The 56,482-nt window shown below is 62.9% G+C and carries 53 protein-coding genes and 1 pseudogene (1 of these 54 cut by a window edge); 30 read left to right on the top strand and 24 right to left on the bottom strand.

Features of this window, described 5'->3' with window-relative positions; genetic code table 11:
* The 3 genes from JQ574_RS27625 to JQ574_RS27615 form a co-directional block, all read left to right on the top strand.
* On the top strand, window positions 1-1,229 hold the 3' portion of the coding sequence (locus JQ574_RS27625) for an acyl-CoA dehydrogenase (RefSeq protein WP_212206098.1). It extends 19 nt beyond the left edge of the window; the window shows 1,229 of its 1,248 coding nt (coding positions 20-1,248); the start codon falls outside the window, past its left edge; its stop codon occupies window positions 1,227-1,229.
* A 118-nt stretch (window positions 1,230-1,347) separates the two neighbouring features.
* Complete coding sequence (locus tag JQ574_RS27620) at window positions 1,348-2,592, top strand: acyl-CoA dehydrogenase (RefSeq protein WP_212206100.1); 1,245 nt, start codon at window positions 1,348-1,350, stop codon at window positions 2,590-2,592.
* A gap of 2 nt (window positions 2,593-2,594) precedes the next feature.
* Window positions 2,595-3,308: a nitroreductase gene (locus tag JQ574_RS27615; protein WP_212206102.1), complete on the top strand. Its 714-nt coding sequence runs from the start codon at window positions 2,595-2,597 to the stop codon at window positions 3,306-3,308.
* A gap of 110 nt (window positions 3,309-3,418) precedes the next feature.
* Here JQ574_RS27615 and JQ574_RS27610 read toward each other — a convergent pair whose 3' ends face one another.
* From JQ574_RS27610 to JQ574_RS27600, 3 genes and pseudogenes are all read right to left on the bottom strand, one after another.
* Entirely contained in the window at window positions 3,419-3,664 is a 246-nt protein-coding gene (locus tag JQ574_RS27610; RefSeq protein WP_192737077.1) for a hypothetical protein, read from the bottom strand.
* 340 nt (window positions 3,665-4,004) lie between these two features.
* Complete coding sequence (locus JQ574_RS27605) at window positions 4,005-4,790, bottom strand: enoyl-CoA hydratase/isomerase family protein (RefSeq protein WP_212206104.1); 786 nt, start codon at window positions 4,788-4,790, stop codon at window positions 4,005-4,007.
* A gap of 17 nt (window positions 4,791-4,807) precedes the next feature.
* Window positions 4,808-4,948, bottom strand: a pseudogene (locus tag JQ574_RS27600) (cyclic nucleotide-binding protein); the annotation flags it as partial.
* A gap of 237 nt (window positions 4,949-5,185) precedes the next feature.
* Between JQ574_RS27600 and JQ574_RS27595 the strand changes: the two are divergent.
* Both JQ574_RS27595 and JQ574_RS27590 read left to right on the top strand, forming a co-directional pair.
* Window positions 5,186-5,854 carry a Crp/Fnr family transcriptional regulator gene (locus JQ574_RS27595; RefSeq protein ID WP_212206106.1) on the top strand — a complete coding sequence of 223 codons (669 nt, stop codon included), beginning with the start codon at window positions 5,186-5,188 and terminating at the stop codon, window positions 5,852-5,854.
* A gap of 17 nt (window positions 5,855-5,871) precedes the next feature.
* On the top strand, window positions 5,872-6,756 hold the full coding sequence (locus JQ574_RS27590) for a DUF6537 domain-containing protein (RefSeq protein WP_212206108.1): 885 nt from the start codon (window positions 5,872-5,874) through the stop codon (window positions 6,754-6,756).
* A 275-nt stretch (window positions 6,757-7,031) separates the two neighbouring features.
* Here the strand turns inward: JQ574_RS27590 and JQ574_RS27585 are convergent, their stop codons facing one another.
* A complete protein-coding gene (locus tag JQ574_RS27585; RefSeq protein ID WP_212206110.1) occupies window positions 7,032-8,435 on the bottom strand; it encodes a TAXI family TRAP transporter solute-binding subunit in 1,404 nt (467 codons plus the stop codon).
* Window positions 8,436-8,847: 412 nt separating this feature from the next.
* Between JQ574_RS27585 and JQ574_RS27580 the strand changes: the two genes are divergently transcribed.
* The gene (locus JQ574_RS27580) at window positions 8,848-9,201 is read left to right on the top strand and encodes a DUF3307 domain-containing protein (RefSeq protein WP_212206112.1); all 354 of its coding nucleotides are present in this window, start codon (window positions 8,848-8,850) and stop codon (window positions 9,199-9,201) included.
* A 306-nt stretch (window positions 9,202-9,507) separates the two neighbouring features.
* Window positions 9,508-9,909 (top strand): hypothetical protein, encoded by a 402-nt coding sequence (locus JQ574_RS27575; protein WP_212206114.1) that lies wholly within the window; start codon window positions 9,508-9,510, stop codon window positions 9,907-9,909.
* 130 nt (window positions 9,910-10,039) lie between these two features.
* Here the strand turns inward: JQ574_RS27575 and JQ574_RS27570 are convergent, their stop codons facing one another.
* Window positions 10,040-10,360 (bottom strand): YkgJ family cysteine cluster protein, encoded by a 321-nt coding sequence (locus JQ574_RS27570; protein WP_212206845.1) that lies wholly within the window; start codon window positions 10,358-10,360, stop codon window positions 10,040-10,042.
* A 149-nt stretch (window positions 10,361-10,509) separates the two neighbouring features.
* Window positions 10,510-11,208, bottom strand: coding sequence for a YafY family protein (locus tag JQ574_RS27565; protein ID WP_211999372.1), 699 nt, complete (start codon window positions 11,206-11,208; stop codon window positions 10,510-10,512).
* Between the two features lie 129 nt (window positions 11,209-11,337).
* Here JQ574_RS27565 and JQ574_RS27560 point away from each other — a divergent pair, with 129 nt between their 5' ends.
* The 3 genes from JQ574_RS27560 (at window position 11,338) to JQ574_RS27550 (ending at window position 12,835) form a co-directional block, all read left to right on the top strand.
* Window positions 11,338-11,589 carry a hypothetical protein gene (locus tag JQ574_RS27560; protein ID WP_212206122.1) on the top strand — a complete coding sequence of 84 codons (252 nt, stop codon included), beginning with the start codon at window positions 11,338-11,340 and terminating at the stop codon, window positions 11,587-11,589.
* A gap of 67 nt (window positions 11,590-11,656) precedes the next feature.
* Complete coding sequence (locus JQ574_RS27555) at window positions 11,657-12,388, top strand: glutathione S-transferase family protein (RefSeq protein WP_212206124.1); 732 nt, start codon at window positions 11,657-11,659, stop codon at window positions 12,386-12,388.
* A 150-nt stretch (window positions 12,389-12,538) separates the two neighbouring features.
* The gene (locus JQ574_RS27550; RefSeq protein WP_212206126.1) at window positions 12,539-12,835 is read left to right on the top strand and encodes a hypothetical protein; all 297 of its coding nucleotides are present in this window, start codon (window positions 12,539-12,541) and stop codon (window positions 12,833-12,835) included.
* Window positions 12,836-12,895: 60 nt separating this feature from the next.
* Here the strand turns inward: JQ574_RS27550 and JQ574_RS27545 are convergent, their stop codons facing one another.
* The gene (locus JQ574_RS27545; RefSeq protein WP_212206128.1) at window positions 12,896-13,525 is read right to left on the bottom strand and encodes a pyridoxamine 5'-phosphate oxidase family protein; all 630 of its coding nucleotides are present in this window, start codon (window positions 13,523-13,525) and stop codon (window positions 12,896-12,898) included.
* A 125-nt stretch (window positions 13,526-13,650) separates the two neighbouring features.
* Here JQ574_RS27545 and JQ574_RS27540 point away from each other — a divergent pair, with 125 nt between their 5' ends.
* The gene (locus JQ574_RS27540) at window positions 13,651-14,544 is read left to right on the top strand and encodes a LysR family transcriptional regulator (RefSeq protein WP_212206130.1); all 894 of its coding nucleotides are present in this window, start codon (window positions 13,651-13,653) and stop codon (window positions 14,542-14,544) included.
* A gap of 133 nt (window positions 14,545-14,677) precedes the next feature.
* On the opposite strand, the gene JQ574_RS27535 is transcribed toward JQ574_RS27540, so the two are convergent.
* Complete coding sequence (locus JQ574_RS27535) at window positions 14,678-15,100, bottom strand: PaaI family thioesterase (RefSeq protein ID WP_212206132.1); 423 nt, start codon at window positions 15,098-15,100, stop codon at window positions 14,678-14,680.
* Between the two features lie 238 nt (window positions 15,101-15,338).
* Entirely contained in the window at window positions 15,339-16,508 is a 1,170-nt protein-coding gene (pobA, locus tag JQ574_RS27530; RefSeq protein ID WP_212206134.1) for a 4-hydroxybenzoate 3-monooxygenase, read from the bottom strand.
* 270 nt (window positions 16,509-16,778) lie between these two features.
* On the opposite strand from pobA, the gene JQ574_RS27525 reads away from it, so the two are divergent.
* The 10 genes from JQ574_RS27525 (at window position 16,779) to JQ574_RS27480 (ending at window position 26,775) form a co-directional block, all read left to right on the top strand.
* On the top strand, window positions 16,779-17,795 hold the full coding sequence (locus JQ574_RS27525; protein ID WP_212206136.1) for a TRAP transporter substrate-binding protein: 1,017 nt from the start codon (window positions 16,779-16,781) through the stop codon (window positions 17,793-17,795).
* 192 nt (window positions 17,796-17,987) lie between these two features.
* Window positions 17,988-18,497, top strand: a complete 510-nt coding sequence (locus JQ574_RS27520; RefSeq protein ID WP_212206144.1) for a TRAP transporter small permease — start codon at window positions 17,988-17,990, stop codon at window positions 18,495-18,497.
* A 6-nt stretch (window positions 18,498-18,503) separates the two neighbouring features.
* Window positions 18,504-19,820: a TRAP transporter large permease gene (locus JQ574_RS27515; protein ID WP_212206146.1), complete on the top strand. Its 1,317-nt coding sequence runs from the start codon at window positions 18,504-18,506 to the stop codon at window positions 19,818-19,820.
* Between the two features lie 4 nt (window positions 19,821-19,824).
* On the top strand, window positions 19,825-20,286 hold the full coding sequence (locus JQ574_RS27510; protein WP_212206148.1) for a DUF3237 domain-containing protein: 462 nt from the start codon (window positions 19,825-19,827) through the stop codon (window positions 20,284-20,286).
* Window positions 20,287-20,360: 74 nt separating this feature from the next.
* Window positions 20,361-20,897: an REP-associated tyrosine transposase gene (locus JQ574_RS27505; RefSeq protein WP_212206149.1), complete on the top strand. Its 537-nt coding sequence runs from the start codon at window positions 20,361-20,363 to the stop codon at window positions 20,895-20,897.
* 652 nt (window positions 20,898-21,549) lie between these two features.
* Window positions 21,550-22,350, top strand: coding sequence for a crotonase/enoyl-CoA hydratase family protein (locus tag JQ574_RS27500; RefSeq protein ID WP_192737098.1), 801 nt, complete (start codon window positions 21,550-21,552; stop codon window positions 22,348-22,350).
* 1 nt (window position 22,351) lies between these two features.
* On the top strand, window positions 22,352-24,247 hold the full coding sequence (locus JQ574_RS27495; protein ID WP_212206152.1) for a feruloyl-CoA synthase: 1,896 nt from the start codon (window positions 22,352-22,354) through the stop codon (window positions 24,245-24,247).
* Between the two features lie 46 nt (window positions 24,248-24,293).
* Complete coding sequence (locus tag JQ574_RS27490) at window positions 24,294-25,055, top strand: SDR family NAD(P)-dependent oxidoreductase (protein ID WP_212206156.1); 762 nt, start codon at window positions 24,294-24,296, stop codon at window positions 25,053-25,055.
* A 34-nt stretch (window positions 25,056-25,089) separates the two neighbouring features.
* A complete protein-coding gene (locus tag JQ574_RS27485; RefSeq protein WP_212206158.1) occupies window positions 25,090-25,509 on the top strand; it encodes a thioesterase family protein in 420 nt (139 codons plus the stop codon).
* Window positions 25,510-25,623: 114 nt separating this feature from the next.
* A complete protein-coding gene (locus JQ574_RS27480; RefSeq protein WP_192737102.1) occupies window positions 25,624-26,775 on the top strand; it encodes an ABC transporter substrate-binding protein in 1,152 nt (383 codons plus the stop codon).
* 96 nt (window positions 26,776-26,871) lie between these two features.
* On the opposite strand, the gene JQ574_RS27475 is transcribed toward JQ574_RS27480, so the two are convergent.
* Genes JQ574_RS27475 through JQ574_RS27465 form a run of 3 tightly spaced genes read right to left on the bottom strand, consistent with a single transcriptional unit; the run spans window position 26,872 to window position 30,415 of the window.
* The gene (locus tag JQ574_RS27475) at window positions 26,872-27,603 is read right to left on the bottom strand and encodes an ABC transporter ATP-binding protein (protein WP_212206160.1); all 732 of its coding nucleotides are present in this window, start codon (window positions 27,601-27,603) and stop codon (window positions 26,872-26,874) included.
* Window positions 27,600-29,369 carry an ABC transporter permease subunit gene (locus tag JQ574_RS27470; protein WP_212206162.1) on the bottom strand — a complete coding sequence of 590 codons (1,770 nt, stop codon included), beginning with the start codon at window positions 29,367-29,369 and terminating at the stop codon, window positions 27,600-27,602. Before JQ574_RS27470 ends, JQ574_RS27475 begins: the two co-directional genes overlap by 4 nt.
* A 5-nt stretch (window positions 29,370-29,374) precedes the next feature.
* A complete protein-coding gene (locus tag JQ574_RS27465) occupies window positions 29,375-30,415 on the bottom strand; it encodes a branched-chain amino acid ABC transporter permease (RefSeq protein ID WP_212206164.1) in 1,041 nt (346 codons plus the stop codon).
* 175 nt (window positions 30,416-30,590) lie between these two features.
* Here JQ574_RS27465 and JQ574_RS27460 point away from each other — a divergent pair, with 175 nt between their 5' ends.
* Complete coding sequence (locus JQ574_RS27460) at window positions 30,591-31,109, top strand: MarR family winged helix-turn-helix transcriptional regulator (RefSeq protein ID WP_212206166.1); 519 nt, start codon at window positions 30,591-30,593, stop codon at window positions 31,107-31,109.
* Window positions 31,110-31,252: 143 nt separating this feature from the next.
* On the opposite strand, the gene JQ574_RS27455 is transcribed toward JQ574_RS27460, so the two are convergent.
* From JQ574_RS27455 to JQ574_RS27410, 10 genes are all read right to left on the bottom strand, one after another.
* The gene (locus JQ574_RS27455; protein ID WP_212206168.1) at window positions 31,253-33,394 is read right to left on the bottom strand and encodes an EAL domain-containing protein; all 2,142 of its coding nucleotides are present in this window, start codon (window positions 33,392-33,394) and stop codon (window positions 31,253-31,255) included.
* A gap of 198 nt (window positions 33,395-33,592) precedes the next feature.
* On the bottom strand, window positions 33,593-34,876 hold the full coding sequence (locus JQ574_RS27450) for a glycerate kinase (protein ID WP_212206170.1): 1,284 nt from the start codon (window positions 34,874-34,876) through the stop codon (window positions 33,593-33,595).
* 127 nt (window positions 34,877-35,003) lie between these two features.
* On the bottom strand, window positions 35,004-36,233 hold the full coding sequence (locus JQ574_RS27445; protein ID WP_212206172.1) for an ABC transporter substrate-binding protein: 1,230 nt from the start codon (window positions 36,231-36,233) through the stop codon (window positions 35,004-35,006).
* A 171-nt stretch (window positions 36,234-36,404) separates the two neighbouring features.
* A complete protein-coding gene (locus JQ574_RS27440; protein WP_212206174.1) occupies window positions 36,405-37,634 on the bottom strand; it encodes an ABC transporter substrate-binding protein in 1,230 nt (409 codons plus the stop codon).
* Window positions 37,635-37,818: 184 nt separating this feature from the next.
* On the bottom strand, window positions 37,819-39,039 hold the full coding sequence (locus tag JQ574_RS27435) for an ABC transporter substrate-binding protein (RefSeq protein ID WP_409363379.1): 1,221 nt from the start codon (window positions 39,037-39,039) through the stop codon (window positions 37,819-37,821).
* A gap of 33 nt (window positions 39,040-39,072) precedes the next feature.
* Window positions 39,073-40,095, bottom strand: a complete 1,023-nt coding sequence (locus JQ574_RS27430; protein ID WP_212038499.1) for a branched-chain amino acid ABC transporter permease — start codon at window positions 40,093-40,095, stop codon at window positions 39,073-39,075.
* A gap of 2 nt (window positions 40,096-40,097) precedes the next feature.
* Window positions 40,098-40,976, bottom strand: coding sequence for a branched-chain amino acid ABC transporter permease (locus JQ574_RS27425; RefSeq protein WP_212206184.1), 879 nt, complete (start codon window positions 40,974-40,976; stop codon window positions 40,098-40,100).
* An 11-nt stretch (window positions 40,977-40,987) separates the two neighbouring features.
* Entirely contained in the window at window positions 40,988-41,701 is a 714-nt protein-coding gene (locus JQ574_RS27420) for an ABC transporter ATP-binding protein (protein ID WP_212038501.1), read from the bottom strand.
* Window positions 41,698-42,498 (bottom strand): ABC transporter ATP-binding protein, encoded by an 801-nt coding sequence (locus JQ574_RS27415; RefSeq protein ID WP_212206186.1) that lies wholly within the window; start codon window positions 42,496-42,498, stop codon window positions 41,698-41,700. Before JQ574_RS27415 ends, JQ574_RS27420 begins: the two co-directional genes overlap by 4 nt.
* Before the next feature lie 69 nt (window positions 42,499-42,567).
* Window positions 42,568-43,431, bottom strand: coding sequence for an IclR family transcriptional regulator (locus JQ574_RS27410; protein WP_192737210.1), 864 nt, complete (start codon window positions 43,429-43,431; stop codon window positions 42,568-42,570).
* Between the two features lie 161 nt (window positions 43,432-43,592).
* On the opposite strand from JQ574_RS27410, the gene JQ574_RS27405 reads away from it, so the two are divergent.
* The 7 genes from JQ574_RS27405 (at window position 43,593) to JQ574_RS27375 (ending at window position 53,413) form a co-directional block, all read left to right on the top strand.
* A complete protein-coding gene (locus JQ574_RS27405; protein ID WP_212206188.1) occupies window positions 43,593-45,686 on the top strand; it encodes a 3-hydroxyacyl-CoA dehydrogenase NAD-binding domain-containing protein in 2,094 nt (697 codons plus the stop codon).
* A gap of 175 nt (window positions 45,687-45,861) precedes the next feature.
* Window positions 45,862-47,544 carry a dicarboxylate--CoA ligase PimA gene (gene pimA / locus JQ574_RS27400; RefSeq protein ID WP_212206190.1) on the top strand — a complete coding sequence of 561 codons (1,683 nt, stop codon included), beginning with the start codon at window positions 45,862-45,864 and terminating at the stop codon, window positions 47,542-47,544.
* Window positions 47,545-47,554: 10 nt separating this feature from the next.
* Window positions 47,555-48,745, top strand: coding sequence for a pimeloyl-CoA dehydrogenase large subunit (gene pimC / locus JQ574_RS27395; protein WP_212206193.1), 1,191 nt, complete (start codon window positions 47,555-47,557; stop codon window positions 48,743-48,745).
* A gap of 178 nt (window positions 48,746-48,923) precedes the next feature.
* A complete protein-coding gene (gene pimD / locus JQ574_RS27390) occupies window positions 48,924-50,066 on the top strand; it encodes a pimeloyl-CoA dehydrogenase small subunit (protein WP_212206195.1) in 1,143 nt (380 codons plus the stop codon).
* A gap of 227 nt (window positions 50,067-50,293) precedes the next feature.
* Window positions 50,294-51,067 (top strand): SDR family NAD(P)-dependent oxidoreductase, encoded by a 774-nt coding sequence (locus tag JQ574_RS27385; RefSeq protein ID WP_212206197.1) that lies wholly within the window; start codon window positions 50,294-50,296, stop codon window positions 51,065-51,067.
* 246 nt (window positions 51,068-51,313) lie between these two features.
* A complete protein-coding gene (gene glpK, locus JQ574_RS27380; RefSeq protein WP_212206199.1) occupies window positions 51,314-52,813 on the top strand; it encodes a glycerol kinase GlpK in 1,500 nt (499 codons plus the stop codon).
* Between the two features lie 6 nt (window positions 52,814-52,819).
* Window positions 52,820-53,413 carry an N-acetyltransferase gene (locus JQ574_RS27375; protein ID WP_212206207.1) on the top strand — a complete coding sequence of 198 codons (594 nt, stop codon included), beginning with the start codon at window positions 52,820-52,822 and terminating at the stop codon, window positions 53,411-53,413.
* A 168-nt stretch (window positions 53,414-53,581) separates the two neighbouring features.
* Here the strand turns inward: JQ574_RS27375 and JQ574_RS27370 are convergent, their stop codons facing one another.
* Window positions 53,582-54,214: a hypothetical protein gene (locus JQ574_RS27370; protein ID WP_212206214.1), complete on the bottom strand. Its 633-nt coding sequence runs from the start codon at window positions 54,212-54,214 to the stop codon at window positions 53,582-53,584.
* A gap of 9 nt (window positions 54,215-54,223) precedes the next feature.
* The gene (locus JQ574_RS27365; RefSeq protein ID WP_212206216.1) at window positions 54,224-54,637 is read right to left on the bottom strand and encodes a DUF6636 domain-containing protein; all 414 of its coding nucleotides are present in this window, start codon (window positions 54,635-54,637) and stop codon (window positions 54,224-54,226) included.
* A gap of 157 nt (window positions 54,638-54,794) precedes the next feature.
* Here JQ574_RS27365 and JQ574_RS27360 point away from each other — a divergent pair, with 157 nt between their 5' ends.
* Entirely contained in the window at window positions 54,795-55,421 is a 627-nt protein-coding gene (locus tag JQ574_RS27360) for a glutathione S-transferase family protein (RefSeq protein ID WP_212206218.1), read from the top strand.
* Window positions 55,422-56,482: the final 1,061 nt, after the last annotated feature.

Below are 56,482 nucleotides of genomic sequence, written 5' to 3'. Positions count from 1 at the left end.
CGCAGGAGGCCGCGTTCCGCGCCGAGGCGAAGGCCTGGATCGGGGCCAATGCGCCGAAGCAGTACGAGGAAGAGCTGCGCAAATCCTCGCTCGGCCGCACCGTGCTCAAGGGCGCCAACATCCTCGAGGTCGCAAAGGCCTGGCAGAAGAGGAAAGCCGACGCCGGCTGGGCCTGCCTGCACTGGCCAAAGGAATATGGCGGCCGCGGCTCGTCGCCGATCGAACGCGTGATCTGGCAGCAGGAGGAAGGCCCGTTCGGCAAACTCTCGGGCATGTTCATCATCGGCCACGGCATGTGCGGCCCGACCATGATGGCGTTCGCGGGCGAAGAGGAGAAGCGGAAGTACCTGCCGCCGCTGGCCTCGGGCGAGAAGGTCTGGTGTCAGCTGTTCTCCGAGCCCGCCGGCGGTTCCGACGTCGCGGGCCTCCGCACCCGAGCCGAAAAGAAGGGCGACGACTGGATCATCAACGGCCAGAAGATCTGGACATCAGGCGCGCATTATTCTGACTATGGCATCCTGCTGACGCGCACCGATCCCAACGTCGCCAAACACAAGGGCCTCACCATGTTCTTCCTGGACATGAAGAGCCCGGGCGTCGAGGTGCGACCGATCAAGCAGGCCAGCGGGCAATCCGATTTCAACGAGGTCTACTTCACCGACGTGAAGATCCCGGATTCGCAAAGACTCGGCGCCGTCAATGACGGCTGGAACGTCTCGCTGACCACGCTGATGAACGAGCGCATGTCGATCGGCGCCGGCGTTTCCACCGGCTTTCCGGAGCTGTTCGATTTCTGCAACAGCCTGATGCTCGACGATGGTCCCGCGATCGAGGATCGCAATGTTCGCTCGAGGCTTGCGAACTATGCGGTGAAGGCGAGCGGGCTGAAGTACACCAGCATGCGCGCGATCTCGGCGCTGTCGAAGGGCGATCGCCCGGGACCTGAAAACTCCATCGGCAAGCTGGTCGCCGGTTCGATGGTGCAGGAGGTCGCGATGTATGCGCTCGATCTGCAGGGCGCCGCCGGCGTGCTGAGCGGGCCGGAGGACGCGGAGGTCGCCGGAAAATTCCAGGCCATGCTGCTGCGTGCGCCGGGCACCCGCGTCGAGGGCGGCACCGACGAGATCATGCGCAACATCATTGCCGAACGCGTGCTTGGGCTGCCCGGCGACATCAGGGTCGACAAGGACGTGCCGTTCAACAAGATTCCGACCAAGGGAAGAGCGTAACAAGAATAGTAGGGTGGGTTAGCGAAGCGTAACCCACCATTGCCAGCAACGAAGCTTGATAGAGCTGGTGGGTTACGCCTTCGGCTAACCCACCCTACGAAGAAAAAGAGGTCCGCCAATGAACTTCGACGATACCCCGCAGGAAGCCGAATTTCGCGCCACCGCCCGCAAATGGATGGAGGCCAACGCGCCGAAGAAATACGAGGCGGAGCTTTCCAAATCCTCGCTCGGCCGCATCCGGCTGGAGAAGGAAGAGATCGTCGATGTCGGCAAGGCCTGGCAGAAGAAGAAGGCCGAAGGCGGCTGGGCCTGCCTGCATTGGCCGAAGGAATATGGCGGCCGCGGCGCCACGCCGATCGAGAAAGTGATCTGGCAGCAGGAAGAGGGCGTCTACGGCAAGCTGACGCAGCCGTTCCAGATCGGTGAGGGCATGTGCGGTCCGACCGTGATGGCGTTCGGCAGCGAGGAGCACAAGCGCCATTATCTGCCGAAGCTTGCGTCCGGCGAACATATCTGGTGCCAGCTGTTTTCGGAGCCGGCCGGTGGTTCCGACGTCGCGGGCCTGCGCACCCGTGCCGAGAAGAAGGGCGACGACTGGATCATCAACGGCCAGAAGATCTGGACCTCGGGCGCGCATTATTCCGACTACGGTCTGTTGATCACCCGCACCGATCCCAACGTGCCCAAGCACAAGGGCCTGACGATGTTCTTCCTCGACATGAAGAGCAAGGGCGTCGAGGTGCGCCCCATTAAGCAGGCAAACGGCATGCAGGAGTTCAACGAGGTGTATTTCACCGATGTGGTGATCCCGGACAGCCAGCGTCTCGGCGCGGTCGGTGACGGCTGGAACGTCTCGCTGACCACGCTGATGAACGAGCGCATGTCGATCGGCTCGCGGCTGGCGACCGGCTTCCCCGAAATGTTCGAGTTCTGCTCCAATCTGATGACCGAAGACGGGCTTGCGATCGATGATCCCGCCACACGCTCCAAGCTTGCGAGTTGGGCGGTAAAGGCCAGCGGGCTGAAATACACCAGCTACCGCGCGATCTCGTCGCTGTCGAAGGGCGAACGTCCCGGACCGGAGAACTCGATCGGCAAGCTGGTGTCGGGCACGATGCTGCAGGACATCGCGACCTACGCGATGGACCTGGAGGGCGCGGCCGGTGCGTTGACCGGCGCCGACGAGGAAGCCGCAAGCGGCCAGTTCCAGCAGATGCTGCTCTCTTCGCCGTCGATGCGTATCGCCGGCGGTACCGACGAAATCCTGCGCAACATCATCGCCGAGCGCGTGCTCGGCCTGCCCGGCGATATCCGTGTCGACAAGGACGTGCCGTTCAACAAGATCCCGACCAAAGGGCGATGACCATGGATGCAAAAGCGCCGAAGGCGCGCTACGCCAGCGAAGATCGCATCGGCGTGCTCGAAGAGTTGCTCGGCGAGCGCTATTCGGTGCGCGCCTTCCTGCCGCGCGAGGTGCCGCGCGAGACCATCGAGCATATTCTCACCGTGGCGCAACGCACCGCGTCATGGTGCAACAGCCAGCCATGGCAGGTGCTGATCGCGAGCGGCGAAGCCAAGGAGCGGTTTCGCAAGGCGATCTATGGCGAGGCTTCGTCGGGCGCCAAGGACGACCATGATTTCACGCCGCCGCGTGAATATCTCGGCGTCTATCTCGAGCGCCGGCGCGAGAGCGGCTTCCAGCTCTACAACACGCTCGGGATCACCAGAGGCGATAAGATGGCCTATGCCAAACAGGCGCTGGAGAATTACAATTTCTTCGGCGCGCCGCATGTCGCTGTTATTCACACCGACGAGCCGCTCGGAGTTTACGGCGCGGTCGATTGCGGCGCCTATGTCGGCAATTTCATGCTGGCGGCGCAGGCGCTCGGTCTCGGCACCATTCCGCAGGCAGCATTAGCGCGGCATTCCGGGCTGATCCGCCGTCACTTCAATCTCGCCGATGACCGGCGCGTGGTCTGCGGCATTTCGTTCGGCTTTGCCGACAATGCGCACAAGGTCAACAGCTACCGGACCTCGCGCGCAAGCGTGGCCGATACCGTGACGTTCTTCGACGAATAGAACACCTATCGCGACAAACGCGTGAGCGTTTGCGCGGAGATAGCGCGCACAGGAAAAGCCCCGATCGCCAATGGCGGCCGGGGCTTTTCGCTATCTGAACTCAGACGAGATCAGTAGGCGCAGACATTGACGGTGCGCAGGCGCAGGCCGCGACGGGTTTCGACCCAGCGCTGCTGGATGCAGTCGTTGTAGCCGTAGCCGGTGTTGAGGTAGACGCCGCCGAAGCCAAGGCCAAAACCATGGCCCCAATAGCCGTGGTGGTGGTGATGATGGAAGGGGCCGGCGGCGGCGGGCGCAGCAGCGGCGAAGGTGAGGGCGGTGGCGGCGATCAGTCCGAGGGTGACCTTGCGAAGCATCGTATTCTCCAGTTTGTATGGCGCGGGGGCCGTTGTTTCGTCCCTGCACCTTCGTCGGCGCGACGTGAATATTCGTTCACGCCGGTTCTGGAGAATCGTGTTTCAGGAGTGTTTCGTGGCGGCGGAGGGTTCGACACGTTTTCTTCCCCTCTCCCCTTGTGGGAGAGGGTGGCTTCGCGCAGCGAAGACGGGTGAGGGGTTCTTTCTCACGGTAAGATTTCGAGATGCGGATAGAGACCCCTCATCCGGCGCCATAGCCGATGCAGAGCATCGGCGTTCTAAGAACGGCGGCCGAAGGCCGCCTATGCCACCTTCTCCCACAAGGGGAGAAGGGAAGGATTCAAAACTTCGGCGCCCTCTTTTCCGCGAACGCCTTGATGCCTTCCTTGATCTCGTTGCCGCGCATGCTCTCGCGGTGGCGCTGGTTCGCGGCGGCCTCGTCGAGCTTGCCACGGGCGAATTCGTTAATGGCACGTTTCATGCCGCGCATCGCGACAGGTGCGTTGCCGGCGAGGATGTTCGCAAGCTTGCCTACTTCCTCGTCAAGCATCTCCATCGGCACCATCGCGGTGAGATAGCCGATCCGCAGCATCTCGGGCGCCGAGATCTTCTCCGCCGTCAGAAACAATTTCTTGGCATTGTCGACGCCAAGGCGCGTCACGTAACGCTCGATGCCGCTCTTGTAGTAATGCAGGCCGAGCCGCGCCGCCGGCATGAACATTTCAGCCGTATCGACGCCGATGCGGAAATCGCAGGCCAGTGCCAGATCGGTCGAGCCGCCATAGACGCCGCCATTGAGCCGGCAGATCGTCGGCACCCCGAGATCTTCCAGGCGGTTGACCACCACCTCGAACGCGGAGCCCGCGCTCTGCTCTTCCTGGGCGCTGACGGCGCGGTCGGCGACCGAATTGAGATCGTAGCCGGCCGAGAAGGCGCGGCCGGTGCCGGTCAGCACCAGCACCCGGATGCCAGGATCGGCCTCGATCCGGTCGAACAGTTTCACGAGTTCGCCGAGATCCTCGCTCTGCAGCCGGTTCAAATGTTTCGGCCGGTTGAGGCGGATGGTGGCGCGCGCGCCGCTGATGTCGAGGACCGGCGAGCTCGCCGCCGCGGCTGAATTGGGCATCTCGTTCTCCATTCTTGTTACTTGTGCTCTTGTTTGTTTTCTTGCGCGCGCCGTTTGGCCTCGGCGTCGATGACCCGGGCGAGGTCAGGATGCCGTGCCATCAGCAGGCGAAAATCGACGAGGTCAAGCACCAACAGCTTCGACGGCCGCGTGGTGCTGCCGAAAGTGCCCGCCGCAGGGAAGGCCGTCAACGACGGCCGGCAAACCGCGATATCGCGTCGAAATGCCCGCCGGCGCGGCTGCGCGGCAAGCCCGGGCGGGGGGTGAATTTTGTCGAATCCCGACAAATCGTCGTTTTTTCCCCGCATATCGAAAATAGCCTGCGGCCTTTACGATAGCGGCACTGCAATAAAATCGCGAAAAAATTCACTCCCTGAAAAATTGGTTGGCCTCCAATGGATCCGTCTCATTTGGCACAACACGCCGGCACCGCCGGCATGCTCTTCGCGTCGATCTTCGTGATCGCCACCACCACGATGCGGACCATGATTCCTTTGCGGGTGTTCGGCATTCTCGCCAACATCGCCCTGTTCCTGACCGCCATTCCGTCCCGTAATTATCTGGTCATGGTGGTGCAGGCGGCGATGCTGCTGGTCAATTCCTGGCGGCTGCACCAGATGCTGCAGCTCGTGCGCGACGTGAAAAAATCGGTCAACAGCGACCTGTCGATGGATTGGCTGAAGCCGTTCATGACCGAACGCGATTGCGCGGCCGGGGAGATGCTGTTCTACAAGGACGAGAAGGCCGAAGACATGCTCTACATCGTCAGCGGCAAGTTCAAGCTGGTCGAGTCCGGCATCGTCTTGCCGGTCGGCGCCATCGTCGGTGAGCTTGGCATGCTGTCGCCGTCGAACACGCGCACCCAGTCGCTGGAATGCGTCGAGGCCGGCCTCGTGCTGAGCGTCAGCTACAGCAAGGTCGAGGAACTCTACGTTCAAAACCCGGCGTTCGGCTTTTACTTCCTTCGCCTCGCCAGCGCCCGGTTGTTTCAGAACCTCGAGACGCTGCAGCACCAGCTCGCCCAGCAAACGGCGGCATCTGCCGCCGGGCCGAAACCCGCATAGAGGCCGGAGCCAAGGGAGTGTCAGACCGCGGTTTCCTGTCGTCGCTCCGTTATCTGTTCGCCGATTTCATCGGTGAAGAGGACGACACCCCGCCGTTTCTTCCCGAAGGTCTGCCGGAGGCTGTCACCGCAGTTGCAAGCGATGCCATCCACCTCCTGATCGAATATCAAAGCACCAGCTACGCGCAGCTTTACGTCGACCGGTTGCGGCGGTTCGTCGGCCGCAACGGGGTCGATGATGCGATGCTGGTCGAGATCGCGCGGCTGATGGCGGTGCGCATGAGCTATCAGGATCCGATCCGGATCGCGCAGCTCAAGCTTGCCGAATTCAACGAGGGGTCCGGCGGGAACTACAATCCGGTCGTCGATATCAGGAAGTTCCGGGTCGACGAACTGGTCAGCGCGCTCCCCGCCATTATCGCGGAATATCTGATCGATGTGCTTAACTGGGCGGGGTGGGCGCACAAGCGGATTTCCATGCGTTTCAGCGCGGCAAGCCGTCTCGGCGTTCGCCGCCTCAAGATTGAAGCCGGGCTGAAGCGGTGGCGGCGCTATTCGGTGCGTTACGCCAAGGAGCGGCTGTGGGTCGAACGCTGGCTTCACATGATTAGCCGCAGCCTGGACAAACAGCCGGCCGCGGCTTCCGAAATCGTGCAGACCGCGACCATGATCGAGGGCTATGGCGACGTCTACCGTCAGGGCATGGCGGACTGGAACGCGATCATCGACGGCCTGGCCAAGCCGACCTTCGACGGCGTGCTGGCGCTATCGGATCTGGCCGGAGCGGTAGCGGAAGCGCGCGCGGCGGCGCTGCCCGATCCGCGGCAGGCCGCGCTCAAGCGCAAGATCGAGGAAATCAGGGCGCGGGTCCCGGCCAGCGGCTCGAACGCCGCTGCGGGGTGACTCGCTTCACCTCTCCCGCTCTTGCGGGGTCGAGACGAGCGAAGCTCGCTCTTAGGTCGGATCGCATCGGCAGATGCGATCCGGGTGGGGGAAACTCTCTCCACACGAACAGTCTGACTCGTGGCGGCACCCCCACCCATAGCCGATGCTACGCATCGGCGTTCTTAAGCTCAAGGACGGCGGCCGTAGGCCGCCTACGCCTCCCCCGCAAGAGCGGGAGAGGGAGCGCAGCTCCGTCGTGGATGCACTTCGATCTAATCTCTGTACGGCTAAAGTCACGCGCTTTGCGCGGTCTTCACGGCTACCACCTTGTCGTCCTGGGGCGGCGGGTGCCGCTTCAGATGATCGCGGCGCATGCCGATTTCATCGCGCACGAATTCATAGCCGAGCTTGAACGTGTCCAGCCCGTCGCTGGAGATGGTGCCGTCGCGCAGCCCTATCACCACACGCCGAAGAATGGCTTCAAGTTGGTCCTGCAACTCGTCGAGTTGGTCGAGGGATTTGGCATCCGCCATCCGCTGCCCGATATCGAGGATGGCGGTGGCCAGCTGGCTGGCCTTTTCGGGCGCGACGCGTGTGACCTTGGTGTAGATGGTGGCGAACAGCGAGCCGATGATGCCGAGCGCCGCGATGGCAACATACATCAGGTCACTGTAGCGCTCCACGAACGACTTGATCTCGTCGTTGATGTATTCGGTAGCGCCGGGATGCGCGACGATGAAGGCATCCTTGTCGGTCGCGGCCGGTTCGATCCTGGAGGCGAAGCCGCCGTCGAGCGCGAGTTCGGCCTTGTTCTCGTAGATGATGCGCGCGAGGTCGCTGACGGTTGTCGTCGACAGATTTGACTGCGCGACCAGCAGCCATTGCAGCCCGATGGTCTCGATATCTTCCTCGGGCAGCGTCGGCGACGCCGACAGCATGCCGGTCGTGACCGTTTCCTCCGAAAGGGCAGGATGTTTCCGGGTGATCGCCTTCGCGGCGTCGATCGCGTTCAGCGTGAAGCCGCCGCGCCTGGCATGTTGCTCGTAACTCCTGTCCTTTACGACCTTCGAGGCATGGACGACCGCGACCACGGCGCCGAAGCCCGACGCGAACAGCCTGTCGAAGGTCGACCCCGGCGGTGCCATCTGGATTCGCGCCGCTGCTTCCGGCTGCTCGGAAAGCTCGAGCATGTTCCGGATCAGCGTGACGCTACTCTCGCGGTCGGCGACGACGGCGATCCTCTTTTTCTTCAGTTCGGTGACGGTCTTGATCTTTTTGCCGGCGGGACTGATCAGCAGCAGCAGGTCGTGTTCAAGGATCGCAACCGCGCGCGCCCGGGACGGGATTTTCGCGTCGGTGCGCAAAATCGCCAGGTTGGCTTCCTTGCGGTCGAACTGGGCGACCGCCTTGGCGTTGTCGGCGTTGGGCACGATCTTGAGGTGCAGCCGCGACGAATTGTTCTTCAGGACGGCGGCAAGCCGGGCGGCAAAGCGCGCTTCGGGCCCATTGGCTTCGCCGACGGCAAAGACCAGCGTCTCCGAATTTCGCAGCAAAGCCCGGCCGCCCCACATCGTTGCGGCGGTGAGAATCAGGGTCAGGATCGAAAACAGCACGATCTGGGAGCGGTTGCTCTTGACGACCGGCATACGGAGGCGCCGTGGCATACCGGGTTTTGGTGTTGGGGCCTCAGCACTCATGGCTATACCCGGTCGGAGGACATCCCGCCGCCAGATCGGCGTCGGAGGCCATCCAAATGAATTCGTAAATACCTAGAAACGAACGACAATTTCCTGCACGGCAATGATATCCTGCCCCCGCCGGATTGCAAATCGCCCCCCGCGGGTAACCTTACCCGCGCAGAGCTGCGCGCCGATGCCGCAGTATCGCCGTTGGGCCACACCACGCTTTTTTCCAGCCACTCACAGGTGCATTCCGGTCCGGGAGGTGCCATAAATAACGGCAACGTTCACGTCCGGGTTCGAGAAGAAAATTCGCTGACAGCCTAGACCCCCGGTTTTATTGCCACCTCGTTAGTCCCAGCAAAGGGCGTCAGCTTTGTTGTTTCCTTCCATGTCGTCGTCGGTCCCGGTTGGTGCGCTGATAGGATGGATGTTGCTTCTTACGGTGAAGCACATCATTGCCGACTTCATTTTTCAGACGTCCTGGATGGCGATCGGCAAGGACCAGAAGACCGGCTGGGCGATGCCGTTGCTGGCGCACTGCTCGGTGCATCTCGTGACATCGTTGCTGCTGATCATGGTGGTCGCGCCACGGTTCTGGTTCGTCGCCTTCATCGATTTCGCCATTCACCTCACGATCGACCGCATCAAGGGGATCTGCGCATCGTCCTTCGGGGTGACGCTGGAGAACGAGCATCCCTGGTTCTGGACGCTGATCGGCGTCGATCAGGCGCTGCACCATCTGACCGGCTTCGGCCTGGCGATCTACATGGCCGCGAACTGATCCGGTCAGAGCGTTTTCCAGCGAAGTGGATACCGGTTCGCGTAAAGAAAACGCGTCAAAACAAGAATCGGACCGGAGTATTCCGGATAGGCACCAGCCTCCCTCACGCATAGCCTGCCGGGTCTGCACGTGACCGCCGTCCAGCCCGTGGCGGCAGGGATTTAGGCGCCATTCGCGCCAGGCGAATCACCGGCCGCGCCGGTCCGATTTGGTCGAAACTGGCAAGAGCACCGGAACACTACTGGTACGGGTGGTTAACCTTTCGTTAGAGTATTGCACTGCATCTTCCGCATAGGGAGAACCGCAATGTTTTCAAGCCGCGACGCCTTCGAGAACGATTTCTGCCCCGTTAGGGACGAGTTGCTCGGCGAGATGTACCGCGCCAACGCCAACGGGCTGCCGCTTCTGGTGGAGAGTGTCTCCTCCGAGACGCGCGCCATGCTGGCGCTGTTCTGCTACCGCCGCAGCCACCTGCACTCGCTGGCCCTCGCCATTGCCGCCAGCTGCACCGAGCGCGAGCTGATCTCGCTGGGCGGGCGCGTCGGCTCGACTCTCTACGCGCTGTCCCGCGAACCGGCCGCGCGCTCCACGCCCTCGTCGTCCTACGGCAACCGCAAGCCGATCACGCTCTCGACCAAGCCGCTCTCCACCTTCGCTCCGATTGAAGATCTCGACGACGAAGACCTCGCCGAAGCGGTGCCGGCTTAAGTTTTTCCGCACGTCGTCCCGGCGAAGGCCGGGAGCCATACGCCGCGGCCGTTGTGATGCGGCAAGCGGGTAGGGACTTTTCAACAACAAGCATCGTGGCTAGGCCTTCGCCGGGACGACAGCGGTGAGGCTACACCAACACCGCCAGCCCATGCCGCTTCCGCGCCATCGCGCATTCGGGGTCGCCGGGCATGCAGGTCCGGCATACCTCCGGCCGCACCGCATAGATGGTGCACGCCGTCGCCTCGCCGACCTTGCCTGACAACGCCGAACAGCGGTCGCCGTCGCAGCGCATTCCCGACAGCCGATCGTTGACGAATTTCTCCGGGATCAGGTCGAGGTCGGCATCATCCTCGGTCGTGAAGCGCGGCCAGTTCCGGGAATAGCTGCAGCAAGCGCCGCAGGCCTGGCAGGGGCTTTCGCTGGCAGATGTTGATCCGGCTTCATCCATGCTGCCGTTTAGCGCGGAATGAAGCGTCCGGCCAGTGACACGCTCCGTCATTCCGGGCACGCGTCTTCGCGTGAACCTCAGATGTGCCATTGCACATCGGGGAATCTCGAGGTTCCGGGTTCGACACTACGTGTCGCCCCGGAACGACACTATGTATCCTTCGGGGCTTCCCAGACCAGGCTGCGCCGCCATTTCGCCCGCAGCAAATCGCGCCGCTCCGGATATTTCTCGTCGTGATACACCGCGTCGACGACCCGGTCGGTGCGAAAGCTGCGAAAATCCTTCCGCAGCTCGCACCACGCCGCCATGATCCGCACCGCCTCGTGATAGCCGATGGCGATCGGCCAGATCGTGCGCTTGCTCTCGCGGCCATGTTCGTCGCGATAGTCCAGGGTGATCTTCTTGCCCTCGTGAATCTGGGCGCGTGTCCGCACCATGTCGATACGGTCCGGTTCCCGGTTCCAGACCGACCGCGCCCGGCTTGCAGGTTCGAGAACGAAAGGCCGCAACCGTTCCGGGACCGTGTCGGCGATCTTCGCCATCAGGTCCTGCGCGGCGCGCGCCAGCACGGGATCGGCGTGACCTACGACCCATTGCGCGCCGAGCACCGCGGCTTCGATCTCGTCGGGCGTCAGCATCAACGGCGGCAGGTCGAACCCCTTCTCCAGGATGTAGCCCATGCCGGCCTCGCCGCGGATCGGTACGCGCTGTTCGATCAGGGTTGCGATGTCGCGATAGATGGTGCGTTTCGAGGTCTCGAGTTCGGCCGCGATCGCGTCCGCCGTCAGCGGCTTTCGCGTGCGCCGGAGCACCTGAATGATCTGGAACAGCCGGTCGGCGCGTCTCATGGCGAGTCTCTTTTCTGGTCGCTTTTCGCAAGTCCACTTTTCATAGGTCCGCCTGGCCGATGCTGACAGCATGTTGGCAGCAGGGGGTCTGTATATCGGGACAACACCTCAACTGAAGGGAATTTGTCCATGACGATTTTCAGCCAATTCGGTCCCCTGGAAAGCCGCCGGCGTCTTGCGAATAGCCAGGTCTTCGCCCTGGAACAGCTGGTTTCCATCCACAGCGTCACGTCAGATTTGCGCTGGGCGATGGTCGAGCTGGCATGGCGCTCATTGACCGCAATGTGCGCCCTTGCGCAAGGGCAGTTCCTTGCCTGGGCCCGCGGGCGACGCCGTGCGTCGCAGGAAGAGGAAGGTCATGGCCGGCACTGCTGCTGCTGACACCACGGTGGCAGCAGGGCGTCGCTAGGCTTTCCCCACGTTCTTACGGAGATCAGGAGTTTTTCGGATGATCACGCTCTATGGTTTCGGCACAGGCTTTGGCTTGCCGGAAATCAGCCCCTTTGTGACCAAGACCGAGGTCCAGCTGAAGATGGCTGGACTTGCCTATCACAAGGAGAAGGCGATGCCGCCGGCCTCGCCCAAGGGGCAGCTGCCATACATCGTCGACGAGGCCGAGAGCATCGCCGATTCCACCTTCATCCGCGCCCATATCGAGGGCAAATACGGCTTCGATTTCGACGCGCCGCTGAGCTTGCAGGCGCGGGCGCAGGCCTGGGCGTTCGAGCGGATGATCGAACATCACGTCTATTGGGCACTGGTCGGCGCCCGCTGGGTCGATACCGAGAATTTCGCCAAGGGACCGGCGCACTTCTTCGACGGCGCGCCGGAGCACATGCGCGAGAAGCTGCGCGAGGATGCGCAGTTCCGGGTGGCGGAGAACTACTTGCTGAGCGGTCTCGGCCGCCACGCCCCGGAAGAGGATGTCGACCTTGCGGTCCGTTCGCTGTTTGCGCTGTCGGTTCAGCTCGGCGACAAGCCCTATCTGTTTGGCGACACGCCTTGTGGCACCGATGCCACCGCTTTCGGTGCGATTGCCGGCATCCTGACGCCGTACTTCGAATCTCCGCTGCGCCAGCAGACCGAGAAGTTCGGCAACCTGACCGCCTATGTCGACCGGATGATGCTGCAATATTATCCGGAATTCGGCTGGGCGCCGCTGCAGCAGGAGGCTGCGTAGTCGGGTCCGTTCACGCATCTCCGGCGCGCCGGGCAGGGACCGGCACGCCCAGCGATCTGAGTGATCTCCGTCACATCGCATGACATTGAGCAGGCCTACGTTCCCGATCACAGCAGGCGATACTCGCGCTGCACAAATCGGAGAATGACCATGACGATCAAGAAACTCATTGTGTCGGCGATTGCAGTTCTCGCTCTGAGCACTGCCTCGCTGTCCAGCGCGGCTTTCGCCGGCGGGCGCCACGGTGGCCACGGGCACGGCGGCCATGGCCACGGCCATCATCACCACGGCCATCACCACCACGGGCATCACCATCATGGCCATCATCATCATGGCCATCACCACCACGGCCACCACCATCACGGCCACTACCACCACGCCCATGGCTACGGCTGCTGGCGGGTGACCTCCTACGGCGTGATCAACGTTTGCCGCAGCTATTATTGATCGGCTGACGCGTAAGAGAACTCGCCCGCAGACGAAGCGGGCGAGTTTTCATTGAACTGACTAATTCGCCGATGCAGGCTGGCCCTTCAATGCGGCCAGTTCCGCCTCGAGCTCCGCGATCCGGGCGTCGCGAGAGGCCAGGGCGGTCGCGACGTCGCCGGCGTCGAATTTTTGCGGAATGTGCTGCGGGCAATTGGTGTCCCATGCCGAGATCCGGAACAGGATGACCTGTTCCGGCCGCGCCTTGTATCCCTTCGGCATCAACGCCTGCGTCAGCGCGGGGTCGTCATCGACCACGCGCGCCTCGCCCCAGATCTTGACGCGCCTGCGGTGCGCATAGTCCATCACGAAGATATACGCTTGCGGGTTCTCCGAGAGATTGCCTTGCGTAATGTATTGCCGGTTGCCGCTGTAGTCGGCGAACGCGATCGTGTTCTTGTCGATGATTTTGACAAAGCCCTTCGGGCCGCCGCGATGCTGGATGTAGGGGTGGCCGGCGGCCGAGGCGGTGGCGAAATAGAAACTGTTCGTTTCGCCGAGGAAGCCCGCGAGGTTCTCGTCGATCTCGGTGCGCCAGCCGCCGTTTTCTTCGACGCGGGCATAGGCGTCGCGCGATCCCTTACGGGCCTGCACCGCCTTCACCGCCGGGGTGAAGGCGACGTCGCTGGAATAGGTGTGAACGTCTGACATTGGGGTTGCTCCTGCCAAGTTCGGTGGCGCCGGTGCGCCTCTGCTGGGTCATAAGATGCTCTCACCTGGAATTAAAACAATCATTCCGATTGACACGACACTATTGCAATATATGAAATAATGGCATGGACCGTATCGATGCCATGCAGGCCTTTGTCACCGTCGCCGATCTGCAGGGCTTTGCCCCCGCCGCGCGCAAGCTCGGGCTGTCGCCGTCAGGCGTGACGCGGTTGATCGCGGCGCTGGAGCACCGTCTCGGTGCCCGGCTGCTGCAGCGGACCACGCGATCCCTGACGCTCACCGATATCGGCGCCCGTTACCTGGAGCGCGCCCGCCAGATCCTCAGCGACGTCGAGGAGGCCGAAAGCGCCGCCGAGGGCGAGCGCACCAGGCCGGGCGGCCGGCTGTCGGTATCCGCCCCGAACGGTTTTGGCCGGCTTCACGTCAGCCCTGTGATGACGGCCTATCTGAAACGCTATCCCGACGTCTCGGCGGAGCTTCGGCTGTCGGACCGCATGATCAATCTGGTGGAGGAGGGCGTCGATCTCGCGGTGCGGATCGGCCATTTGCCGGACTCGACATTGGTCGCGCGCCATGTCGGCGAGATGCGGCGGATCGTGGTGGCCTCCAAGGATTATCTCAAGCGGCGCGGCGAGCCCAAGACGCCGGAGGCGATCGCTACGCACGATACCATCCATTTCGGCGCCATGACCGCTGCGCCGGACTGGCGCTTCGCCGCCGAGGAGCGCGAAATTCGCGTCTCGAGCACGCCGCGGTTTACCTCCAACAGCGCCGACGCCGCGATCCAGTATGCGGAAGCGGGCGGCGGCCTGACCCGGGTGCTGGCCTATCAGGCCGCCGATTCACTGAAAGCAGGAAGGCTCCGTATCGTGCTGGCGGAATTCGAGCAGCCGGCGCTGCCGATCCACATCGTCTATCCGACCTCGCGGCTGCTGTCGGCCAAGGTGCGGACATTCATCGATCTGGTGACCGAAATAGCCGACTGGCATTTCGGATAACTATCGTGCCCCGGACGCAGCGCAGCGCGCTTGCGGTGCGCTGCAGAGCCGGGGCCCATCTTCCGCGTGGGTCCCGGTTCTGCGGAGCGGCGTGAAGAACGCCGCACCGCGCCCGGGACACGAGATGGTGAAGTCAGGCCGCTGCTTCCTTCTTCGGCACCACGCGGAACGTCGCATTGGCGCGCGCGATCACGACGTCGTCGGCCTTGATCAGGCTTTGCGCAAAGCAGATCGTGCGGCCGGTCTTGATCACCTCGGTCTCGATCGCGAGCCATTGCCCGACCTCCGCGGTGCCGATGAAGTCGACCGCGAGCCCGATCGTCACGAACGACGTCGTCCAGTTCGTCGCCTGCGCGCAGCTGTAGCCCATTGCATTGTCGGAGAGGGCCGCGATCAGCCCGCCATGGATCAGCCCGCGGCCGTTGGTGTGCGGTCTTGCAAGTCGCAGCCCGATGATCACGGCCTTGTCGGTCCGCTTGGCATAGAGCGGCTCCCACGGCTCGGTGAGCGGGCTCTTGCGGGTGTGGAGCTCAAAACCATCGGGGATGACTGTCATGTGTGGCTCGCATGCTGACGATGTCTCTCGTCATTGAACGCAACGCGCCTGCAAAGTCACCGCCTACAAAGTTTTAAACGGGATTCGCACGGGTGTTTGAAATGCAGGACGATCCCTCCCTGTCATTGCGAGCGAAGCGAAGCAATCCATGGCGCCCCCGGGGAGAGATGGATTGCTTCGTCGCTTCGCTCCCTTGCGCAAACGCTTCGCGTTTGTCGCAGGCAATGAAGGTAGTGAGCTACAACGGCAACCCCACGTAATTCTCCGACAGCGACGTCGACGCGGCTTTCGAACTGACCAGGTATTCCAGCTCGGCCAGCTGAATCCGCGCGCCGAACTCGCCCTGGTCGGGGAATTTGTGCAGCATCGAGGTCATCCACCACGAGAAGCGCACCGCCTTCCAGACCCGCGTCAGCGCGCGTCCCGAATAATTGTCGATCCCGGCACTGGATTTCTCGTCGTAATATTCGCGCAGCGCGCTCGAGAGGTAATGCACGTCGCTGGCGGCCAGGTTCAGTCCCTTGGCGCCGGTCGGCGGCACGATGTGGGAGGCATCGCCGGCCAGGAACATTTTTCCGAACCGCATCGGCTCGGCGACAAAGCTGCGCAGTGGCGCGATGCTCTTTTCGATCGACGGCCCGGTGACGAGTTCATCGACCGCCTTCTGGTCGAGCCGTCGTTTCAGTTCGTCCCAGAACCGCTCGTCCGGCCATTGATCGATATGGTCGTCCAGCGGGCATTGCACGTAATAGCGGCTGCGGTGGGTCGAGCGCATGGTGCACAGCGCAAAGCCGCGCGCATGGTTGGAATAGATCAGCTCAGGGCTGACCGGCGGGGTTTCCGAAAGAATCCCAAGCCAGCCGAACGGATAGATCCGCTCAAAGGTCTGGATCGCCGAAGGTTTCACGCTGGCGCGACTGACGCCGTGAAACCCGTCGCAGCCGGCGATGAAGTCGCAGGCGATCTCGTGAGTGACGCCGTCCTTGGTGTAGGTGACGCGCGGATGATCGGTGTCGAAATCATGCGGTTTGACCTCACTGGCCTGATAGACCGTGGTGAGGCCGGCGGCCTTGCGCGCGTTCATCAGGTCGAGCGTCACCTCGGTCTGGCCGTAGATCATGACCGTCTTGCCGGTCGCCGCGTGCATGTCGATGCGGTGCCGCGCGCCGCCGAACGCCAGTTCCACGCCATGGTGCACCAGGCCCTCGCGATGGGCGCGCGCGCCGGCGCCGACCTCGTCGAGCAGCGCCACGGTGCCCTCTTCCAGGAGGCCGGCGCGGATGCGGCCGAGCACATATTCCGGGGTCTGGCGCTCGAGAATGACGTTATCGATGCCGTAGCGGTGAAGTAGTTGCCCAAGCAACAATCCAGCCGGCCCGGCACCTATGATTGCGACTTTAGTCCGCAATTGTTTGCTCCCATGGTCTGATACAGATTGGCACGCCGACGCTTGCGCGAGGTGTTGCAATGATAATTATATCATATAACAATTTTCGCAAACAGCGTTGGCGCGAAACATTGTCGTTTGTTGCGCTGCACCGCAAGGCCGTCCTGTCGACGGACGCCTGGAAGCGTCGCACCAAACGTCCGGCTTGAAAAGCCGCGCCAACTATATAACATGTTAACTAACAAGACCGGGCGCCAAGCCCGCCTTCATGCGCAAAGGGAGAGAATGCCGATGAGAAAAGCGTTTTTGGCGCTGCTGCTCGCCGCCAGTGTGACACCTGCGATGGCGCAGGAAAAAAACTTCGAATTGAAATTGTCGCATTGGGTGCCGGCGTCGCACCCGCTGCAGAAGGCGCTGGAAGACTGGGGCTCCGCAGTCGAAAAGGAATCCGGCGGCACCATCAAATACAAGGTGTTCCCGGCCCAGCAGCTCGGCAAGGCGTTTGACCATTATGACATGGCGCGCGACGGCATTGCCGACGTCACCTATATCAACCCGGGTTATCAGCCCGGCCGTTTCCCGATCATCGGCGCCGGCGAATTGCCGTTCCTGATGTCGGACGCCAAGGGCGGCTCGATGGCGCTCGACGCCTGGTACCGCAAATATGCCGAGAAGGAGATGAGGGACGTCAAGTTCTGCCTCGGCTTCATTCACTCGCCCTCGACGTTCCATTCGCGCACCAAGAAGATCGTGGTGCCCGACGACATCAAGGGCATGAAGATCCGTCCCGCCCACGCCACCATGGCGAATTACGTCACCCTGCTCGGCGGCACCAACGTGCAGTCCTCGGCGCCCGAGGTCCGCGACATCATCGAGCGCGGCGTCGCCGACGCCGTCACCTTCCCGTGGGGATCGGTGCTGCTGTTCGGCATCGACAAGGTGACGAAGTATCACATCGAGGCGCCTCTCTATGTCACGACCTTTGCCTTCGTGATGAACAAGGACAAATACAACCAGATGTCCGACCGCCAGAAGAAGGCGATCGACAACAACTGCAACACCGAGGCCGCCGGCCGCGTCGGCGAACCCTGGGGCATCTACGAGAACTCCGGTGTCGCCAAGATCAAGGCGCTGCCCGACCACGAAGTCTACAAACTGTCGCCGGAACAGACCGCGCTGTGGAAGAAGGCCTCCGAGCCGCTGGTCAAGACCTGGGCGGACAATGTCAAGAAAGCCGGCGGCGACCCGGATGCGGCGATGACCGCGCTTCGCGCCGAACTGACCAAGCACAACGCTTTGGCGCAGTAACGCGCTCCGCTGCGCCCCCTCTCCCGCTCTTGCGGGGGAGGGTCGGGGTGGGGGTGTCTCCGCAATAAGAATCTTCGTGTGGAGAGAGCCCCCACCCGGCGCTTCGCGCCGACCTCCCCCGCAAGCGGGAGAGGTGAACTGAGTTCCAGGCGCCACCTTGATCAACTCGCTTAAGTCTTAGGACCTCCCCACATGAATCGCGCTTCGATGGATCGTTTCATCGATACGATCGAATGGATCGCGGCGGCGTTTGTCGGCATCGTCGCCGCCAACATTTTCCTCGCCGTGCTGCTGCGTAACATCTTCAACTACTCGATCCCGGATTCCTTCGACATCGGCCGCATGATGCTCGGCATCCTGATCTTCTGGGGCATCGCGGCGACCAGCTATCGCGGCGGGCACATCACCGTCGATCTGGTCTGGGCCAATGTCGGTCCGAGATACCAGCGCTGGATCGACGTGTTCGCGACCCTGGTCCTGCTGTTCGTCGTGGCGGTGCAGACCTGGACGCTGTTCGACAAGGTGCAGGGCACCTACAACGACAACGTCCTGACCTTCGACATGCGGATGCCGACCTGGCCGTTCTTCGCGATCGCGTGGGCCGGCGACGCCTCCGCGGTGCTGCTGATCGCGATCCGCACCTACCGCCTGATCTTCCATCCGGAAGACATCCATGATGCCAAAGAAACCACGGTGGAGTAGGGCATCATGAGCACCGACGCCGTTGCCATTCTCGGATTTGTCGCGCTGTTCGCGCTGATGCTGCTGCGCGTGCCGGTGGGCATGGCGATGGGCCTCGTCGGCGTCACCGGCTTTGGTTATCTGGTCGGCTTTACCCCGGCGCTCAAGATGGTCGGCCAGACCTCGATGCGCACGGTGACCGACTATACGTTCGGCGTCATTCCGATGTTCCTGCTGATGGGCGCCTTCGTCAGCAACTCCGGGATGAGTCGCGAACTGTTTCGCGCCGCCAACGGCTTCGTCGGCCATCTGCGCGGCGGCCTCGGCATTGCCACGGTCGCGGCCTGCGGCGGCTTTGCCGCGATCTGCGGCTCGTCGGTGGCGACGGCCGCGACGTTTTCCGCCGTCGCCTATCCGGAAATGCGGCGCTTCGGCTATCCGCAATCCTTCGCCACCGGCGTGATCGCGGCCGGCGGCACGCTGGGCGCGATGCTGCCGCCGTCGACGGTGCTGGCGGTCTACGGCATCATCACCGAGCAGGACATCGGCAAGCTGTTCATGGCCGGCATCATTCCCGGCCTGCTCGCGATGGCCATGTACATGATCACGATCTCGCTGATCGGCTGGTTCCGGCCCGACTTCCTGCCGAAGGGACCGCAAACCAGCTGGCGCGAACGCTTTGCCGGCCTGAAAGACATCTGGGCGCCGGTCTTGTTGTTCGTCTTCGTGATCGGCGGGCTGTACGGCCTGCCGTTCCTGCCGCGCTTCACGCCGACGGAAGCCGGCGGCGTCGGCGCCACCGGCGCGTTCCTGATCGGCGTGCTCACCGGGCGGCTGAACAAGGAAAAAATCCTGAACTCGCTGCTGCAGGCGACCCGCACCGCGGCCGCGGTCTTCACCGTGCTGATCGGCGCCTTGATCTTCGGCTATTTCCTCACGGTGACGCAGACCCCGCAAAAGGTCACCGAACTGCTCACCGGCCTCGGGCTCGGCCCCTACGGCATCCTCGCGCTGATCATGGTGATGTATCTGGTGCTGGGCTGCCTGATGGACGCGATGGCGATGATCATCCTGACGGTGCCGATCATCTTCCCCGTCATCATGCATCTCGGTTTTGATCCGATCTGGTTCGGCGTCATCATCGTGATGACGGTGGAGTTGGGCCTGATCCATCCGCCGGTCGGGATGAACGTCTTTGTCATCAAGAGCGTGGTCAAGGACGTGTCGTTCACCACGATCTTCCGCGGCGTGATCCCGTTCGTCGTGACCGACCTGATCCGCCTCGTGATCCTGATCGCATTCCCGATCCTGGCGCTCTGGCTCCCGCAACGCATGATGGGGTAATTCCATGACGCCGCAGCTTGAGACAAAGTATATCTTCACGCTTACCGTCCGCATCGGCGAGGTGACTTCGGCCGGCGAGACCGGCCACGGCGTGCGCCGGATCATCCCGATCCTGGGCGGCGAGGTGCAGGGCGAAGGCGTCAACGGCAAGATCTGCGCGTTCGGCGCGGATTTTCAGATCATCCGGCCCAACGAGCTGATCGAGCTGGAAGCCAAATACGCCTTCGAGACCGACGACGGCGCGACCGTCTATGTCGAGAACAAGGGGCTGCGTTTCGGCCCGGTCGATCTGCTGCAAAAACTCAAGCGCGGCGAGTCGGTCGATCCCAAGCTGATCTACTTCCGCACCGTGCCGAAATTCGAAACCGGCCACGAAAAATACCGCTGGCTGATGGAAAACCTCTTCATCGGCTCCGCCGCCCGCCACACCGACCGCGTCGTCATCGACGTGCATCAGGTGTTGTGAGCCTTTCGGAGTAGGCCGTAGGATGGGTTGAGCTCTTCGCGAAACCCATCACCTCACCGCGCGAGTGTGCCCGTATGACCGGCTATCGTCGCAACTTCGTTGCTGGAGGCTGCTTCTTCTTCACCGTCAATCTCGCGGATCGACGGTTGCGCCTCCTGACAGAGCACATCGATGAATTGCGCATGGCGTTTCGGAAGGTGCGGCAGCAGCATCCGTTCACGATCGACGCCATGGTCGTTCTGCCCGATCACCTCCACGCGGTATGGACACTCCCCGAGGGCGACGCCAATTTTGCCACACGCTGGCGACTGATCAAGTCGGTGTTCTCGCACAGCCTGCCGGCCGGCGAACAAATTTCCGGGAGCCGCGCGGCCAAGGGCGAGCGTGGCATCTGGCAACGCCGGTACTGGGAGCATACCGTTCGCGACGAGACCGACTTTGAGCGCCACGTCGACTACATCCATATCAATCCGGTGAAACATGGTCTCGTCGCGCGGGTTGTGGATTGGCCTTTTTCGTCGTTCCATCGCATGGTGAAGCTAGGCGTCTATCCTGAGGATTGGGCAGGCGTCGTGATGAACGAGGATGCAGGTTTTGGCGAACGGGGATAGATTTGCTGAGCAAGACGATGGGTTTCGCGAAGAGCTCAACCCATCCTACGCACTTAAAGCGTGACTATGTGTTACGTCGTCCCAATTGACGCAGAGCGTAGGATGGGTTGAGCTCTTCGCGAAACCCATCACCTTACCGCCCGAGCGTGCCCGCATGGCCGGCTACCGCCGCAACTTTGTTGCTGGAGAACTCGTCTCCGGGGAGATCACGGCATAAGCCGTAAAGCCATTGCGCAGGGAAGGCCGGGTGTTCTCCGCTGCCCTGTATGCTCGTGTGCAGCCTACTTAGTGCAAACCGCACACGAGACCGCGGGCGCAGCGCGCACCCGGTCTTCCCTGCGCCCTCTATTTTCGAGGGCAAAGGAATTTCTGGCAAAGCTCGGGCGCAATGCGTCGCGAGAAGGTGAAAGTGCGCTTAGTGCACGGTGCAGCTACAAACACCGTCGTCGTCCCGGGCTTGACCCCGGACCCACGCCGCGGCCTATCGGTGAAGACGCTGGCGTTAGACACCCTTTGCAACAATGACTGCCGCGGATTATGGGTCCCGGCTCAAGGCCGGGACGACGCAGAGGATTGACTCCGACGACGAGAGGATTGACTCCCTCGCCAATAGTTATAAAATATAACTATTCTGGACGGGAAACAATAATCCATGGGAAACGCCGCTTCCGCAACCGCTGACCAGGCCGGATTGCTCACCATCGAGAAGTCAGGCGCGGTGCTGACCGTCGGCCTCAACCGGCCCGCCAAGCGCAATGCGCTGAACGACGGCATTATCCTTGCGATCCAGGATTGCTTCGCCAATCTTCCCGAAGGGACCGGCGCCGTGGTCATCCATGGCATCGGCGACCATTTCTCCTCCGGCCTCGATCTGTCCGAACTGACCGAGCACGATGCGACCGAGGGCCTGCGGCACTCGCAGATGTGGCATCGGGTGTTCGACCGCATTCAATATAGCCCCGTGCCCGTCATTGCGGCGCTCAAGGGCGCGGTGATCGGCGGCGGGCTGGAGCTGGCCTGCGCCGCGCATATCCGCGTCGCCGAACCGTCAGCCTATTTCGCGCTGCCGGAGGGCCAGCGCGGTATCTTCGTCGGCGGCGGCGGCTCGGTGCGGCTGCCGCGGCTGATCGGGGTGGCGCGGATGACCGACATGATGCTGACGGGGCGGGTCTATTCCGCGACCGAAGGCGCCGCCTACGGCTTCTCGCAATATCTCACCGAGGCCGGCGGCGCGCTGCCCAAGGCGCTGGAACTGGCCGAACGCGTCGCGGCCAATGCCCCGCTAACCAATTTTGCGGTGCTTCAGGCGCTGCCGATGATCGCGGAAGCCAATCCGCAGGCCGGCCTGTTGATGGAGTCGCTGATGGCCACGGTGGCGCAGAGCGACAAGGAAGCAAAACGCCGGATCCGCGAGTTTCTCGATCGCAAGACCGCCAAAGTGAAACCGACCTGACATGAGCGCCAAGCCCAGCATGTCCCCGATTGAAAGCGCCACGCGCACCGGCAGCGCCCATCCGCTCCGCGCGATCTCGTTCGGCAATCCCGACGTCACGGTCGAGCGTCGCGATAACGGCACCATCTATCTCAGGCCGAAGCTCAAACTGCGCGACTATCCCGTGCGCATAACGGATCGCCTGCATCATTGGGCGAAGGAAGCGCCCGAGCGCGTCTTCATGGCGGAACGCAACGCGACGACCGGCGGCTGGCGCAAGCTCACCTACGCGCAACTCCTGACCTCGACGCGGCGCATCGCCTCCGCGCTGCTGGCGCGCGGGCTGTCGGCCGAAAAGCCGATCGTGATCCTGTCAGGCAATTCGGTCGACCATGCGCTGCTGGCGTTCGGCGCGCTCTATGCCGGCATTCCCTTCTGCCCGGTATCGCCGGCCTATTCGCTGGTGTCGCGCGACTACGGCAAGCTCGCCTTCCTGATGAAGCTGTTGACGCCCGGCCTCGTCTTCGCCGACGACGCAGGCAAATTCGCCGATGCACTTGCCACCAACGTTTCGCAGGGAACGGAGATCGCAGCAACGCGCGGCGAGGTGCCTGGCCGCGACGTGACGCTGCTGTCGGACCTCCTGGCGACGCCGGAGCATTGGCGCCTCGACGCGGCCCATGACGCCATCGGCCCGGACACCATCGCCAAGTTTCTGTTGACGTCGGGCTCGACCGGCAACCCCAAGGCCGTCATCAACACCCAGCGGATGATCTGCGCCAACCAGGTGATGCTGCGCGAAACGCTGGCCTTCCTGATGGACGAGCCGCCCGTGATCATCGACTGGCTGCCGTGGAATCACACCTTCGGCGGCAACCACAATATCGGGCTGACACTGTTCAACGGCGGCTCGATGTATCTCGACGAGGGCAAGCCGATGCCCGGCGGCATCGAGGAGACCGTGCGTAACCTCCGGGAGATTTCGCCGACGGTCTATTTCAACGTCCCCAAGGGCTATGAATCGCTGCTGCCCTATCTGCGCGAAGATTCAGCGCTGCGCGCAAAGTTCTTCGGGCGGCTGCACGCGATGTTCTTCTCCGGCGCGGCGCTGTCGCCGTTCATCTGGAACAGCCTCGACGAACTCGCGGTGCAGGAGACCGGCTTTCGCGTACCGATGCTGACCGGCCTCGGCGCCACGGAAACCTCGCCGTTCTTCATGTCGGTACGGCCCGACACCAGCCGCTCCGGCCATGTCGGCCTGCCCGTGCTCGGCAACGACGCAAAGCTCCTGCCCAACAACGGCAAGCTGGAAGTCCGCGCCAAGGGTCCGAACGTCACGCCGGGGTACTGGCGTCAGCCCGAACTGACCGCGGCGGCGTTCGACGAGGAAGGTTTCTACAAGTTCGGCGATGCGCTCAAGCCTGTTGATCCCGACAATTTCGACGCCGGCTTCGACTTCGATGGCCGCATCGCAGAGGATTTCAAGCTCGCCAGCGGCACCTGGGTCAGCGTCGGCCCCTTGAGAGCGCGGTTCGTCGCGGCCTGCGCGCCTTTGGTGCGCGATGTCGTGATCGCCGGCATCAACCGCGACGAACTATCGGCGCTGGTGATGCTCGATCTCGATGGCTGCCGTCTCATCAATCCAAAACTTCCGGCGAACGATCTCGCGGCAGCGGCAGCCGATCCGCTGATCCGCGCGGCGTTCCGCGAGCGGTTTCAAAAGCTGCTGGCCGAAGCCACGGGCTCGTCGACCCGGATCACGCGCGCGGTGCTGTTCGATGCGGCGCTGTCGATCGATCGCGGCGAAGTCACCGACAAGGGCTCCATCAACCAGCGCGCGGTGATCGAGCATCGCAGCGCGCTGATCGATCAGATTTATTCACCGGCGCCGCCGGCGCAGGTCATCGCGCTGAAATGAATTCCAGAAACTCAACTTCGAGAAGATTCTACCAGGGAGAAGCACCATGCAGTTGAAGGACCAGGCCGCCATCGTGACCGGTGGCGCATCCGGATTGGGCGCCGCCACCGCGCGCCGGCTTGCCGCGCAGGGCGCCAAGGTCGCGGTGTGCGACCTCAACGCCAAGCTTGCTGAAACCGTCGCCGCCGAAATCGGCGGCGTCGCCGTGGTCTGCGACGTCTCGGACGCCGCCTCGGCGGAAGCGGCGGTCGCCGCCGCCGCGAAGGCGCATGGCCCGGCGCGCGTGCTGGTCAATTGCGCCGGCATCGGCGTCGCCAAGCGCGTGATCGGCAAGGAAGGCCCGATGGCGCTCACCGATTTCGACCGCGTGATCAAGGTCAATCTGATCGGCTCGTTCAACATGCTGCGGCTCGCGACCGCAGGCATGTCGAAGCTGGAGCCGCTTGAGTCAGGCGAACGCGGCGTCGTGATCTCGACCGCCTCGGTCGCGGCCTATGACGGCCAGATCGGGCAATCAGCCTACTCGGCTTCCAAGGGCGGCATTGTCGCGATGACGCTGCCGATCGCGCGCGAGCTGGCGCAGTTCGGCATTCGCGTGCTGACCATTGCGCCGGGCCTGTTCCTCACGCCGCTGCTTGCCAATTTGCCGCAAGAGGCGCAGGACTCGCTCGCCGCCTCGATCCCGTTCCCTCGCCGGCTCGGGCAGGCCGATGAATTTGCCTCGCTGGCGCTGCATATGATCGACAACCCCTATCTGAACGGCGAAGTGGTGCGGCTCGATGCCGCGCTCCGCATGGCCCCGCGCTAAGTATGGTCCTGGATTACATCATCGGGGTTGAGTGATGTTCGTTAACCGCCGCGACGTGCAGATCCAGTGGGGCGATTGCGACCCCGCCAACATCGTCTACTACCCGCGCTACTTCGCGATGTTCGACGATTCGACCTCGATCATGTTCGAAGCGGCCGGTTTTTCGAAACAGGACATCATCCACAAATACGGCCTCGTCGGCATTCCCATGGTCGATACGCGGGCGAAATTCCACATCCCATCGACCCATGGCGACTGGATCAGAATCGAAAGCCGGATCGAGAGTTTCAAGCGCTCCAGCTTCGAGGTGGTCCACAACGTGTTCAAGGGCGAGGCGCTGGCGATTGAGGCGTTCGAGACCCGCGTGCTGGTCGGCAGGCATCCGGACGATCCCGCGCGGCTGAAATCGGCTCCGATGCCGCCGGAGATCATCGAGCGGTTTACGCGAGGCTGAGACATATATGGCGGACTTGTTAGCTGACTTGGCGCGTCGCATGACCTAAAGAAGGGGCTGAACTGGCGACCGATTTTTGATCTAAAATTAAAACAATATCCAAGGGAGGAATGAATGAAGAAGTTTTATCTGTCCGCTGCCGTGATTGCGGCGTCGCTGGCGCTGCCGGCCGTGCCCGCGTTGGCGCAAGCCAATGAAATCGTCATCGGCATCACCATCGTCACCACCGGCCCGGCCGCGGCCCTTGGCATTCCCGAGCGCAATGCGCTGGAATTCGTGCCGAAGGAAATTGGCGGCGTGCCGCTGAAACTGATCGTGCTCGACGACGGCGGCGATCCGACCGCCGCCACCACCAACGCGCGGCGCTTCGTCACCGAATCCAAGGCCGACATCATCATGGGTTCGTCGACCACGCCGCCGACGATTGCCGTCTCCACCGTCGCCAACGAAGCCGGCATTCCGCATTTCGCGCTGGCGCCGCTGCCGATCAACGAGGCGCGCATGAAATGGTCGGTCGCGATGCCGCAGCCGATCCCAATCATGGGCAAGGTGCTGTACGAGCACATGAAGGCCCACGGCATCAAGACCGTCGGTTACATCGGTTACTCGGATTCCTACGGCGACCTCTGGTTCAATGATTTCAAGGCCCAGGCCGTTCCGATGGGCATAGCTCTCGCGACTGAAGAGCGTTATGCCCGTACCGATACGTCGGTCACCGGCCAGGTGCTGAAGCTGCTCGCCGCCAATCCCGACGCGGTCCTCGTCGGCGGCTCCGGCACCGCCGCGGCCTTGCCGCAGGCCGCGCTGCGTGAGCGTGGCTACAAGGGCCTGATCTATCAGACCCACGGCGCCGCCAGCATGGACTTCATCCGTATTGCTGGTGCGGCGGCGGAAGGCGTGATCATGTCTTCCGGTCCGGTGATGTCGCCGGAAACCCAGCCCGACAGCGCACTGACCAAGAAGCCGGGTCTCGCGCTCAACACCGCCTATGAAGCCAAGTACGGCGCCAACAGCCGCAGCCAGTTCGCCGGCCATTCCTATGATGCCTTTGAAGTCCTCAAGCGCGTCATTCCGCCGGCCCTGAAGGCCGGCAAGCCCGGCACGCCGGAATTCCGTGAAGGCATCCGTCAGGCCCTGTTGACCGAACGCGACATCGCCGCCAGCCAGGGCGTCTACAACTTCACCGAAAAAGACCGCTACGGCCTGGACGACCGCTCGCGCATCATCCTGACCGTGAACAACGGGAAGTACGTTCCGGCGAAGTGAGGGACGTCGTAGGGTGGGCAAAGCGAAGCGTGCCCACCACTACCTCCACGAAGAATGGTGGGCACGGCGCAAGAGCGCCTTTGCCCACCCTACTGCCTAAATCGCGCTCTCGCCCTCGTGGGTGAAGCCGAGATAGCTTGCGGCGACGCGTGCGTTGGTGGCGATGTCGCTGGCCGGGCCGCTCAGAACGAATTCACCGAGCTCCATCACGTAAGCGCGGTCGGCGATCTTCAATGCTGCTTGCGCGTTCTGTTCGACCAGCAGCACGGACACACCGGCGGCGCGGAGTTCGCCGATGGTGCGGAAGATGTCGGCGACGATGATCGGGGCAAGGCCGAGGCTCGGCTCGTCCAGCATCAAGAGCTTCGGCGCGCCCATCAGCGCGCGGCCCATCGCCAGCATCTGCTGCTCGCCGCCGGAGAGCGTGCCGGCTAGCTGCTTGCGCCGCTCCTTCAGCCGCGGAAACAGCGTGTAGACCCGCTCGAAGGATCCGGCGGCGATCGCCTTCGGAATCCGGAACGCACCGAGCTGCAGATTGTCCTCGACGTTCATGGTGCCGAACAATTCACGGTGCTCGGGCACCAGACTGAGTCCGGCAGCGACGCGGTCCTCGATGTCGAGGGCGGCCATGTCAGCGCCGGCAAAGGCGGCAAGCCCGGTCAGCGGCAGGATGCCCATGATGGCGTTCAGCAGCGTCGTCTTGCCGGCGCCGTTGGCGCCGATGATGGTGACGATCTCGTTGTCGGCGACTTCGAGCGACACCGAGCGCACCGCCTCGACCTTGCCGTAGGCGACATGCGCATCGCTCACCTTCAACAGCGCGCTCATGCGGTGGCTCCGAGATAGGCCTTGATCACGTCAGGATTGGTCTTGATCGCGGCCGGCGTGCCCTCGGCGATCTTGGTGCCGAAGTCGAGCACCACGATCCGGTCGGCGAGATCCATCACAAAACCCATGTCGTGCTCGACCAGCAGTACCGACATCCCGCCGTCGCGCAGTTGGCGCAGCAAGGCGGCGAGCCGCTGCTTCTCCATGTGGCGGAGGCCCGCGGCGGGCTCGTCGAGCAGCAGCAGCAGCGGATCGACGCACAGCGCGCGGGCGATTTCGACGATGCGCTGCTGGCCGAGCGACAGGCTTCCCGCCAGCTGGTCGATTTGGTCGCCGAGGCCGACGCGCTCGATCTGGCGCGCGGCTTCGGCCAGCAATCGGGCCTCATCAGCGCGGTCGAGCCGGAACATGCTTGATATCGCGCCGGCATGGCCGCGCAGATGCGCGCCGATCGCGACGTTCTCGAGCACGGTCATGTCGGGCACCAGCTTGACGTGCTGGAAGGTTCTGCTGACGCCGAGCTTGACGACCTCCTGCGGCGGCGCGTTGTCGACCTTGTTGCCGAGCACCGAGATCGCGCCGCTGGTCGACGTCAAGACACCCGTGATCAGGTTGAAGGTCGTGCTCTTGCCGGCGCCGTTGGGACCGATCAGGGCGACGATCTCGTGCGCCCCGACGTCGAAGCTGACGTCGTTGACGGCGATGACGCCGCCGAATTGCTTGCGCGCCTTGTCGACCTGCAGCAGCGCCGCAGGTGTCGACGGCGCACGCACGCGCCCGGGCGGCTCGAGCGAGGTGTCGGGGATCTTGCGCGCCGGCTTGAGCGGCAGCTTCGACATCAGCCAGGGCCACACGCCGGTCGGCGCCAGCTGCAGCAGGACGACCAGCAGGATGCCGAACACGATGGTCTCGAGCTGGCTCTGGCCGCCGAAGATATAAGGCAGATAGCTCTGCAGGATCTCCTTCAGGATCACCACGATGCCGGCGCCGAGCACCGCGCCCCAGACATAGCCGGCGCCCCCGACGACGGCGATGAACAGATATTCGATGCCGGCATGCGCGCCGAACGGCGTCGGGTTGGCGGCGCGCTGGAAGTGCGCATAGAGCCAGCCGGAAAGGCCGGCCAGCACCGCCGCATAGATGAACACCAGCAGCTTGGCGCGCGGCGTCTGCACGCCGAACGCTTCGCCGGCGATATGCCCGCGCCGCAGCGCACGGATGGCGCGGCCGGTGCGGGAATCCAGCAGGTTCATGGTCAGCAGCGCCGAGAGCAGCACGGCGATCCAGATCGCGAAATAGATCGTGCCGGGATCGAGCATCCGGAAGCCGCCGATGCTCAGCGGCGGAATGCCGGAAATGCCGTCATTGCGGCCGAGGAATTCGAGCTTGCTGAACAGGTAAAACAGCCCGATACCCCAGGCGATGGTGCCGAGCGGCAGATAATGGCCGGACAGCCGCACCGTGACGATGCCGAGCAGAACCGCCGCGATGCCGCTGACGAGCAGCGAGAGCGGCAGCGTCAGCCACGGCGACACGCCATAGGCGGTGGTGAGCACCGCGGTGGTGTAGGCGCCGAAGCCGCAAAACGCGGCCTGGCCGAACGAAGTGAGGCCGCCGACGCCGGTCAGCAGTACGAGGCCCATCGCAACCAGCGCGGCGAGGCCGATGTTGTCCAAGAGGACGATCCAGAACGGCGGTATGCCCGGGATGAACGGGATTACCGCCATGACGATGGCGAAGATGATGAGGGGAAGCCGCTGCGTCATGATCGTCAGTCCTTCTCTTCCTCGACCGCGGGGGCTGCGAGCGAACGCAGCACCAGCACGGGAAGGATCAGCGTGAAGACGATGACCTCCTTGAAATTGCTGGCGTAGAACGAGGAGAAAGCCTCGACGCTGCCGACCACCAGCGCGGCGACCGCCGTCAGCGGATAGCTCACCAGCCCGCCGATGATGGCGGCAATAAAACCTTTCAGGCCGATCAGGAAGCCGGTGTCGTAATAGAGCGTCGTGATCGGCACGATCAGGATTCCAGAAATCGCGCCGATCACGGAGGCGAGCAGGAAGGCGATCTGCCCCGACAGCGTGGTCCGGATGCCGACGAGGCGGGCGCCGAGGCGATTGACGGCGGTGGCGCGCAGCGCCTTGCCCATTAGCGTGAAGCCAAAGAACAGCCACAGCGCGATGATGAAGGCGATGGTCAGGCCGTAGACGGCGATGCTCTGGCCGGTGAAGCGCAGCGGTCCCACCGTGAACGCCGCATTCGACAGCGCCGGTCCGCGCAGGCCCTCGGCGCCGAAGAACACGAGGCCAAGACCCTGCAGCGCGAGGTGGCAGCCGACCGAGGCGATCAGCAGCACCAGCACCGAGGTGTGCGCGAGCGGCTGAAAGGCGATGCGATAGAGAAACAGCCCGATCGCCGCGACGATCAGCAGCGACAATGCGATATTGACCGCAATCGGGGTTTTGGGACCGGCCAGGGCGTAGGTCAGCGCCAGGATCGCCACCGGCAACACGATGTTGAGCAGCACCGAGCGCACCACCAGCTTGATGCGGAGCGAGCGCCGTGCCGCATACAGATCGAGGCCGAAGGCGACGACACCCATCGCGACCGCCAGCCGCGCCGTGCCCGGCACCTGGCCGGTCGCCAGCATGGCGTAGCTCAGCGCGCCGAAGGTAACGAATTCGCCCTGCGGGATCAGGATCACGCGCGTGACGGCAAACACCAGCACCAGCGCCAGCCCGAGCAACGCATAGATCGCGCCATTGGTGATGCCGTCCTGCAGCAGGAACAGCATGATCGTCGTATTCAAGACTGGCGCTCCCCTCACGCGTCGCGCCGATCCCGACCCTTAAGGGTTAGCCGGCGGTCCGATATCGGCAGTTGAAAGAAGCCGACATTTGATATAGTCTATAACAATTATCAAACATAACCTCAAGGCCCGGACCGTTGGCGGACCTTTTTATCGGGATTGCGAGCCCCCTGCGATGACAGTTTCCAAGGCGGCCACCGACGCCGTCAAGCTTTCCCGCGCAGGCGGCAAGGATCCTGTCGACGGCGCTGCGGAAAACGTCGCCCTGCATATGGGCGAATTGTCCGACCTGCTCGGCTATTCGCTGAAGCGTGCGCAGCTGAGGGTGTTCGAGGACTTCCTGCGCTGCGTCGCGCCGCTGCAGCTGACGCCGGCGCAATTCTCGGTGCTGCTGCTGCTCGACAAGAATCCCGGCCGCAATCAGACCGAGATCGCCAACACGCTCGGCATCCTTCGGCCGAATTTCGTGGCGATGCTCGACGCGCTGGAAAGCCGCGATCTCTGCACGCGGATGCGTTCGACCAACGACCGCCGCTCGCACATCCTGATGCTGACCGACAAGGGCCGCGCGGTGCTGGCGCGCGCCAAGAAGCTCGTCGCCACCAAACACGAAGCTCGCCTCAACGAGGTGCTGGGGCCGGCCAATCGCGTCGCGCTGCTCGATATGCTGTCGAAGATCGCGGCGGAGTTTTAGCCCAGCTGTCATTCCGGGGCGCGCGAAGTGCGAACCTCAGATGTGCAATTGCAACATCGGGGAATCTCGAGATTCCGGGTTCATCGCTGTGCGATGCCCTCAGATGCGCAACTGCGCATCGGGGAATGACAAGCAACAATTAATCAGGCCGCGACGATACGGCCCGCAACGGCCTTCGTCCCATTCCCCTTCAGGAACAGCCGCTCGATCTCGCGGGCGGGAAGCGGCTTGCTGAACAGGAAGCCCTGCATCTCCGTGCATCCTTCGGACGCGATGCTGTCGAGCTGTTCCTTGGTCTCGACGCCTTCGGCGGTGGCCGTCATGCCCATGCCGTTGGCGAGCGCTGCGACCGCGCGCACGATGTTGAGCGAGCCCGAATTCTCGGTGATGTCCTTGACGAAGGAGCGGTCGATCTTGATCTTGTCGAACGGGAAACTCTGCAGATAGGTCAGCGAGGAATAGCCGGTGCCGAAATCGTCCATCGCGATCCGGATGCCAAGCTCGCGCAACTGATGCAGCACCGCGAGTGTCGCTTCCTTGTTGTGCAGCAGCACGGTCTCGGTGATTTCGATCTCCAGCCGGGCCGGGTCCAGCCTTGATGCGGCAAGCGCGCCTGTTATCACCTGCATCAGGCCGGGGTTGCGAAACTGCACCGCCGAAATGTTGACGGCGATGTGGAGGTTGCCGGGCCATTGCGCCGCGGTAGCGCAGGCCTGGCGGATGACCCATTCGCCCATCGGGACGATGAATCCGATCTCCTCCGCCAGCGGGATGAACGCGGCCGGCGAAATCATGCCCTTGGTCGGATGATTCCAGCGGATCAGGGCCTCAAAGCCGCTGATCTCGTTGCTCGCCAGATTGACGACCGGCTGATAGTGCAGCTCGAACTCGCCCGCCGGCAGCGCCTTGCGCAGATCCTGTTCCATGACGCGGCGCGTCTGCATCTGCAGATCCATCACCGGTTCAAAGAAGCGAAACGTGCCGCGTCCGTCGCCCTTGGCGCGGTACAGCGCGAGGTCTGCACTCCGCAACAACTTGTCGGGGCTGTTGCCGTCGCCGGGTCCGACCGAGATGCCGATGCTGGCGCCGATCACGGCCTGGTGACCGTCAAGGTCGTAGGGTTCACTCAAAAGGCCGATGACGCGCTGCGCCAGCGACGTTGCATCGGCCGGGTCCGCGATCGGGGCCTGCACGATGACGAATTCATCGCCACCCATTCGCGCAATGGTATCGGTGTCGCGAACCAGCCCACACAGGCGCTCGGCGACGATCTTCAGAAGCTTGTCGCCGGCGTGATGGCCAAACGTGTCGTTGACAGCCTTGAACTGGTCGAGATCAAGGTGATGAATCGCGACCGTTTCCTCGCGGCCCAGGGCGTGTTCGAGCCGTTCATTGAGCAGCACCCGGTTGGCGAGCTCGGTGAGCGAATCATGGTGAGCCATGTATTCGATCTTGACCTCGGATTGCCGCTGCTCGGTGATGTCCTCGTGCGTGGCGACCCAGCCGCCGCCGGGCATCGGCCGATGGCGGATCTTGAAGGTGCGCCCGTTCTGCAGTTCGACGATGCTGTCTTTGGCGACGTTGGAAACCGCCACATTGGTACGCCAGTCAAGATATTCATCCCGGGTCATCGCGGGGAAGCTGCCGGCTTCAAAGCGAAGATCGACGATTTCAGTCAGCGGCGTGCCGGGGCCGACACGGCCGAACGGGATGTCGTACATCTCGACGAAGCGGTCGTTGCACACGATCAGGCGGTGGTCGGAATCGAAGAAGCACAGCCCCTGCGACATGTTGTTGATCGCGGTGTCGAACTGGAAGTTGCGTATCCGCAGCGCCTCTTCCTGTTGCCTTCCCAGCTCGTATTGTGTCTTCAGGCGGGCATGGAGTTCTTCGCGCTCGGTGACGTCCTCATGGGTCGACATCCCGCCGCCGCCGGGCATCGGGTAGACCGTGTAGGCGATGATCCGCCCGTCGGTGAACTCCTGGAACGTGGTGTCGAGCGCGATGTCCTGTCCGACGCGGGCGCGAACGTAATCATCCGGCGCCACCGCCACTTTCAGGCCGAGCCTCAGCCGGTGCCGGATCAGTTCGCTGGTCGGCGTGCCCGGCTTCACCTGTTCCGGCGAAAGCCCGTACATCTGCGCGTAACGTCTGTTGCAGAAGACGACTTGCCGCTTCTCATCGAAGACGACAATGCCGAGCGACAGATGACTGATCGCCTCCTCGAGCCGCGCACTCAAGTGAGCGGGCTCGGGGCGGATCGCCCCCGTTACAGAATCCACCATTTCCGCGTTCCCCCTGCCGCGATTTGCGGCACCCCGGCAATAAGGAGGGTCCTATTAAGGACCAGGCTGGTGAATTGCAGCTTTGAGAGGCGGCCATTGCCCGTGCATTCCTGCGAATGTCCTCAACAAAACGTTAATGCCGTCGGCCTGGGCGGATATCAAGTCGAAGGGCCCAAATCAAAGGACCGCGGCCCAAATTCAGTCGACCAGGATCACCCTGACGTCGTTGACATTGGTGAGCGTCGGACCAGTCAGCAGCAGGTCGCCCGTTGCCACAAAGAAGGCGGTGGCGTCGTTGTTGTCCAGATAGGCCCTGGGATCGAGGCCAAGCGAATTCATCTTCGCAAATGTGGTCTGGTCGATCACGGCGCCGGCCGGGTCGCTCGCGCTGCCGGCGCCGCCATCGGCGCCATCGGTATCGCCGGCCAGCGCACTAACGTCCGGTATCTCTTTCAAGAGGTCCGCCAGCGCCAGTGCATATTCCTGGTTGGGGCCGCCGCGGCCGTTGCCGCGCACGGTCACGGTGAGTTCGCCGCCCGACAGGATCGCGGTGCGCTTGCCCTCGCTGCGCGCTTTCAGCGCCAGTTGGACGTGCGCGGCCGCGACCTCGCGCGCCTCGCCTTCGAGGTCGGCACCGAGACCGATGATGGTGTAGCCCGCTTCCTGTGCAATCCTGATCGCCGCATCGAGCGAGGCCTTCGGCCGCGCGATCAGTTCGAATCGCGCGCGCGCGAAAGCGGAATCGCCGGGCTTGCAGCTCTCGTTCTTCGGGTCGTCCAGCGCGCGCCGAACCGCGTCGTCGACGGCGAGATTGTATTTTGCGACCAGCGCGCGGGCGTCCGCCAGCGTGGTCGGATCCGGTACCGTCGGTCCCGAGGCGATCGCGGACGGGTCGTCGTGCGGCACGTCCGAGATCGCCAGCGTGACGATTTCGGCGGCGCGGTGACCGGCGCGGGCCAGCCGGCCGCCCTTGATGCGCGACAAATGCTTGCGGACGATATTCATCTCGCCGATCGGCGCGCCGGAACGGAGCAGCGCACGATTCACCTGCTGCTTCTGTGCGAACGAAACGCCGTCCACCGGCGCGATCCAGTTCGCCGAGCCGCCGCCCGACAGCAGCACCAGCAACAGGTCATCGGCGGTTGCCTCGGCCGCGAGACGCAGCGTGTCGTCGGCGGCTTTCAGCCCGGCTTCGTCGGGCACGGGATGGCCGGCTTCGACCACCCTGATCCGCCGCGTCGGCACGCCGTGGCCATGCCGGGTGGTGGCAATGCCGGTGAGGCGCTCCGGGTCGAGCGCGAGCGTATCGAGATAGTGCCGCTCGGCGGACGCGGCCATGGCCGCGGCGCCCTTGCCGGCGGCAAGGCAAATCACCCGGCCTTTGGGTGCTGGGGGCAAATGCGCCGACAGCACCACATCGGGATGCGCGGCTGCGACGGCTGCATCGAAGATCGCACGCAGGAGGGGACGTCGGTCGGTCATCGGTTTCACGCCAGAGATCGCGAATGGGAGACCGGTTATCCATCCAATCGCCGCAAAAGAAAACCCCCGCGGGCGAGGCCGCGGGGGCGCTTGAGGCCACAAATGGGCCGATCGAAATTCCAGATAGCTAGCCGCCGACGTCACCGGAGAGGATTTCGCCGAAGCGTTCCCACGTCTCGCCCTTGAACTTGATCAGCTGCACCTGCGAAATCGGCGCAAAGTCGGTGGGCGAGGTGTTGACCTTGATACCCGGCAGCAAGCCTTCGAGTTCGAGGTTCTTGATGTTGGCCGCCTGCTTCATGACGTTCTCGCGCGTGAGATTATCGCCGCAAGCCTTCAGCACATGCACAAGACCTTGGGCCACGGTGTAGCCGAAGATCACCGACGCGTCGGCGCGGTTGGCTTCCGGATAATACTTGTCCAGGAACGCGTTCCAGGCCTTCATGCCGGGATCGTCCTTCCACTGCGCATCCGTCGGATCCTTCAGGTACTGCGACGAGATGATGTCCTGGGCGTTTTCCATGCCGGCCGGCTTGATGACACTGCCGATCGAGGCCGAGACGTTGTTGAGGAAGTGCAGCGGCTTCCAGCCGATTTCAGCGTTCTTCTTGATCGCCTGCGCCGCGAACTTCGGCGTGGTGATGTTGATGAACACGTCGGCGCCGGTCGACTTCATCTTGACGATGTGGGAATCGATCGTCGGCTCGGAGACTTCATAGCTCTCCTCGATCACGATCATCGACGCGGCCTTGGCGCCGAGCCCGTCCTTGAAGCCCTTCAGATAGTCCTTGCCGTAGTCGTCGTTCTGATAGAGCACGGCGATCTTGGCGTTCGGCTTCTCCTTCAGGATGTACTTCGCATAGATCTGTGTTTCGCTCTGATAGTTGGGCTGCCATCCCATGGTCCAGGGGAAGTTCTTCGGATCGTTCCACTTGGTGGCGCCGGTGGCGACGAACAGCTGCGGTACCTTCTTGCTGTTCATATATTTCTGGATCGCCGAATTCGGCGGAGTGCCGAGCGGGTTGAACACCAGCAGCACCTCGTCGCTTTCGACCAGCTTGCGCGCCTGCTCGACGGTCTTCGGCGGTGAGTAGGTATCGTCATAGCTGATGAAGTTGATCTTGCGGCCGTTGATGCCGCCTTCCGCGTTGATCTTCTTGAAGTAGGCCTCTTCGGTCTTGCCGATCACGCCGTAGGCGGAAGCAGGGCCGCTATAGGGCATGATGTTGCCGATCTTGATTTCAGTATCGGTGGCACCGCTGTCGTATTTTTTTTGAGCGAGCGCGCCGTTGCTCGTGGCTGCGAACGCAATGAACGCGGCCGAGGCAATAGCGAGTCTGCTGGTAGCAATAGGCATTCCGATTCTCCCTTTTTGAGATTGTCTTTTTGTGCAAGCGTCACGCTCTGTTGTTGATTGCAGTTTGCGCATGACGTGGACGGGATTGAATACGATTTAGCGCAAAGCATCAAGAAAAAGCCCCTGCGGCGATGCCGCAGGGGCTGCTCCTTTAGTAGTCAGGCAGTCGAGCTAGCCGCCGACGTCGCCCGTGAGAATTTCGCCGAACAGTTCCCAGCCCTCGCCCTTGAACTTCATGAGCTGCAGCTGCGAGATCGGGGCAAAGTCGGTCGCCGAGGTGTTGACCTTGATGCCGGGCAGCAAGCCGCCGAGCTCGAGGTTCTTGATGCTGGCGGCCTGCTTCATGATGTTTTCGCGGGTCAGGTTGTCACCGCTGGCTTTCAGCACGTGAACGAGGCCCTGGGCCACGGTGTAGGCGTACATGACCGACGCGTCGGCACGGTTGGCTTCGGGGTAGTATTTGTCCAGGAACTCGTTCCAGGCCTTCATCCCCGCATCGTCCTTCCATTGCTTGTCGGTCGGATCCTTCAGGTAGTTCGACGAAATGATGTCCTGCGCGTTTTCGAAGCCGGCCGGCTTGATGACGCTGCCGATCGAGGCCGAGACGTTGTTGAGGAAGTGCAGCGGCTTCCAGCCGATCTCCATGTTCTTCTTGATCGCCTGCGCCGCGAATTTCGGGGTGGTGATGTTGATGAACACATCGGCGCCGCTGGCCTTGAGCTTGACGATGTGGGAGTCGATGGTCGGCTGCGACACTTCGAAGCTCTCCTCCAGGACGATCATCGACGCCGCCTTGGCGCCAAGTCCGTCCTTCAGGCCCTTCAGGTAATCCTTGCCGTAATCGTCGTTCTGGTACAGCACGCCGATCTTGGCGTCCGGCTTGTGCTTCAGAATGTACTTGGCGTAGATGATGGTTTCGCTCTGGTAGTTCGGTTGCCAGCCGATGGTCCAGGGAAACTCCTTGGGGTCGTTCCATTTGGTCGCGCCGGTGGCGACGAACAGTTGCGGCACCTTCTTCTGGTTCATGTATTTCTGGATCGCCGAGTTCGGCGGCGTGCCGAGAGGATTGAAGACGAGCAGAACTTCGTCGCTCTCCACCAGCTTGCGCACCTGCTCGACCGTCTTCGGCGGACTATAGGCGTCGTCGTAGGAAACGAAGTTGATCTTGCGGCCGTTGATGCCGCCTTCCGCATTGATTTTGTTGAAATAGGCGGCTTCCGTTTTGCCGATCACGCCGTAGGCGGAAGCGGGTCCGCTGTAGGGCATGATGTTGCCGATCTTGATCTCGGTGTCGGATGCGCCGGTGTCGTATTTCTTTTGGGCAAGTGCGCCGCTGCTGGTGGCGGCAAGTACTGCGAGGGCAGCCGAAAAGGCCCCCAATCGCAAGTTGATAGCAGGCATGTTTTTCTCTCCCTGGAGACCGTGATGAATGTGTCGTTTTTTCTTGAAGTTGGAGCACTTTCCGGCTCCTGCCTTTATTGAATACCTTTCGGCCGCGCCGGGCAACAAAAAGCCCCCCGCGACGGAGCCGCGGGAGGCGATATTTTGTCTAAGGTCCCGGGCGTACTGCCCGTGACGCGGAATATTAATTACTGAGTTCGCCGCTGATGATGTCGCCGAACAGCTCCCATTTCTCGCCCTTGAACCGCTGCATCTGAAGCTGTTCGATCGGGGCGAAATCCTTGGCTGACGTGTTGATTTTGACGCCGGGCAGCAGGGTGTCGGGCGTGAAGTCCTTCAGGCTCGCCGCCTGCTTCATCACGTTGGCGCGGGTGAGATCGTCCCCGCACATTTCCAGCACCTTCACCATGGTCTGCGCCGCGCCGTAGCCGTAGACCACCGAGCCGTCGAGCTTGTTGGCCTCAGGATAATACTTCGCGAGGAAGTCGTAGAACTTCTTCATCGCGGGATCATTGTCCCACTGCGCGTCCGCGCCGTCCTTGGCGTAGGCCGCCGAGAGGATGCCTTGCGCGTTCTCGAAGCCCGCCGGCTTGATCACGCTGCCGACCGACGCCGAGACGTTGGTGAGCAGGTGCATCGGCTTCCATTCGATTTCCGCGATCTTCTTGATCGCCTGGGCGGCGAATTTCGGCGTGGCGATGTTGATGAAGACGTCGGCGCCGGTGGCCTTGAGCTTGACGATGTGGCTGTCGATGGTCGGCTCCGAGGTCTCGTAGCTTTCCTCGGCAATGATCATCGACGCCTTGGCGCCGAAGCCGTCCTTCAGGCCCTTGAGGTAATCCTTGCCGAAATCGTCGTTCTGATAAAACACGGCGATCTTGGCAGCCGGCTTTTCCTTCATCAGGAACTTGGCATAGATGCGCGCTTCGCTCTGGTAGCTGGGCTGCCAGCCCATGGTCCAGGGGAAGTCCTTGGGCTCGTTCCATTTGGTGGCGCCGGTGGCCACAAACAGCTGCGGCACCTTCTTGGAGTTGAGGTACTTCTGCATCGCGGTGTTGGAGGGTGTACCGAGCGGATTGAACACGACGAGCACTTCGTCGCTTTCGACCAGCTTACGCACCTGTTCGACCGCCTTGGGCGGCGAATAGGCGTCGTCGTAGGAGACGAAGTTGATCTTGCGGCCGTTGATGCCGCCTTCAGCGTTGATCTTCTTGAAGTAGGCCTCTTCGGTCTTGCCGATCACGCCGTAGGCGGACGCCGGTCCGCTGTAGGGCATGATGTTGCCGATCTTGATTTCGGTATCGGACGCGCCGGTGTCGTACTTCTTCTGGGCGAGAGCATTGCCGCTGACGGCAAAAGAGGCGATGAGCGCCGTCGCGAACGCGGCGCTTCTTGTCGAAAGCATCATTATATCCGGATCCTGTATTCGAGTTTGAGGTTAGTTTTTCTTCGTTAGTTTGCCGAGCAAATGCTGGGCAACCATTGCGACCTGCCTTGCGCCGTGCGGCACCAGGAAGATGACAAGGAACAGCAGCACGCCGAACACGGCGCCGGAGAGGCCCTTGGAGATGCTCTCGGCGATGTTGGGCACGAAGATGATGAAGGCCGCGCCGACGAACGAGCCCGGCAGCCAGCCCACGCCGCCGACCACCATGCCGAGGAACAGCGCGATGGCCAGGTTGATCGTGTAGCTGTCGGGCGCCACGAACGCCACGACGATGGCGCTGAGCCCGCCGGCGATGCCGGTGATGCCCGCGGACACGCCGAAGGCGAGCGTCTTGTACTGCGCGACGTCGACGCCCATCGCCGAGGCCGCGATCTCATTGTCGCGGATCGACATGAAGGCGCGGCCCGAGCGCGAGCGCAGCAGGTTGATCGACCCGATATAGATCGCCAGCGAGATCGCCAGTGTGAAGTAGTAGAGCCACTTGTCCTGTCCGATCGGCAGGCCGAACGGCGCATCGGGTTTCATGACGGTGAGGCCCTGCACGCCGCCGGTCCAAGCCTCGAGGAAATGCAGCTTCAGGAGCTGCGGCATGGCGACCGCCAGCGCGAAGGTGGCAAGGGCAAGGTAGATGCCGGAAAGCCGCAAGGCGGGCTTGCCGAACAGATAGCCGGCGCCGAACGACACCAGGCCCGCGATCGGCAGCGTCAGCGCGTAGTTCACGTTGGCGACTTCCATCAGGACCGCCGACGTATAGGCGCCGAGCGCGTAGAACGCGCTCTGGCCGAGTGAGAACTGACCGCTTCCGCCGGTCAGGATGTTGAGCGCCAGCACCGCGATCCCGTAGATCATGACCATCGTCATCTGGAAGACGACGAAGTTCTTCACGAATATGGGGGTAACGAGCAGCGCCGCCAGGATCACCAGCGAGGTGCCGGTGCCCAGCGTCATGGCGCGCTTCGGAACGGCCTCGACGGCCGGGGCTTCTGTAACGGCGTCTTCTGCAGCTGCGCTCATGATCAGACTCGCTTGACGATGGTTCGGCCGAAGAGACCGGCAGGTTTGAAGACCAGGACGGTGATGATCAGCGCAAGCGCGATCGGCAGTTTCAGTTCATTGCCCACGCCGGGGATGTAGGTGCCGGCGAGGTTCTCGAAGACGCCGACCAGGAAGCCGCCGATGACGGCGCCAAGCGGCGAGCTAAGTCCGCCGAGCACGGCGGCGGCAAAGCCGTAAACCAGGACGCCGCCCATCATGTTCGGTTCGAGGAACACGACCGGGGCGATCAGGATGCCGGCGACGGCGCCGATCGCGGAGGCCATGCCCCAGCCGAGCGCAATCATCCAGGAGGTGTTGACGCCGACCAGCCGCGCCGATTCCGGCAATGCCGCTGCAGCGCGCATCGCAAGGCCGATCCGGGTGAACTGGAAAAACAGGTACAGCCCGACCAGCATCAGCAGAGTGACGCCGATCATCCCGGCCTGGTGGGTCGAGATCAGCTGGCTGCCGAGGAAGGGCGAGGATCCGAACGGCGTCGGATACTGCTTGATGGTGAAATCCCAGATCAGGCCGGCGACCGAGTTGACGATGGCGAACAGGGCGATGAAGCCTGCGACGTTGGTCAGGACCGGGGCCTTGGCGAGCGGCTTGAACAGCAGCCGCTCGATGAGGATGCCGCCTGCGAACGAAATCGCCAGCGTGGCCAGGAAGGCCCACCAGTAGGGTATGCCCCACTGCATCAGCTGCCAGGAGATGAAGGTCGAGAACATCGCCATTTCGCCCTGGGCGAAATTCAGATGGTCGATCGCCTGGTAGATCATGACCACCGCGAGCGCCATACAGGCATAGATCGCGCCTGTGGCGACGCCGGCCAGGACTTGGTTGGTAAATAGTTCCACGGCCGTGCTCCTCAGTAGCCCAGATAGGATTTGCGGACGTCTTCGTTGCTCGCGATTTCCTTCGCGTTCCCCGACATCACGATTTTTCCGGTTTCGATCACATAGGCCTGATCGGCGAGCTCCAGAGCCAGTTGCGCGTTCTGCTCCACCACCAGAATGGTAACCTTGTCCTCACGGTTGATCTTGCCGAGGATCTTGAACAGGTCGCGCACGATCAGGGGGGCGAGACCGAAGGACGGCTCGTCCAGCAGCATCAGCCGCGGCCGCAACATCAGCGCACGCGCGACCGCGAGCATTTGCTGTTCGCCGCCCGACAGCGTTCCGGCCTGCTGGGTATGGCGTTCCTTCAGCACCGGGAAATGCGCGTACATGCGCTCGATGTCGGAAACGATGTTCTTCGAGTCGCTGCGCGTGATGGCGCCGAGCTGCAGGTTCTCTTCCACCGTCATGGTGGTGAAAGTGCCGCGGCCCTGTGGCACATGCGCAATGCCGAGACGGACGACGTTTTCGGTCGAACGGCCGGAGAGCGACTTGCCCTCGAATTCGATAGCGCCGGTGGAGCGAACCATGTTGCAGATCGCCCGCAGGGTGGTGGTCTTGCCGGCGCCGTTGGCCCCGAGCAGCGTGGTCAGGCTGCCCTCGTTGAGGGCAAAGGACAGGCCATGGAGCGCCTGGACCTGGCCGTAATAGGCCCGCAAATCCTTGACGTTGAGCATCGCGGTCATTGGTCGTCCTTGCTCCCCAGATAGGCTTTGATGACATCCGGGTCGGCCTGGACCTGGGCCGGGGTTCCCTCGGCAAGCTTGCGGCCGAAATTGAGCGCGACGACATGGTCGGCGATCGACATGACAAGACCCATGTGATGTTCGACCAGCAGCACGGTCATATGGCGTTCGTCGCGAATGCGGCGGATCAGGTCGCCGAGCACGTGAACTTCCTCGTGGTTGAGACCGCCGGCGGGCTCGTCGAGCAGCAGGATCTTCGGATCGGCAGCCAGCGCGCGCGCCAGCTCAACGCGCTTCTGGGTGCCGAAGGGCAGACCGGACACCACGGTATGGGCGACGTCACCGAGATCCAGATAATCGAGGATCTCATGAACCTTCCTGTTGATCTCCGTTTCGCCGCGCCGAACCCAGGCGAGCTTGAGCGAATCCGAGATGATGTCGCTGGAGGAGCGCGCGTGGCAGCCGACGCGAACATTGTCCATCACCGAGAGATTGGGAAACAGCGCGACGTTCTGGAAGGTGCGGCCGATGCCGATCTCGGCGATCTTGTGCGCTGGCCGCGTCAGGATGCTGACGCCTTCCATCAGGATGTCGCCGGTGCTCGGCTGATAAAGCCTGGAAAGGCAGTTGAAGAGCGTCGTCTTGCCGGCGCCGTTCGGTCCGATCAGGCCGAGGATGGCGCCCTTGTGCATGTCAAAGGACACGCCATTCAACGCGATGATGCCGCCGAACACGACGCTGACGTCGCGAACCGCAAGCAAGGGAGCATTTCCCTGCGCGAGCTGTGCCTGCGTCATCGCGTCCCGCCCACATGACTCATGGGGCGGGAATGACCGCGCGAAACTCTGCGCTGGCCATGATGATGGCTACCTGATCCCCTCGACCACACGTGCAACTTTCCCTCCTGCTTTCAATTTCTTGTTCTCTTCTTTTTTGGATTGCGGGGCCGCGCCGCCCAGCGCCGCCTCGATGTTCCTTACCATCGTCACAAGGCGAGGTCCAATGTCGTTGATCAAGCGATCTTCCGTGAAACGGAAAGCGGGCGCGCCACAATTGAAGGCATACGGCCCGGTTCCATCGCTGAGCTTCAACGCAACGCCTACCGCGTGCACATCGTCTTGCCATTCGCCTGCGGAGATCGTGAATCCCTGACGCACCACCATTTCGCCCGCGCGTTCGATGCCGTCGCGCATCCGGGCCCAGCGGCTGCCGTAGTGATCGCGCAGTTCGCGCAACAAAGCGGCGCGCTCGTCATCGGGCAGTGCCCAGATGTAGGCGCGCCCCATCGCGGTGGTCGCGATCGGTACCCGCGAACCGACGTCGAGCTGCACCCCAAGCAAGCCGGTCCGGCTCTGGCCGAAATAGATCATGCTGTGACGGTCGCGGCCGCCGACCGCAACCGCGCCGCCGGTCTCGCGCATCAGCGCTTCACGGTAGGGTTCGGACAAATGCCGAACGCCGAGATTGGCCAGCGCGGCATACCCCAGGGCCATGGCTGATGGCGCGAGCTGATACTTTTCGAACCGCGGAACGGGTGTAAGGTAACCCAGCTTGGTCAAGGTGTAGGTCAGCCGGGAAATGGTTGGCTTCGGCAATTTAGTACGGGCAGCGATCTCTTGATTGCCAAGAAGCCCGTCGTTGGGTTGGAATGCGCGCAACACATCAAGTCCGCGGGAGAGCGCGACGACGAAGCTGCGGTCAGTCGCCGCTTTCTTCCCTGGACGTTTCATTGCCTGCTGCTGTGCCGAGCTCGTTGACAAGGGACGTGCTTCAAAATAACCCTCGCTGTCAAGATGTGGAATTGAATTTCGCAGTGCGAAATCAACAAAGCCCGTAGCTACTCAACGCAAGTCGAGCGGCAAACCAAGAACAAGGATCAAGGGAGAGTCCCGTGAACGAAGTCGTAACACTCGAACGTCATGACGCCATCGCCATCGTCACGGTCAACAGCCCCCCGGTAAACGCGCTCAGCGCCGCCGTGCGTGGCGGCATTTTCGAGTGCATGAAGGCCGCGATCGCTGATCCCGAGGTAAAGGCGATCGTGCTGACCTGCGGCGGCCGCACCTTCATCGCCGGCGCCGACATCACCGAATTCGGCAAGCCGCCGAAGCCGCCCGGCCTGCATGAAGTGCTGGTCGCGATGGAGAACTCGCCGAAGCCGATCATTGCCGCGATCCACGGCACCGCGCTCGGCGGCGGTCTCGAAGTCGCTCTGGCATGCCACTACCGCGTCGCGACCAAAGAGGCAAAACTCGGCCTGCCGGAAGTGAAGCTCGGCCTGTTGCCCGGCGCCGGCGGCACGCAGCGCCTGCCGCGCGCGATCGGCCCGGAAATGGCGGTCAAGATGATCGTCAGCGGTGATCCGATCAGCGCCGCGGAAGCCCTCAAGAACGGCCTGATCGAGGAAATCGTCGAAGGCCCGGCCTCGGGCGGCGAGGCCTTTGCCCTCAAGGTGCTGGCGGAGAAGCGTCCGCTGCGCAAGCTGCGCGACGACGATTCAAAACTCGCCGCGGCGAAAGCCGACATTTCGATCTTCACCAACGCCGTCGCGGCCCTCACCAAGAAGGCGCGCGGGCTGGAAGCCCCGTTCGCCGCCGCCGACGCCGTGCGCGCCGCGATCGAATTGCCGTTCGACGAGGGGTTGAAGAAGGAGCGCGAGGGCTTCCTCAAGCTGGTGTCGTCAGACCAGTCCAAGGCGCAGCGCTACGCCTTCTTCAGCGAACGCGAGGCGGCAAAAGTCGCCGGCGTTCCCGAAGGCACCAAGCCGCGCAATGTCGAGCGTGTCGCCATCATCGGCGCCGGCACCATGGGCGGCGGCATTGCGATGTCGTTCGCCAATGCCGGTATCCCGGTGACGCTGATCGAAACCGGCGAAGAGCAGCTCAAGCGCGGCATGGGCGTGATGCAGAAGAATTACGAGGCGACCGCCGCGCGCGGTGGCATCCCAGCCGATGCGCCGGCCAAGCGGATGGGCCTGATCACCGGCGTGGTCGGCCTTGAGAACGTCAAGGACGCTGACCTTGTGATCGAAGCCGTGTTCGAAACCATGGCGGTCAAGAAGGAAGTGTTCACCGCGCTCGACAAGCACGCCAAGAAGGGCGCCGTGCTCGCCTCCAACACCTCCTATCTCAACATCGACGAGATCGCGAAGGTGACCAGCCGTCCACAGGACGTGCTCGGCATGCACTTCTTCTCCCCGGCCAACGTCATGAAGCTGTGCGAGATCGTGCGCGCCGACAAGACCGCGCCGGATGCCTTGACCACGGCCGTCTCGATCGCGCGCAAAATTGCGAAAGTTCCGGCGGTGGTCGGCGTTTGCGACGGCTTTGTCGGCAATCGCATGCTCGCCCAGCGCGGCAAGCAGTCGGAAAAGTTGTTGTTCGAAGGCGCCTTGCCGCAGCAGGTCGATGCCGTCGTGACGAAATTCGGCATGCCGATGGGCCCGTTCGCGATGGGCGATCTCGCCGGCCTCGATATCGGCTGGCGCTCGCGGAAAGACCGCGGCATCAAGTCGGAAATCGCGGACGCGCTGTGCGAGGCCGGCCGCTTCGGCCAGAAGACCGGCAAGGGCTACTACAAGTATGAAGGCGGTTCGCGCTCGCCGATGCCCGATCCGGAAGTCGAGAAGCTGATCGCGGAAACCCTGCAGCGCTTGGGGCGCAAGACCCGCACCGTCAGCGATGACGAGATCCTCGAGCGCATGATGTACCCGATGATCAACGAGGGCGCGCGGATCCTGGAGGAGGGCATCGCGGCGCGTCCGAGCGATATCGATGTGATCTGGCTCTATGGCTATGGCTGGCCGATCTATCGCGGCGGCCCGATGTTCTATGCCGACCAGGTCGGCCTCAAGCACATCGCGGATCGTCTGTCGTACTATGCCAAGGAGACCAACGATCCTTCGCTCGAACCGGCGCCGCTGCTCAAGCGTCTCGCCGCGGAGGGCAAGACCTTTGCGTCGCTGGCGCAGTCGAAAGCGGCTTGATGGTTAAAAGCGACATTCGCTCGCTTGATCCGTTCCCTCCCCCCTTGCGGGGGAGGGCTAGGGAGAGGGGTGGCGTCATCGGGACTGCCCGTGTGGACCCCTCTCCCCAACCCTCCTCCGCAAGGGGGGAGGGAGCCTGTAGATTTGTGCTCACCTCACGCGTCGCAGAATTTGCATGACCCATCCCGGCGAACAGTTCTATCCGCAAGGCGTTCAGTGGGACGATCCGCTGCCGCGCGGCACGCTGCCTGATTTGTTGTCGGCAGCAGCCGCCGAGTTCGGGTCGCGCCCGGCGCTCGAATTCCGCGACCGGCCGATCAGCTACGTAGAACTCGAAGCGCTGGTAGAGACGGCAGCCTCGGCCTTCCTTCGCGCCGGCTACAGCAAGGATCAATCGGTCGCGCTGTTCCTCGGCAATTCGCCGGACCATCCCGTCAATTTCTTCGGCGCGCTGAAGGCCGGTGCCCGCATCGTGCATCTCAGCCCGCTCGACGGCGAGATCGCGCTGTCGCACAAGCTCTCGGATTCCGGCGCGCGCGTGCTGGTCACCAGCAATTTGTCGGCGCTGTTGCCGACCGCACTGAAATTCCTCGACAAGGGTCTGCTCGATCGCCTGATCGTCTGCGAGGACGATGATTGGGGCAAGGTCGGCACGCCGCAGACGGCATTGCCGAACAATCCGGCCGTCATCACCTACAGGCAATTCACCGACGGCGCGGCAAGACCCGCGCAATGGCCTGATATCAGCGCCGATGATGTCGCGCTGCTGCAATATACCGGCGGCACCACGGGCCTGCCGAAGGGCGCCATGCTCAGCCACGGTAACCTGACGTCGGCCGTGTCGGTCTACGACGTCTGGGGCAGGCCATCGCGCGCCGAGCGCAACAATCCAATCGAGCGCGTGATCTGCGTGCTGCCGCTGTTCCATATCTATGCCTTGACGGTGGTGCTGCTGTCCTCGATCCGGCGCGGCCATCTGATCTCGCTGCACCAACGTTTCGACGTCGAGGCTGTCATGCGCGATATCGAGACGAAGCGCGCCACCGCGTTCCCCGGCGTGCCGACGATGTGGATCGCGATCGCCGCATTGCCCGATCTCGACAAGCGCGATCTGTCCTCGCTGGTCAGCGTCGGCTCGGGCGGCGCACCGCTGCCGGTCGAGGTCGCGCGGATCCTCGAACAGCGGGTCGGCATGAAGCTGAAGAGCGGCTGGGGCATGACCGAGACCTGCTCGCCCGGCACCGCGCACCCGAAGGAAGGGCCGGACAAGCCGGGCTCGATCGGTTTGATGCTGCCGGGGATCGAGATGGACGTAGTGTCGCTCGACGATCCCAAGCAGCTGATGCCGGTCGGCGAAGTCGGCGAAATCCGCATCCGCGGACCAAATGTGACAAAAGGCTACTGGAATCGGCCCCAGGAAACCGCCGAAGCGTTCGTGGGCGACCGCTTCCTGACCGGCGACATCGGCTACATGGATGGCGACGGCTATTTCTACCTGGTCGACCGCAAGAAGGACATGATCATCTCCGGCGGCTTCAACGTCTATCCGCAGATGATCGAGCAGGCGATCTACACTCACCCGTCGGTGCAGGAAGTGATCGTGATCGGAATTCCCGACGATTACCGCGGCGAGGCCGCCAAGGCTTTCATCAAGCTACGCGCGGATGCAAAACCGTTCGCGCTGGACGAGTTGCGCAGCTTCCTCACCGGCAAGCTCGGCAAGCATGAAATTCCGGCCGCGCTCGATTTCGTCGATGAACTGCCGCGCACGCCGGTCGGAAAACTTTCGCGTCATGAATTGCGCCTGCGGCAGCCTTCGCCGCAGACGGCCCAACCCAAACAACGGTTAGCTCAGTAAGGAGGATCCGATGGATCTCGCTTTCAGCAAGGAAGAAATAGCGTTTCGTGAGGAAGTGCGGGCCTTCTTCAAGGATAACGTGCCGCCGGATACGCGGCGCAAGCTGCAGGAAGGCCGCCACCTGTCCAAGGACGAGATGGTGACCTGGTGGCGCATCCTGAACAAGAAGGGCTGGGGCGTCTCGCACTGGCCGAAGGAATATGGCGGCACCGGCTGGACCTCCGTGCAGCACTACATCTTCAACGAAGAACTGCAGATGCACCCGGCGCCGGCGCCGCTCGCCTTCGGCGTCAGCATGGTCGGCCCTGTGATCTACACCTTCGGCAATGAGGCGCAGAAGAAGCAGTATCTGCCGCGCATCGCCAATGTCGACGACTGGTGGTGCCAGGGCTTCTCCGAGCCGGGCTCCGGATCGGACCTCGCCTCGCTGAAGACCAAGGCCGAGCGCCGTGGCGACAAATACATCATCAACGGCCAGAAGACCTGGACCACGCTGGCCCAGCACGCCGACATGATCTTCTGCCTCTGCCGCACCGACAACAACGCCAAGAAGCAGATGGGCATCTCGTTCATCGTGTTCAGCATGAAGTCGAAGGGCATCACGGTGCGCCCGATCGAAACCATCGACGGCGGCCACGAGGTCAACGAAGTGTTCTTCGACGACGTCGAGGTTCCGGTCGAGAACCTGATCGGCGAGGAGAACAAGGGCTGGGATTACGCCAAATTCCTGCTCGGCAATGAGCGCACCGGCATCGCCCGGGTCGGCGTTTCCAAGGAGCGGCTGCGCCGCATCAAGGATCTCGCCGCCAAGGTCGAATCCAACGGCAAGCCCGTGCTCGAAGACCAGGGGTTCCGCGAGAAGCTCGCGGCCTGCGAGATCGAGTTGAAGGCGCTCGAGCTCACCCAGCTGCGCGTCGTCGCCGACGAAGGCAAGCACGGCAAGGGCAAGCCCAATCCGGCGTCCTCGGTCTTGAAGATCAAGGGCTCGGAAATTCAGCAGACCACCACCGAGCTGTTAATGGAAGTGATCGGACCGTTCGCCGCGCCCTATGACGAGCATGGCGACGACGGCTCCAACGAGGCGATGGACTGGACCGCGCAGATCGCGCCGAGCTACTTCAACAACCGCAAGGTCTCGATCTACGGCGGCTCCAACGAGATCCAGCGCAACATCATCACCAAGGCGGTGTTGGGGTTGTAAGCCGAGCTGCGCGACAAACAACAACTGTCGTCCCCGCGCAGGCGGGGACCCAGTACGCCGCGGCGGTCGTGGCTTACGCACCACCGGCGATTACTGGATCCCCGCCTTCGCGGGGATGACGAGGGGAAAATGGGGCGACAGCGTCGCTCCGCATCGATAGCCGGAGAGAGTAACGAACATGGATTTTGATTTGTCCGAGGAGCAGCGGCTTCTCAAGGAAAGCGTCGACGGTCTCCTCAACGATTCCTACGACTTCGAGGCGCGCAAGAAATACCGCACCGAGAAGGGCGGCTGGAGCAAGACCGTCTGGGGCAAGCTTGCCGAACAGGGGTTGCTCGGTCTGCCGTTCTCGGAAGAAGACGGCGGCTTCGGCGCCGGCGCGGTCGAGACCGCGATCGTGATGGAGGCGATGGGCAAGGCGCTGGTGCTGGAGCCATATCTCGCCACCGTCGTCATCGCCGGCGGCTTCCTGCGCCATGGCGGCTCGGCCGAGCAGAAGGCCGCGCATATTCCCGGGATTATCGACGGCAGCAAGACGTTTGCGTTTGCGCAGCTCGAGAAGAATTCGCGCTACGATCTTTCCGACGTCGCCACGACCGCGAAGAAAAAGGGCGCCGGCTGGGTGATCGACGGCGAAAAATTCGTCGTGATCAACGGCGAGAACGCCGACACCCTCATCGTGACCGCGCGCACCAAGGGCGAGCGGCGCGACAGGAACGGCATCGGCGTGTTCCTGGTGCCCGCCAACGCCAAGGGCATCGGCCGCAAGGGCTATCCGACCCAGGACGGCCTGCATGCCGCCGACATCACGCTGACCGGCGTCGAGGTTGGCGCCGAGGCTGCGATCGGCGATCCCGAGAACGCGCTTGATCTGATCGAGCGCGTGGTCGACGACGCCCGCACCGCGATGTGCGCCGAAGCCGTCGGCGCGATGGATGAATCGCTGAAATCCACGGTCGAGTACCTGAAAACCCGCAAACAGTTCGGCGTCGCGATCGGCACCTTCCAGACCCTGCAGCACCGCGCCGCCGACATGTTCGTCGCCGTCGAACAGGCCCGCAGCATGTCGATGTTCGCGACCATGGCGGCCGATTTCGACAACGCCAAGGAGCGCGCGACAGCTGTGGCTGCCGCGAAAGTGCAGATCGGCAAGTCGCTGAAATTCGTCGGCCAGCAGTCGATCCAGCTCCATGGCGGCATCGGCATGACCCAGGAAGCCAAGATCGGCCACTACTTCAAGCGCCTGACCATGATCGAGAACACTTTTGGCGACACGGATTATCATTTGCGCCGTGTGACGGATGCGGGTGGGTTGATCTGACAAACTGTCATTGCCGGGCTTGACCCGGCAATCCATCGCTCTTCGAAAAGATGGATGCCCGGGTCAAGCCCGGGCATGACGAAATGAGGTCGTCATTGCGAGCGAAGCGAAGCAATCCATCGTGCGGCAAAGCAAGTATGGGTGCTTCGTCGCAAACGCTCCCAGCGCAAACGCTTCGCGTTTGTCGCAGGCAATGACGGCTAAAAACAGTCAGCGAGAAAACAACAATGAAAAACACCCCGTTCGATCTCACCGGCAAAGTAGCCGTCATCACCGGCTCGAGCCGCGGCATCGGTCGCTCCTCGGCGGAATTGCTGGCAAAGCTCGGCGCCAAGGTCGTGATTTCCAGCCGCAAGGCGGATGCCTGCGTGGAGGTCGCCGAAGGCATCAAGAAATCAGGCGGCGATGCCCATGTCATTCCCTGCAACATCTCGCGCCGCGAGGAAGTCGACGCGTTGATCTCGGGCACCACAAAGCATTACGGCAAGGTCGACATCCTGGTCTGCAACGCCGCGGTCAATCCGTATTACGGCCCGCTGCTCGACATCAAGGACGAGGCCTTCGACAAGATCATGGGCTCCAACGTCAAGAGCAACATCTGGCTCTGCGCGCAGGCAATCCCGCAGATGGCCGAACGCGGCAACGGCTCGGTCGTCATCATCTCTTCGATCGGCGGGTTTCGCGGCTCGACCGTGATCGGCGCCTACGGTATCTCGAAGGCCGCGGATTTCTCGCTGTGCCGCAGCCTCGCCGGCGAATGGGGCCCGAAGGGCGTCCGCGTCAATTGCGTGGCGCCGGGCCTCGTGAAAACCGATTTCGCCAAGGCGTTGTGGGAAGACCCGGACAATCTGAAGCGTCGCACCGCCTCGACGCCGCTGCGCCGCATCGGCGAACCCGACGAAATCGCAGGTGCCGTGGCGTATCTGGCGTCGGATGCCTCGACGTTCATGACCGGGCAGACGATTGTGGTGGATGGCGGCGTGACGACGGCGGCGACGTAGCGCTCTTCCCTCTCCCCTTGTGGGAGAGGGTGGCGCCTCACGAAGTGAGGCGACGGGTGAGGGGTTCTCTCCTCACGCAAGATTCGAGTTTGAGGATACAGACCCCTCATCCGGCGCTTCGCGCCACCTTCTCCCACAAGGGGAGAAGGAAGAGCGGCGTTCGCCGGGACGACGGTGAGATATTGACCTTCGCCTCTCAATCGGATTGCCTCTCGGCCACCACCAACCTTTCCGGGAAGCACCATCATGTCCTTTGTGCTGGCCATCGATCAGGGCACCACATCCTCGCGCGCCATCGTGTTTCGATCGGACATTTCGATCGCCGCCACGGCGCAGCAGGAATTCCCGCAGCATTTCCCGGCCTCGGGCTGGGTCGAGCACGAGCCGGAGGATATCTGGACCTCGACGGTGATGGTCTGCCGCGAAGCGCTGGAAAAAGCCGGGCTGAAGGCCAAAGACATCGCCGCGATCGGGATCACCAACCAGCGCGAAACCACTGTCGTGTGGGACCGCGCCACCGGCCAGGCCGTACACCGCGCCATCGTCTGGCAGGACCGCCGCACCGCCGACATCTGTGCCAAGCTGAAGGCCGAAGGCCATGAGCCGGCGATCTCGGCCAAAACAGGCCTGATCATCGATCCCTATTTCTCGGGCACCAAAGTCGCCTGGATCCTCGACCACGTGCCCGGCGCGCGCGAGCGCGCGGCGCGCGGCGAACTGATGTTCGGCACCGTCGATTGCTATTTGCTGTGGCGTCTGTCAGGCGGCAAGGTGCACGCGTCAGACGCCACCAACGCCTCGCGCACGCTGCTGTTCAACATCCACACCGGCGAATGGGACGACGACCTGCTAAAACTGCTGCGCGTGCCGCGCTCGATGCTGCCTGAGGTGAAGGATTCTTCCGCCAGATTCGGCGAGAGCGAGCCAGGCCTGTTCGGTGGCGTGATCCCGATATCAGGCATCGCCGGCGACCAGCAGGCTGCCACCATCGGCCAGGCCTGCTTCACGCCCGGCATGATCAAATCGACCTACGGCACCGGCTGCTTTGCCCTGCTCAACACCGGCGCCACGCCGGTGGCCTCGAAGAACAAGCTGCTCACCACAATCGCCTATCAATTGAACGGCAAGCGCACCTACGCGCTCGAAGGCTCGATCTTCGTCGCCGGAAGCGCGGTGCAATGGCTGCGCGACGGCCTCGGCATCATCAAGCAGGCGTCGGAGACCGGCCCGCTCGCCGACAAATCCGACTCCATGCAGAGCGTCTACCTGGTGCCGGCCTTCGTCGGCTTAGGCGCGCCCTACTGGAATCCGCGCGTCCGCGGCGCGCTATTCGGCCTCACCCGCAACACCGGCCCCGCCGAACTCGCGCACGCTGCGCTGGAAAGCGTCTGCTACCAGACCTACGATCTGCGCGAGGCGATGCGCGTCGACTGGCCGGGCGAAAAAGCCGCCAACGTGCTCCGCGTCGACGGCGGCATGACCGCCTCCGACTGGACCATGCAGCGCCTCGCAGATCTCCTAGACGCGCCGGTCGATCGCCCGATGATCCAGGAAACCACCGCGCTCGGCGCCGCCTACCTCGCCGGGCTGCAGGCGGGCGTCTATCCGGAGCCGGCAAAATTCGCCGACAACTGGCGGCTGGAACATCGCTTCAAGCCGGCGATGAGTGCGGCGACACGCGAGCGAAAGCTGGCGGGATGGGCGAGGGCGGTGAAGGGGCTGCTGGCGAGTGACGAGGGGGAGTAACGTCGAATGATCCTCCCCGACGGCACGCACGACGTCCCCGCCGGCAAGATCGCCACCGTCGTCACGCATCTGGAGATGACCGAACTTCCGGCGATTCCGTCCGACCCTGCGGGCGCTTGGACGCTGCGCCGGGTCGAGACGCCCGCGCTCGACTGGTATCGCAAGCTGTTCCGCCGTGTCGGCGAGGAATGGCTATGGATTTCGCGGGCGCGGATGGGGGACGCCAAACTCGCGGCGATCATTCATTCGCCGCTGGTGGAAGTCTATGCGCTGGAGCATGAGGGGCGCGACGAGGGTTTGCTGGAGCTGGATTTCCGCGAGGCCGGCCAGTGCGAAATCACTTTCTTCGGCGTCACCACAAAACTGTTCGGCAGCGGCGCCGGCCGCTGGCTCATGAATCGCGCGCTGGAGCTTTCATGGTCGCGTCCGATCGCGCGGCTCTGGCTGCACACCTGCACCCACGATCATCCCGGCGCGGTGGCGTTCTATCAGCGCTCGGGCTTTCGCGCCTTCCGGCGGCAAATCGAGATCGAGAACGATCCGCGGATTGATGGAACGGCGCCGCGTGACGCGGCGAGTCACGTGCCGGTGATTGAGTGATGGGACGAACGCTCTCGCAACCGTCATCACCGGGCTTGTCCCGGTGATCCACGTCTTGCTTTCTTGCTAGGGAATCAAAGACGTGGATGGCCGGGTCAAGCCCGGCCATGACGGGTAGCACTAGAGAACGTTCCGATCACCGAGGTGACCTCACTATCCTAAAACGTCTCAGCCTGGCATCTGATACGGCGCCAGCCGCCAAAGGCGCTCGGGCAGGGGTTGGATTGGGGGCAGCGAAAGTTCCCCATCGCTGGACCGCAACGGAAGATTTTGCTTCCAAGAATGGATGACGAAAACGACGCGGAACTGCGGCACGTCGGGCAACTTCTTGCCACGCCTGACCTCAAGCAAATGTTCTCCATCGGCAGTGAGGAATTTCTCATTCCACGCGACTTGCCAGGTGCTTTCGGGTTGAGAGGGATCGGGTTGGACGAATCCGCCGATATCGAATGTCGCACTGGGGTTGCTGATCAGCACCTCGATTACTGTCGCATCATCCATGTGCCGGCGCAGGTGCTTTTCCCACTCTCTTCGATCATCTTCGGTGAATGGCTGCAACGCATCTCCTCGCCCTAGCTTGCGAAGCAAGATCTTCTGATCTTCTGGGAAATTTGCCGGGTCGTGGGAGGCGATCTCTTGCTGGATGAATCGCGAGTACCGATCGGATGCGGCGCTCGGCGAGTAAAAGCCAAGAACCTTGATGGAGGGGGATATGAGTTCGTTCATCGCGGTTTGCGCTTGTGCAAGGCTGAATGTCAGAAAGAACAGCATCAAAAGTGTGAGTAGGCGCCGGACGCTCATCGTCTTCCCTCAAAACAAGTCCTGCTTCGCCCGCGACAGCGAAAACCCGCGCCTGTCCGCATTGAAGCACGTCACGCCTGATTGCTCCGACGTGCAGGTAAAGCCGCCGCGCTGCCAGACTTCGCCATAGGCCAGCATCGGCATTTTGGGATCCATGACCGTGTCGCCGTAGCACAGGCGCACGGCGCTGCCCCTGGATCGCATCTCGAACGCCTTGCCCCATTCAAGATCACAGTCGGCCGGCCGGCGCGCGGTCACGGTGGCTTCCATGATGTCGCATCGGAGCGTGTTCTGCTTGTCGTAGTCGAAATAGGCGCAGGCGATGTTTTTCGAAGGCGACTGGAAGCCGATGGGGCCGCTCTGGGCATTGGCTGCGCCTGTGAATAATACTGACAGTGTGAGGACGGCGAGGGATAGGCGCATGTCGTTCCTTCGGTCTCGAATGTCATGCCCGGACTTGATCCGGGCATCCATCACCCTTCATGATGACACCTTCAAAGCAGATGGATGGCCGGGTAGCTAGCACAAAGACGCGCTTCGCGCTGACGCCCCGGCCATGACAAGTAGGACACAGTCACCCATGTTCCTGATCGGCCAATACGACTCCCCCTTCGTCCGCCGCGTCGCGATTGCCCTGCGGCTGTATGACTTGCCGTTCGAGCACCGGCCGTGGTCGACCTTCGGCGATGCGGACAAGATCGCGCCGTATAATCCGCTGCGCCGGGTGCCGACTTTGGTGCTTGACAGCGGCGAGGCGCTGATCGAGAGCACCGCCATCCTGGATGCGCTGGACGAACTGGTCGGCCCGGAAGCGGCGATGATGGCCGAGCGCGGCGATTTGCGCCGGCGGCAATTGCGGATCTGCTCGCTGGGCAGTGGTCTCGCCGACAAGGCGGTCAGCCTGATCTATGAGCGGGTGCTGCGCAAGGAGCAGCTGCAGCTCTGGGTCGAGCGCTGCCAGACGCAAATCGGCGGCGTGCTCGAGATGCTGGAAAAGGAGCGCGAGACGATCCCTACGCCATACTGGTTCGGCGATCGCATCGGCCACGCTGATATCATGATCGCCTGTGCACTGCGTTTCATCAGTGAGGCGCATCCTCATCTGTTCGACGCGCGCTATCCGGCGCTGCAGGCCCACGCCGCGCGCTGCGAGGCGCTGCCGCCGTTCCAGGAAATTTTTCAGCGGCTCGATCCGCCGAAGGGGTGAATCTCCCCATCATTCCGGGCGCTATTACTTGCAGTCGCGGCAGATCGTCAGCTTGCGCCTGAGCGGCTCATCTTCCGGGGAATCCGCCCACGGTCCCTGGGCTGTGCTATCGGGCTCTTTGATGGGTTTCGACCGTTTAGCTGTGCGTGGCAGGTCCGGTAATTTTGCAACGGGCTCGTTCTGGGCATCGGTGGTGAAGCCGTCGTAGTCAGCAGCCGGCTTCGGCGGCGCTGTCTCCCTAGCGACCGGCGGCGCCGCGCGCTTGGCGGTCGCCCTCGGTGGAGGAGCGTCATCGCTTGCTGCTGGCGGTGACGCGTCCCTGGCGACCGGCGGCGCCGCGCGCTTGGCGGTCGCCCTCGGTGGAGGAGCGTCATCGCTTGCTGCTGGCGGTGACGCGTCCCTGGCGACCGGCGACGCCGCGCGCTTGGCGGTTGCCCTCGGTGGAGGCGTGTCGTCGGCTGCCGCAGGCTGTGACGCGTCCTTGGCGACCGGCGGCGCCGCACGCTTGGCGGTTGCCCTTGGTGGAGGCGCTTCCTCAGTAGCTGTTGGCGGCGAAGCCAGGATGACAGCTGGAGGCGGCGGCACAGCCTCGTCCGGCGATGGTGCCGGCCGGGCCAGCGAAAGCGGAGGAGCAAGCGAAGTTTGGCATCTCGCGCTGTCAGGCAGCCCAAGATTGATGGACAAGAATCCGATGGCAAACAGCGCAGCGTTTTTCATTCGCATCCGGAAAACCGCTCGGTCTGAAATCAGTGATTGCGGCCCTGCGAGGGCACGCTTCGTGTAAACTACCGATCCTGTCATGGCGGTCAAAGTTGTCGGAAGTTCGATCTGTACTGCGAGGTCTTACCACCGTTCCCGGAGATCTTGCAGAAGGGATGAGCTTCTTTCTTACCCTCCCCTGAAGGGTAAGTGATCGCACTGCGACAAATTAACCCGACGGGCAAAATTCCACTTCCCTCGTCGGGCAAATCAGCGGTTTGAATCGTCGCGTCCCGCCCGACAAGAGGGGCGTGCGCACGTCACGAACGCGCGGCGGGATGCGGTGGACGCTTGTTCACGTC

The sequence above is a fragment of the Bradyrhizobium sp. AUGA SZCCT0158 genome, from assembly GCF_018130065.1.
In the GTDB taxonomy this organism is placed as follows: Bacteria; Pseudomonadota; Alphaproteobacteria; order Rhizobiales; family Xanthobacteraceae; genus Bradyrhizobium.
This window is presented reverse-complemented; position numbering and strand designations above follow the sequence as displayed.

Bases quoted from the DNA above. Each gene is read 5' to 3' on its own strand.
- JQ574_RS27490 (WP_212206156.1), top strand. From the start codon at position 24,294: ATGCAGTTGAAGGACCAGGCCGCCATCGTGACCGGTGGCGCATCCGGA.
- JQ574_RS27615 (WP_212206102.1), top strand. From the start codon at position 2,595: ATGGATGCAAAAGCGCCGAAGGCGCGCTACGCCAGCGAAGATCGCATC.
- JQ574_RS27370 (WP_212206214.1), bottom strand. From the start codon at position 54,214: ATGAGCGTCCGGCGCCTACTCACACTTTTGATGCTGTTCTTTCTGACA.
- JQ574_RS27560 (WP_212206122.1), top strand. From the start codon at position 11,338: ATGACGATTTTCAGCCAATTCGGTCCCCTGGAAAGCCGCCGGCGTCTT.
- JQ574_RS27505 (WP_212206149.1), top strand. From the start codon at position 20,361: ATGACCGGCTATCGTCGCAACTTCGTTGCTGGAGGCTGCTTCTTCTTC.
- JQ574_RS27545 (WP_212206128.1), bottom strand. From the start codon at position 13,525: ATGTCAGACGTTCACACCTATTCCAGCGACGTCGCCTTCACCCCGGCG.
- JQ574_RS27480 (WP_192737102.1), top strand. From the start codon at position 25,624: ATGAAGAAGTTTTATCTGTCCGCTGCCGTGATTGCGGCGTCGCTGGCG.
- JQ574_RS27360 (WP_212206218.1), top strand. From the start codon at position 54,795: ATGTTCCTGATCGGCCAATACGACTCCCCCTTCGTCCGCCGCGTCGCG.
- pimC (WP_212206193.1), top strand. From the start codon at position 47,555: ATGGATCTCGCTTTCAGCAAGGAAGAAATAGCGTTTCGTGAGGAAGTG.
- JQ574_RS27410 (WP_192737210.1), bottom strand. From the start codon at position 43,431: ATGAAACGTCCAGGGAAGAAAGCGGCGACTGACCGCAGCTTCGTCGTC.
- JQ574_RS27495 (WP_212206152.1), top strand. From the start codon at position 22,352: ATGAGCGCCAAGCCCAGCATGTCCCCGATTGAAAGCGCCACGCGCACC.
- JQ574_RS27580 (WP_212206112.1), top strand. From the start codon at position 8,848: ATGTTGCTTCTTACGGTGAAGCACATCATTGCCGACTTCATTTTTCAG.
- JQ574_RS27565 (WP_211999372.1), bottom strand. From the start codon at position 11,208: ATGAGACGCGCCGACCGGCTGTTCCAGATCATTCAGGTGCTCCGGCGC.
- glpK (WP_212206199.1), top strand. From the start codon at position 51,314: ATGTCCTTTGTGCTGGCCATCGATCAGGGCACCACATCCTCGCGCGCC.
- JQ574_RS27470 (WP_212206162.1), bottom strand. From the start codon at position 29,369: ATGACGCAGCGGCTTCCCCTCATCATCTTCGCCATCGTCATGGCGGTA.
- JQ574_RS27385 (WP_212206197.1), top strand. From the start codon at position 50,294: ATGAAAAACACCCCGTTCGATCTCACCGGCAAAGTAGCCGTCATCACC.
- JQ574_RS27605 (WP_212206104.1), bottom strand. From the start codon at position 4,790: ATGCCCAATTCAGCCGCGGCGGCGAGCTCGCCGGTCCTCGACATCAGC.
- JQ574_RS27365 (WP_212206216.1), bottom strand. From the start codon at position 54,637: ATGCGCCTATCCCTCGCCGTCCTCACACTGTCAGTATTATTCACAGGC.
- JQ574_RS27610 (WP_192737077.1), bottom strand. From the start codon at position 3,664: ATGCTTCGCAAGGTCACCCTCGGACTGATCGCCGCCACCGCCCTCACC.
- JQ574_RS27500 (WP_192737098.1), top strand. From the start codon at position 21,550: ATGGGAAACGCCGCTTCCGCAACCGCTGACCAGGCCGGATTGCTCACC.
- JQ574_RS27575 (WP_212206114.1), top strand. From the start codon at position 9,508: ATGTTTTCAAGCCGCGACGCCTTCGAGAACGATTTCTGCCCCGTTAGG.
- pimA (WP_212206190.1), top strand. From the start codon at position 45,862: ATGACCCATCCCGGCGAACAGTTCTATCCGCAAGGCGTTCAGTGGGAC.
- JQ574_RS27375 (WP_212206207.1), top strand. From the start codon at position 52,820: ATGATCCTCCCCGACGGCACGCACGACGTCCCCGCCGGCAAGATCGCC.
- JQ574_RS27430 (WP_212038499.1), bottom strand. From the start codon at position 40,095: ATGAGCGCAGCTGCAGAAGACGCCGTTACAGAAGCCCCGGCCGTCGAG.
- JQ574_RS27415 (WP_212206186.1), bottom strand. From the start codon at position 42,498: ATGACGCAGGCACAGCTCGCGCAGGGAAATGCTCCCTTGCTTGCGGTT.
- JQ574_RS27435 (WP_409363379.1), bottom strand. From the start codon at position 39,039: ATGCTTTCGACAAGAAGCGCCGCGTTCGCGACGGCGCTCATCGCCTCT.
- JQ574_RS27450 (WP_212206170.1), bottom strand. From the start codon at position 34,876: ATGACCGACCGACGTCCCCTCCTGCGTGCGATCTTCGATGCAGCCGTC.
- JQ574_RS27515 (WP_212206146.1), top strand. From the start codon at position 18,504: ATGAGCACCGACGCCGTTGCCATTCTCGGATTTGTCGCGCTGTTCGCG.
- JQ574_RS27535 (WP_212206132.1), bottom strand. From the start codon at position 15,100: ATGACAGTCATCCCCGATGGTTTTGAGCTCCACACCCGCAAGAGCCCG.
- JQ574_RS27525 (WP_212206136.1), top strand. From the start codon at position 16,779: ATGAGAAAAGCGTTTTTGGCGCTGCTGCTCGCCGCCAGTGTGACACCT.
- JQ574_RS27595 (WP_212206106.1), top strand. From the start codon at position 5,186: ATGGATCCGTCTCATTTGGCACAACACGCCGGCACCGCCGGCATGCTC.
- JQ574_RS27420 (WP_212038501.1), bottom strand. From the start codon at position 41,701: ATGACCGCGATGCTCAACGTCAAGGATTTGCGGGCCTATTACGGCCAG.
- JQ574_RS27455 (WP_212206168.1), bottom strand. From the start codon at position 33,394: ATGGTGGATTCTGTAACGGGGGCGATCCGCCCCGAGCCCGCTCACTTG.
- JQ574_RS27550 (WP_212206126.1), top strand. From the start codon at position 12,539: ATGACGATCAAGAAACTCATTGTGTCGGCGATTGCAGTTCTCGCTCTG.
- JQ574_RS27485 (WP_212206158.1), top strand. From the start codon at position 25,090: ATGTTCGTTAACCGCCGCGACGTGCAGATCCAGTGGGGCGATTGCGAC.
- JQ574_RS27555 (WP_212206124.1), top strand. From the start codon at position 11,657: ATGATCACGCTCTATGGTTTCGGCACAGGCTTTGGCTTGCCGGAAATC.
- JQ574_RS27445 (WP_212206172.1), bottom strand. From the start codon at position 36,233: ATGCCTATTGCTACCAGCAGACTCGCTATTGCCTCGGCCGCGTTCATT.
- JQ574_RS27520 (WP_212206144.1), top strand. From the start codon at position 17,988: ATGAATCGCGCTTCGATGGATCGTTTCATCGATACGATCGAATGGATC.
- JQ574_RS27440 (WP_212206174.1), bottom strand. From the start codon at position 37,634: ATGCCTGCTATCAACTTGCGATTGGGGGCCTTTTCGGCTGCCCTCGCA.
- JQ574_RS27460 (WP_212206166.1), top strand. From the start codon at position 30,591: ATGACAGTTTCCAAGGCGGCCACCGACGCCGTCAAGCTTTCCCGCGCA.
- JQ574_RS27585 (WP_212206110.1), bottom strand. From the start codon at position 8,435: ATGAGTGCTGAGGCCCCAACACCAAAACCCGGTATGCCACGGCGCCTC.
- JQ574_RS27570 (WP_212206845.1), bottom strand. From the start codon at position 10,360: ATGGATGAAGCCGGATCAACATCTGCCAGCGAAAGCCCCTGCCAGGCC.
- JQ574_RS27620 (WP_212206100.1), top strand. From the start codon at position 1,348: ATGAACTTCGACGATACCCCGCAGGAAGCCGAATTTCGCGCCACCGCC.
- JQ574_RS27475 (WP_212206160.1), bottom strand. From the start codon at position 27,603: ATGAGCGCGCTGTTGAAGGTGAGCGATGCGCATGTCGCCTACGGCAAG.
- pimD (WP_212206195.1), top strand. From the start codon at position 48,924: ATGGATTTTGATTTGTCCGAGGAGCAGCGGCTTCTCAAGGAAAGCGTC.
- JQ574_RS27540 (WP_212206130.1), top strand. From the start codon at position 13,651: ATGGACCGTATCGATGCCATGCAGGCCTTTGTCACCGTCGCCGATCTG.
- JQ574_RS27510 (WP_212206148.1), top strand. From the start codon at position 19,825: ATGACGCCGCAGCTTGAGACAAAGTATATCTTCACGCTTACCGTCCGC.